Annotated in this window: 35 protein-coding genes and 1 other RNA gene; 9 read left to right on the top strand and 27 right to left on the bottom strand. The window is 64.2% G+C overall.

Annotated elements, in window-relative coordinates:
* From ACXR2T_RS08195 to ACXR2T_RS08145, 11 genes are all read right to left on the bottom strand, one after another.
* Positions 1–1,797, bottom strand: a 1,797-nt coding sequence (locus ACXR2T_RS08195; protein ID WP_489945507.1) for a DNA polymerase III subunit gamma and tau, incomplete at its 3' end; no start/stop codon positions are given.
* Positions 1,798–1,868: 71 nt separating this feature from the next.
* Positions 1,869–3,338, bottom strand: coding sequence for a phytoene desaturase family protein (locus ACXR2T_RS08190; RefSeq protein WP_458838352.1), 1,470 nt, complete (start codon positions 3,336–3,338; stop codon positions 1,869–1,871).
* Between the two features lie 115 nt (positions 3,339–3,453).
* Positions 3,454–6,444, bottom strand: coding sequence for a choice-of-anchor G family protein (locus ACXR2T_RS08185; protein ID WP_458838351.1), 2,991 nt, complete (start codon positions 6,442–6,444; stop codon positions 3,454–3,456).
* Between the two features lie 240 nt (positions 6,445–6,684).
* Positions 6,685–9,696, bottom strand: coding sequence for a fibronectin type III domain-containing protein (locus ACXR2T_RS08180; RefSeq protein WP_458838350.1), 3,012 nt, complete (start codon positions 9,694–9,696; stop codon positions 6,685–6,687).
* A gap of 84 nt (positions 9,697–9,780) precedes the next feature.
* Positions 9,781–9,880, bottom strand: an RNA gene (gene ffs / locus ACXR2T_RS08175) — signal recognition particle sRNA small type.
* Positions 9,881–9,900: 20 nt separating this feature from the next.
* Positions 9,901–12,852: a S8 family serine peptidase gene (locus tag ACXR2T_RS08170; protein WP_458838349.1), complete on the bottom strand. Its 2,952-nt coding sequence runs from the start codon at positions 12,850–12,852 to the stop codon at positions 9,901–9,903.
* 92 nt (positions 12,853–12,944) lie between these two features.
* Complete coding sequence (locus ACXR2T_RS08165; RefSeq protein WP_458838348.1) at positions 12,945–14,912, bottom strand: ABC transporter ATP-binding protein; 1,968 nt, start codon at positions 14,910–14,912, stop codon at positions 12,945–12,947.
* Entirely contained in the window at positions 14,912–16,648 is a 1,737-nt protein-coding gene (locus tag ACXR2T_RS08160; protein WP_458838347.1) for an ABC transporter ATP-binding protein, read from the bottom strand. The genes ACXR2T_RS08165 and ACXR2T_RS08160 overlap by 1 nt, the downstream gene beginning before the upstream one ends.
* 103 nt (positions 16,649–16,751) lie before the next feature.
* Positions 16,752–17,129 (bottom strand): 50S ribosomal protein L7/L12, encoded by a 378-nt coding sequence (rplL, locus tag ACXR2T_RS08155; RefSeq protein ID WP_458812969.1) that lies wholly within the window; start codon positions 17,127–17,129, stop codon positions 16,752–16,754.
* Positions 17,130–17,209: 80 nt separating this feature from the next.
* A complete protein-coding gene (gene rplJ, locus ACXR2T_RS08150) occupies positions 17,210–17,719 on the bottom strand; it encodes a 50S ribosomal protein L10 (RefSeq protein WP_458812971.1) in 510 nt (169 codons plus the stop codon).
* Positions 17,720–17,986: 267 nt separating this feature from the next.
* Entirely contained in the window at positions 17,987–18,709 is a 723-nt protein-coding gene (locus ACXR2T_RS08145) for a response regulator transcription factor (RefSeq protein WP_458838346.1), read from the bottom strand.
* A 173-nt stretch (positions 18,710–18,882) separates the two neighbouring features.
* Between ACXR2T_RS08145 and ACXR2T_RS08140 the strand changes: the two genes are divergently transcribed.
* Positions 18,883–19,470: a YqaJ viral recombinase family protein gene (locus ACXR2T_RS08140; protein ID WP_458812975.1), complete on the top strand. Its 588-nt coding sequence runs from the start codon at positions 18,883–18,885 to the stop codon at positions 19,468–19,470.
* Positions 19,471–19,685: 215 nt separating this feature from the next.
* Here ACXR2T_RS08140 and ACXR2T_RS08135 read toward each other — a convergent pair whose 3' ends face one another.
* The 8 genes from ACXR2T_RS08135 to ACXR2T_RS08100 form a co-directional block, all read right to left on the bottom strand.
* Positions 19,686–24,428: a DUF5979 domain-containing protein gene (locus ACXR2T_RS08135; RefSeq protein WP_458838345.1), complete on the bottom strand. Its 4,743-nt coding sequence runs from the start codon at positions 24,426–24,428 to the stop codon at positions 19,686–19,688.
* Positions 24,429–24,578: 150 nt separating this feature from the next.
* Positions 24,579–25,133 (bottom strand): PH domain-containing protein, encoded by a 555-nt coding sequence (locus tag ACXR2T_RS08130; RefSeq protein ID WP_458838344.1) that lies wholly within the window; start codon positions 25,131–25,133, stop codon positions 24,579–24,581.
* 5 nt (positions 25,134–25,138) lie between these two features.
* Positions 25,139–26,665 (bottom strand): SPFH domain-containing protein, encoded by a 1,527-nt coding sequence (locus ACXR2T_RS08125; RefSeq protein ID WP_458812981.1) that lies wholly within the window; start codon positions 26,663–26,665, stop codon positions 25,139–25,141.
* Positions 26,666–26,694: 29 nt separating this feature from the next.
* The gene (locus tag ACXR2T_RS08120) at positions 26,695–27,279 is read right to left on the bottom strand and encodes a hypothetical protein (protein ID WP_458812983.1); all 585 of its coding nucleotides are present in this window, start codon (positions 27,277–27,279) and stop codon (positions 26,695–26,697) included.
* 173 nt (positions 27,280–27,452) lie between these two features.
* Positions 27,453–30,008, bottom strand: a complete 2,556-nt coding sequence (locus tag ACXR2T_RS08115; protein WP_458838343.1) for an ATP-binding cassette domain-containing protein — start codon at positions 30,006–30,008, stop codon at positions 27,453–27,455.
* On the bottom strand, positions 30,005–30,982 hold the full coding sequence (locus tag ACXR2T_RS08110; RefSeq protein ID WP_458838342.1) for an ABC transporter permease: 978 nt from the start codon (positions 30,980–30,982) through the stop codon (positions 30,005–30,007). Before ACXR2T_RS08110 ends, ACXR2T_RS08115 begins: the two co-directional genes overlap by 4 nt.
* 45 nt (positions 30,983–31,027) lie before the next feature.
* A complete protein-coding gene (locus ACXR2T_RS08105; protein WP_458838341.1) occupies positions 31,028–32,605 on the bottom strand; it encodes an ABC transporter substrate-binding protein in 1,578 nt (525 codons plus the stop codon).
* A complete protein-coding gene (locus tag ACXR2T_RS08100; RefSeq protein ID WP_458838340.1) occupies positions 32,602–33,837 on the bottom strand; it encodes an amidohydrolase family protein in 1,236 nt (411 codons plus the stop codon). The genes ACXR2T_RS08105 and ACXR2T_RS08100 overlap by 4 nt, the downstream gene beginning before the upstream one ends.
* Before the next feature lie 104 nt (positions 33,838–33,941).
* On the opposite strand from ACXR2T_RS08100, the gene ACXR2T_RS08095 reads away from it, so the two are divergent.
* Positions 33,942–34,307, top strand: coding sequence for a DUF2568 domain-containing protein (locus tag ACXR2T_RS08095; RefSeq protein WP_458838339.1), 366 nt, complete (start codon positions 33,942–33,944; stop codon positions 34,305–34,307).
* On the opposite strand, the gene nagA is transcribed toward ACXR2T_RS08095, so the two are convergent.
* The 6 genes from nagA to ACXR2T_RS08065 form a co-directional block, all read right to left on the bottom strand.
* The gene (gene nagA, locus ACXR2T_RS08090) at positions 34,304–35,476 is read right to left on the bottom strand and encodes an N-acetylglucosamine-6-phosphate deacetylase (protein WP_458838338.1); all 1,173 of its coding nucleotides are present in this window, start codon (positions 35,474–35,476) and stop codon (positions 34,304–34,306) included. The genes ACXR2T_RS08095 and nagA overlap by 4 nt on opposite strands.
* A 64-nt stretch (positions 35,477–35,540) precedes the next feature.
* On the bottom strand, positions 35,541–36,332 hold the full coding sequence (locus ACXR2T_RS08085) for a DeoR/GlpR family DNA-binding transcription regulator (protein WP_458812997.1): 792 nt from the start codon (positions 36,330–36,332) through the stop codon (positions 35,541–35,543).
* Positions 36,319–37,176, bottom strand: a complete 858-nt coding sequence (locus ACXR2T_RS08080) for a class II fructose-bisphosphate aldolase (protein ID WP_458838337.1) — start codon at positions 37,174–37,176, stop codon at positions 36,319–36,321. Before ACXR2T_RS08080 ends, ACXR2T_RS08085 begins: the two co-directional genes overlap by 14 nt.
* Complete coding sequence (locus ACXR2T_RS08075; protein WP_458838336.1) at positions 37,173–38,177, bottom strand: 1-phosphofructokinase family hexose kinase; 1,005 nt, start codon at positions 38,175–38,177, stop codon at positions 37,173–37,175. Before ACXR2T_RS08075 ends, ACXR2T_RS08080 begins: the two co-directional genes overlap by 4 nt.
* Positions 38,174–39,175, bottom strand: a complete 1,002-nt coding sequence (locus ACXR2T_RS08070) for an ROK family protein (RefSeq protein WP_458813003.1) — start codon at positions 39,173–39,175, stop codon at positions 38,174–38,176. The genes ACXR2T_RS08075 and ACXR2T_RS08070 overlap by 4 nt, the downstream gene beginning before the upstream one ends.
* The gene (locus tag ACXR2T_RS08065; RefSeq protein ID WP_458838335.1) at positions 39,172–40,071 is read right to left on the bottom strand and encodes an SIS domain-containing protein; all 900 of its coding nucleotides are present in this window, start codon (positions 40,069–40,071) and stop codon (positions 39,172–39,174) included. Before ACXR2T_RS08065 ends, ACXR2T_RS08070 begins: the two co-directional genes overlap by 4 nt.
* A 294-nt stretch (positions 40,072–40,365) precedes the next feature.
* Here ACXR2T_RS08065 and ACXR2T_RS08060 point away from each other — a divergent pair, with 294 nt between their 5' ends.
* Genes ACXR2T_RS08060 through ACXR2T_RS08050 form a run of 3 tightly spaced genes read left to right on the top strand, consistent with a single transcriptional unit; the run spans position 40,366 to position 43,580 of the window.
* Positions 40,366–41,616, top strand: a complete 1,251-nt coding sequence (locus ACXR2T_RS08060) for an extracellular solute-binding protein (RefSeq protein WP_458813007.1) — start codon at positions 40,366–40,368, stop codon at positions 41,614–41,616.
* A gap of 47 nt (positions 41,617–41,663) precedes the next feature.
* Positions 41,664–42,647 (top strand): carbohydrate ABC transporter permease, encoded by a 984-nt coding sequence (locus ACXR2T_RS08055; protein ID WP_458838334.1) that lies wholly within the window; start codon positions 41,664–41,666, stop codon positions 42,645–42,647.
* A 3-nt stretch (positions 42,648–42,650) separates the two neighbouring features.
* On the top strand, positions 42,651–43,580 hold the full coding sequence (locus tag ACXR2T_RS08050) for a carbohydrate ABC transporter permease (protein WP_458813011.1): 930 nt from the start codon (positions 42,651–42,653) through the stop codon (positions 43,578–43,580).
* Between the two features lie 91 nt (positions 43,581–43,671).
* Here the strand turns inward: ACXR2T_RS08050 and ACXR2T_RS08045 are convergent, their stop codons facing one another.
* The gene (locus tag ACXR2T_RS08045) at positions 43,672–44,637 is read right to left on the bottom strand and encodes a LacI family DNA-binding transcriptional regulator (protein ID WP_458838333.1); all 966 of its coding nucleotides are present in this window, start codon (positions 44,635–44,637) and stop codon (positions 43,672–43,674) included.
* A 146-nt stretch (positions 44,638–44,783) separates the two neighbouring features.
* On the opposite strand from ACXR2T_RS08045, the gene ACXR2T_RS08040 reads away from it, so the two are divergent.
* From ACXR2T_RS08040 to ACXR2T_RS08030, 3 genes are read left to right on the top strand one after another with little or no spacing between them, the layout of a single operon-like run.
* On the top strand, positions 44,784–46,010 hold the full coding sequence (locus tag ACXR2T_RS08040; protein ID WP_458838332.1) for an MFS transporter: 1,227 nt from the start codon (positions 44,784–44,786) through the stop codon (positions 46,008–46,010).
* A 26-nt stretch (positions 46,011–46,036) separates the two neighbouring features.
* Positions 46,037–47,662, top strand: a complete 1,626-nt coding sequence (locus ACXR2T_RS08035) for an amidohydrolase (protein ID WP_458838331.1) — start codon at positions 46,037–46,039, stop codon at positions 47,660–47,662.
* Positions 47,663–47,682: 20 nt separating this feature from the next.
* Positions 47,683–47,895, top strand: a complete 213-nt coding sequence (locus tag ACXR2T_RS08030) for a DUF1653 domain-containing protein (RefSeq protein ID WP_458838330.1) — start codon at positions 47,683–47,685, stop codon at positions 47,893–47,895.
* 135 nt (positions 47,896–48,030) lie between these two features.
* Here the strand turns inward: ACXR2T_RS08030 and nagB are convergent, their stop codons facing one another.
* The gene (nagB, locus tag ACXR2T_RS08025; RefSeq protein WP_458838329.1) at positions 48,031–48,810 is read right to left on the bottom strand and encodes a glucosamine-6-phosphate deaminase; all 780 of its coding nucleotides are present in this window, start codon (positions 48,808–48,810) and stop codon (positions 48,031–48,033) included.
* 212 nt (positions 48,811–49,022) lie between these two features.
* Between nagB and ACXR2T_RS08020 the strand changes: the two genes are divergently transcribed.
* Positions 49,023–50,102, top strand: coding sequence for an ABC transporter ATP-binding protein (locus tag ACXR2T_RS08020; protein WP_458813023.1), 1,080 nt, complete (start codon positions 49,023–49,025; stop codon positions 50,100–50,102).
* Positions 50,103–50,221 lie beyond the last annotated feature (119 nt).

Genomic DNA, 50,221 nt, shown 5'->3' with positions numbered 1-50,221 from the left:
TACCGGAGCCTGCGCAACCGGAGCCTGCGCAACCGGAGCCTGCGCAACCGGAGCCTGCGCAACCGGAGCCTGCGCAACAGGAGCCTGCGCAACCGGAGCCTGCTCTGCAGGAGCCGGCGCGGCTGGAGTCTGCACGGCTGGAGTCTGCGCGGCTGGAGTCTGCGCGGCAGGACCAGTCTGATCTGGCGCGGCCTGCGGTGTACCAGCGGTGTCTTCACGCAAGAAGTCGCGCACCGAGGCAGCAGTCTGAGCCGCATTCGGCGTAGTGCTTGCGCCAGCGTCTGGTGCCTGTACGGCTTGCGCCGGCTGCACCGTTTGACCCGGCTGGTGCACGGGAGCTGCCTGAGCGGGCTGCACAGGTTGCTGCTGCACCTGCTGCACCGGCTGGACCGGCTGCTGCGGGGTCGCCTGCTGTGTGACGGCGCTGCGCGCAGCGGCGAGCGCCGAGATCGGATCGACGGCGGGTGCTGCGGGCACCTGCGCTGCGGGCACCTGCGCGATGGGCGGCTGAGCAGCGGGCACCCGAGCAGCAGGCACGGCGGGCGTCATTGGCGCGGCCTGACCGGGGGCCTGAGCACGCTGCTGACCGAACTGGGCTGGCACCTGCTGCTGCGCAAACCCACCACCAGCACCACCGTCAGCGCCAGCACCGACACCGACACCAGCGCCACCGCCAACCGCGCCACGCATGTTATCGAGCGCGACGAGTGCCCGCGCGATCATCAGTTCGAGCTGCAGCTTGGGGGCGGTAGCGCCGATCATGCGATCGAGCGTCTCGCTCGTGACATCGGCGATACGTGACAACTCGCCAGGCGCAAAGCGCTGCGCCTGCTCAAACATGCGTGTCAGCTGGTCTTGCGGTACCCCGCGAAACACAGCCGCTGCTCCCTCAACCGAGGTGGCGCTCACGACAATGAGGTCACGCAACCGCTCGAGCAGGTCTTCCACGAAACGGCGCGGGTCTTGCCCCGTCTGCACGACACGGTCGGTCGCCTGGAACGCGGCCGCGGCGTCGTGCGCACCAAACGCGGTGACCACTTCGTCAAGCAGCTCGCCGCCCGTGAATCCGAGAAGCCCGGCTGCTCGCTCTGCCGTCACAAACGGCCCCTCAGACCCCGCAATGAGCTGGTCCAAGATCGATAGCGTATCGCGCACCGACCCGCCGCCTGCACGCACGACGAGCGGCAGCACTCCGGGCTCGACCTGTACTCCCTCTGAGTCACACAGCGACTGTACGTAATCGATGAGAGTGCCCGGCGCGATCAGCCTGAACGGGTAGTGGTGGGTGCGCGAGCGAATCGTGCCGATGACCTTCTCAGGCTCGGTCGTTGCAAACACAAACTTGACGTGTGGCGGCGGCTCTTCGACGATCTTGAGCAGCGCGTTAAACCCGGCCGAGGTCACCATGTGGGCCTCGTCGATGATGAAGATCTTGAACCGATCGCGCGCGGGCGCAAATACGGCGCGCTCACGCAGGTCGCGCGCGTCTTCGACGCCGCCGTGGCTGGCCGCGTCAATCTCGACGACGTCGAGCGAGCCACCGCCGTCGCGGCTGAGCTCGATGCAGCTCGGGCAGGCACCGCACGGGGTGTCGGTGGGACCCTCGGCACAGTTGAGGCAGCGCGCCAAAATACGCGCCGACGTGGTCTTGCCGCAACCGCGCGGGCCACTAAATAGGTATGCGTGACCTATACGCCCCGTGCGCAGGGCTGTCATGAGCGGATCAGTCACTTGGGACTGACCGATCATCTCAGCGAAGAACTCTGGCCGATAACGGCGATACAGTGCGGCAACCACGACTCCATGCTACCCGCGGCCACCGACACCCACGTGACTTATTCACAGGCCGCCTACCCGCGGCAAGTTATTCACAGGCCTAGGCGGGGGGCCTGCAACCCATACTCGCGTTTCAACGCTGCTTTCGCCGCGTACCATCCCGAAAGCCCGTGCACGCCGGGGCCCGGCGGCGTCGACGACGAGCACAGGTACAGCCCCTTCACTGGCGTGCGCCACGGCTCGGGCGATAGCGTGGGACGCGCCACCAGCTGCGGCAGCGTCACCGCCCCAGCACTGAAATCGCCGCCGTGATAATTGCGGTTATAACTCGCGAGCTCCTCCGCCGTCGTCATCTTCACCGCCACGATCCGGTCCCTAAAACCGGGCGCGTAACGCTCGATCTGCGCGATCACACGCTCGGTCACATCGAACGAAGATCCCGCAGGCACGTGAGTATAGCTCCAAACTGCGTTAGTGCCTGGGGCATTTCTCTCCGGATCAAAGCGCGTCGGCTGTGCGAGCAGCACGTAGGGCCGCTCAGGGTGCGCGCCGCGCGCCACCGCGGCCTCGGCGCGTGCCGCCTCGGCACGCGAGCCGCCCAGGTGCACGGTGGGCGTCTCGGCCACCCGAGGGTCGTGCCACGGGATTGGGCCGTCAAGCACGAAGTCGACCTTTGTGGCGCCGTCGCCGTACCGGAACCGGCGCAGTGCCCTCGCGTAGCGGGCTGGCAGCCTCTCACCCGCAATGTTTGCGAGGCCGCGGGCCGAGGTGTCGAAGAACACGCTCGAGTAGCCGTCGAGCTCGCGCACGTCGTCGATCGCGTGACCGGTTTCGATGCGACCGCCGTGGGCGAGCAGGTCTTGCTCGAGCGCGTGGGCGATGCTGCGCGAGCCACCGATCGGCACCGGCCAGCCGCGGGCATGGCCGAGCGCGCCAAGCATCATTCCGACCGCCGCGGTGGCGAGGTTAGGCATGCGCCCGATACTGTGCGCGGCAACGCCCGAGACGAGGGCGGGCGCGGCTGATTCTTTGAACCGGGCGTTCCAGAGCGGCGTGCCCTGCTCGAATGTGGCAAAGCCCGTTGCGATCGCCGCGAGCGGGTCGCGGGGCATGCGCAGCATGCTGCCGCCCCACGCGAAGTCGATGGCGCCCTCGATCCGGCGCAGAATGGGCGCGTACAGCCGGGCATAGCTGTGCCCGTCGCGGCCAAGCTCGTGGGCCGTGCGGGCAAGATCGCGGTAGGCGATCGCGGCGCGGCCGTCTGGGCTGCCCCCGTCGCGGTCAAGCGGGTTCGCGTATGACGCATCGGGGACCGCGAACTCGATGCGTTTCTCGAGCTCGAACTCCCTGAAGAACCCCGTGGCGAGCGCGGTGGGATGAATCGCCGAGCACACATCGTGCAGTACACCAGGCGCCACCAACTCGGTGGTGCGCGTGCCGCCGCCGATCGTCTCAGCCGCCTCGTACACCGTGACGGGCACGCCCGCGCGCGCGAGAGTCACCGCCGCGGCGAGCCCGTTGGGGCCGGATCCGATTACTGCTGCACCGTTAAGAGCTGCCATGGTTACACCCTATTGCCTAGCGGGTTTGAGCAGGCTCACTGCGGGCAGACGTGCGAGACCGCCGCGGGGCTGTGGGGCTCCGCGGCGGTCTCGTGTGAGGTGTTTCGCTTTCGAACTACTTCTTGGGGATCACCTTGTTCCAGTAGTCATCAACGAGGCGCTCGATGAACGCCGCCATAGCCTCGCGGCTGAGCGTGTTCTTCGGGCGGTACTCGTAGCCAGCATCGACACGGTAACCGCCTGACAGCTTCTCCTCGCCCATCCACGTGATCTCGCGGTAGAACTTCGTCGAGGGAGTGACGTCGATGAATTTTGACGTACCCGGCGTGTAGTTCGTCGGTGCATTCATACGGAAGATGAACGCGGCCATCGCATCACGATCAAGCTTCGTACCGGGGCGGTACGTGCCGTCGGCGTAACCCGTTGACGTGCCCGACTCCTTCATCCACATGATCTCGCGGTAGAACTTGTGGTTCGTCTTCACGTCCTTGAACAGCGACTTCTCGGGAGCCTTGTAGTTCTTTGGCGCCTGCATACGGAAGATGAACGCTGCCATCGCCTCACGCGTCATATCTGCGCTTGGGCGGTACTCGTGGCCTCCCGTCACCTTCCAACCCGTCGACAGCTTGGTGCAGTGCATCCAATCAATCTCGGGGTAGAACTTGTGACTCGTGGCAACGTCGAGGAACGGCGAGTTTGCACGCGGCTTCTTCACGTCACACTTGCCCGGGTTGGGCGGTGTGGGCGTGCCCGAAGCGTTCGACGATGCGCTCGCGTTGGCTGCGACCGCGGCCGCCGCATTCGCGGTCGCCGACTGCGATGCGGTGCCCGAAGCGTTCGAGTCTGAGTCGGCCTTCGAGTGCGCTGCCGCCTGCGCGGCCGCCTTTGAGCTGCCACTCGAAGACGTCGATGCGTTCGTCGATGCGTTCTGCGTGGCTGCGGCCTTCGCCGCCGACTGCGCATTGGCGGTTGCCTTTGCACTGGCTGTTGTCTGCGCATCTGCCGTTGCAGCTGCCTGCGCAGCCGCGTTAGCCTTCGAATCGGCCGACGCAGACGCCGAGGCGTTCACGTTGGCGTCTGCTTGCGCAGCCGGATTCGCCGTCGAGGTACCGCTCGTCGTACCGCTTGCTGCCGCATCGCTCGACGCATTGGTTGACGCCGTAGCCTGCGCCGCGGCCTTCGAAGAGGCGCTCGCGTTGGCGTCGGCCTGAGCTGTGCCCTTCGCGTTCGACGCACTGTTGGCCTGCGAGTTCTGCGAAGCAGTAGCCGCGGCCTGCGCTGAGCTGTTTGCCGACGAGGTTGCGTTGTTCGACGCGTTAGTCGAAGCGTTCGTCAGGGCCGCCGACTTCGCAGCCGCGTTCGCATTGGTGGTCGCCTGTGCCTGCGCCGACGTCGAGTTGTCTGCCATCGCCGCGGCCTGCGCGGCTGCGGTAGCCGCTGCATTCGTCGTTCCGCTCGTGTTCGCAGATGCTGAGGCGGCGGCCGACGCCGAGGCATTCGTGTTCGCGCTACCCGGCGGGGTCGCATCAAACTTGTGCTTGACCGTCGACGAAGCCAGTTCGACCTTTGCGGCCCCAGTCGATCCAACAGGCAAGAGGGTGATCGCGAGAGCCCGCACCGTCTTGCTCGACGTACCCAGGTCGCCCGATTGTTGCTCGTTCACCTTGATCGTCAGGAGCTTATTCAGAGTGTTTAGCACGGGACCCAAATCCGCCACGGTACTAGCGATGACGGGGTTAAGCGCACCCGTCACGTTTCCGGTCACGGTGGTGAGCAGGGTGCCGATGGGTGTCGTGAGGTTGTTAGTGAGCAAGCCAAGCACTGGCCCCGTGATCGTTCCGAGGAGGTCATTAACACCCAGAAGGGTGAGAATCAGACCCAGGACAGTCTGGTTGTTGCTCGTAATTGCGACCGTTGGGTTACCGGGAATGTCTCCCGTGAGCTGACCGAGTTTTGCCTGCACGGTAATCACTTCGTTGGCTACGCCAATCACACCGACTGCGCTCAGCTTAACGTTCAACTTGATCGTCACGCTCAGGTTGTTGACCAGGTCGGTGACAGCAGTCGACACCTTGCCGGTGAGCGTTCCGAGGGCATCGGTAACCGCCGCAGTAATCTTGCCGAGCGTTACCGAGTCGAGCACCTCGGTGTTGGCGGGCAACCCGTTCAAGTCGCCACCCGCCACGACCTTCGCGAGGTTCACGCTGATCATGCCGGTCTCGAGGCTGATGCTCACGATCCCGTTCGAGTCAACAAGCGGTGTCGCAATCAGTGTGTCGGTGACATCTTCAATTGCCTGGTCGAGACCGTCGAGGGCAATCGTTCCACCCGAGAGGTCGAGGCTCAACACGCCAATGTCGATATCGGGCAGGCCCGCCACTACAGACCCGAGTGCGCCCCCCGTTCCAACTGCTGTATTGAGCGTTGTGCCGACTCCGTCAAGAGCAGTGTCAAGCGTGGTCGCCACCGTGCCCACCGCGGGGCTATGAAGGTTAAGGTCGGCGCCCGCCACCATGTACTGGGTCGCGGGAGTCGCGCTCGCAGCGGTGCCGCTCGCTGTCGAGCCGAGGGCTCCAATTTCTAGGCTTGCCTGATCAAGCACGGCTTGCCTCACCTGCGCCCCGAGTGCCTGCTCGATGAGCGCGCTTACGTCGAGCGATGCTGGCTCAAACGTGCTTGGCACAGCTGCAGGGCTCAGCAGCACCGAACCGTCGTCCCCCACGACACCGGCCGATGACGTCGAGACGCTCTGGTACGGCGAGTCTGCGTAGGCCTTCATCGCGCCAAGATCACCAAGGTCTAGCAGCCCAGGTGTACCGGGCTTCGCGATCAACGGGATGCTCACCCCTCCCAAGTTGAGAATCTCGTTTTCGAGAAGACTCACGTCGACGGTCGCGCTTGGAGTGCCGGTCTGCCCGCTTGCCTTCCACTCGGTGAAAGCGCTTGCCGCTCCCACCGCAGAATTTGTGCTGAGCCCTACGTTGAGCGCGTGGCCGTGCGCCGCCGACACTGAGCTCGTCGTCTTGCTGTCTGCGCTGGCGGCCGGTGCGATCAGCGCTGTCGCCACCATCGCGACGCTCGCTGCCACGGCGCCAGCGCCAAGCACTCTCTTACCTTTTTGCCGTCGTCTCAATTGCTGATTTGTGGCGTCCACAAAGATCCCCCCTTGGATCGTTCCCCCAAAGAACACCAACCAAACGGCACTCATCGTTGTGAGAATGCACGTCGATGCCCCTGGTACCAGATAGTAGACGCGATGTTAGAGAAAGAAAAGCCACGAATGCTCCGGCGCTTTTCGCACCGGAGCATTCGTGGCTTTACAGGGCCTTCAGATACTCAACTGGGCTTAGCGACGGCGCTGTGCGCGCCGCAGCACAAGGGTTGCCGCACCCAGCACAAGCAAGACCCCAGCGCCCGCATAGAGCGGAGTCAGGGCTGCACCGCCGGTACGGGCCAGCCCTGCTCCCGCAGCGCTACCGTTAGCACCAGCGCCAGCGCCAGCACCAGCACCAGCACCGCCTGTGCCGGCGCTAGCCTGCGCCGGTGCTGTCTTCACCAGCATCGAAGCAGTCGATGCCACGTCGGCCGAATTCATGGCATCCACAAACACGGTGTACTCGGTGCCAGGGGTCAGCCCCTTGAACGTGTAGCTCGTGGTTCCCGCGGGCAGCTTCACCGGCACCATCGCGGCGCCAGAGCCAGCACGGTTCGCCCCGTCGACTGCATCAGCTGAGGCGGTTGACGGCTGCACGGGCACGGCCCGCACGAGGTAATGATCCGGCGCAGCCTGTTCACCCCAGCTGACCGAGGCCGTACGCGAGGTCGCCTTCACGAGCGCGAGGTCGCGTGGCGCCTCAGCCTTCGTGCGTGCGCTGAGCGTCGATTCTGACTCGGCCCCCATGTCACCCGTGGCAACAAGCCGCAGCATGTACGGATGGTTCGACTTGAGCTCCTTGAACGTGTGACTCACCGCGTCACCAGGCAGCTCAGCCGTCGCGACAGCACCAGCGCCCGCGCCCTCGCTCGCTTCATCGTAGAGTTCGAGCGTGAGCGACGCAGCGTGCTCGATCTGGCCCCAGGTGAAGCCCAGCTCGGTCGCCCCCACAGTCTTGACACGCAGTCCACTAGCGGCGGCCGGGGTGTCGGGCAGCGATTCAAGCAGGTTGACCGCGTTTACCATTCCGGCACCAAACACGTACGTGTCCTCCCACCCAAAAGCGGTGTAGGGGTTCACGGGCCCGCCATCTGCGGTGCCGCGCGCGGTGCTCTCGAGCAGCTCAGCGAGCTTGGCCTGTTCGATGCCCGGTGCGCGCTGCAGAGCGAGCGCCGCCACCGCCGCCGCGTTGGGGGCCGCGGCAGAGGTACCAGTGAACCGGTAGATGGGGTTGCCAGCGCTGTCCTCTTCCTCGTGCCCGAAGAACGTCGTCTGGGTGCCGTCGACCGCGGTCACGTTGGGCGAATCCATACGCTGGGCTGTTGCATGACGCGGCGCTGGCTCAGCTATTTCAAGGCTCACACCTTCAAAGACCATGGTGGTAGGCCCGAGCGAGCTATAGTCACGCATCTTCGTGGGTTCGTCCCAGTGCGCGGCAGCCACACCGATGGCCGTGCCGTCGCCCGAGTGACCGAGCACGCTCTCGCCTACCCAATCGGTGGCGTCGGCCCCCAGCGTGCGATTGCCCATGAACTGGCGCGAAGCTATCGCTCCAGCACCCTGTTGAAACCCGAGGTACACGGCGGGCTTGCTGCCTTCGACGTGCCCGGTGCGCACAAACACCATGCACATTTCAGAGCCGCTTGCGACTTCCAACTGCCCGAACAGGTTGGGGTAGAGGTTCATGCCGTTGGGCAACGTGCCGCCAAACTGCGGAATCTTGGCTATCACCTCGGGAGTCGAGTTCGTCGTGCACGAGTCGTAAAAGTGCAGTTCGTATTCGGTCGTGCTACCAAAGATTGGCTCTGCGATCGATGCCAGTGGCAACAGCTCGAGGTCGCGCGGGGTGCTCGTTGACTTGAGCTGCAACACGTCAAATGCTTGATCGTTCGAGGGGTCTGGGTCAAAGTCGAGGCAGTCGGTGCCCACTGGCAGCGGTTCGTCGTCGACGCCCGAGGTCACCCACGCGGGGCAGTCTGTCGCGCGGTAGCTCTTGGTCTGCCACGACGCCACCGGGGCTCCGGTCGCTGGCCCCTCGGTTGCTACACCGTTCGCGTTGCCGCCCGCAGAAAGCGTGAGTGCACCGTAGTTGTCTTTGACGTATTCGTAGGCCTGCGAGATGAAGCCTCGCTGGTACATCGGCTCGGTGTAATACCCAATATCGTCGACGATAATGTCTGCACCCGCCTCGGCGAGCGCAATAATGTTGTTCGCCATGCCGACGTCTGAGCCGCCCGAACTCGCGAACAGAATGCGCGCACCGGGCGCGATGCCGTGTACGAGCTGCGCCATGCCGCGGCCCTCGTCTGCTGCTCCTGGGCGCCCCTCATCGAGAATCTCAACCGACGCCTCAAAACCACAGGGGTTGCCCGGCCCGGGAAGCGCGCCCGACGCCACGTCTTGGGCCCAAGACGTAGGCAAAGTGGTGCGTGCAAACGAGTCAGACACGATACCGACCGTAACCCCTGTGCCATCGACGCCAAACCGATCGCGCGCTTCGGCGCTGCCGAGCGGACCGTCGGCCTCTACGGGCACGGGAAAGCAGCTGTCGCTCGCCGCTGCGACGGGCTTGTCTGTACTCGGAAGCACTGAGCGCAGCGCGCTCGCCTGCGCGCCTACCTGCGCACCTACCTGGGCACCCTGGCGCGCGGGCGCGAGCTGCGGGATCACGCTCGTGATGCCCGGCACGCTCGCGAGCTCCTTCAAGCGCTCGGGCACCACCCACGCCGACACGCCCGGAATGGGCGCGAGGCTCTCGCCCACCTCTGCCATGTCGCCGATCAGCTGCTCGGCGGTGCCGACCGCTGCGTCGAACAGCACCATGACGCCCAATCGCCCGGCAGCATCGTAGACCAGGCTGCCGCCCGCACCGCTCGCTGCCCCCACCGGCACCTGCGCTGCGATCGCCTGCTCGCTGGTCGCGCCCGCGGCGACCGCCGCCGCGACCGCGTCGCCCAGGCCAGAACCGGTGACGCTCTGTGGCGGATCTGGCTGCGACACTTGGTCACCGGCTGGCTGATCTTGCTCGCCCGTCTGCTCGCCCGTCTGCTCGCTCGCGGGTTGATCCTGCTCGCTTTGCGCCGGATCGGGCTGGGTCTCACCCGGTGCCGTAGGTAGCGCGTGGCCCGCCGCCGGTAGCGTTAGCAGTAGCGCTAACGGAATGGCGGCGCACGCAGCTAAGGCGCGCCTGTGTTTTTGCAGCATGAAGCTCCCCGTTCAACATTGAATGACTACATAGCAAAACATAGACATCATACAAGTTGAACGGCGTACACACAGAGTTTTTGAAAAGAAAAGACCCCCCATGTACCCGGTAGAGCCCGGCTACCCTTGCTACGTTTCCGTCCTGGGGGAGTTTACCGAGATACCGCCACATGGGGGGCTCGTTTAGTCTAGCGGAATCCTTCGCTACGGCGAATTCGTGTCGCCCGCCGTGTCGCGCGCGGTGCTTTCAGCGGCTCCTTCGGCCGAGGTGGCACGCCGCCGCCTGCGCAGCTGCACAAGCAACAGCGCCGCCGCCGCCAGCACGAGCAGCACGCCGCCACCGACGAGCAGCGGGGTGAGGTCGTTGCCGCCCGTATGCGCGAGCCCAGACTTGTTCGCGCCCGCGGTACCGCTTGCGGCCGCCTTCGGCCCCTGCGTCTTCGCCTTCACGGTCGCGCTCGAAGAGACCCCAACGGTGTTGACCGCCTCAACAATCACCTCATACTCGGTGCCCGCGGCGAGCGCCGTGAACTCGTACCCGGTGCTACCGGCTTTAAGCTCCATGGGTGCTACGAGGCCCGCGGTCGGGGCGTCGCCCTGCGCGTTCTCGCCCGGCACTGCGCCGTCACTCTGCACCATGTCACCCTTCATAGCCACGGCTTGCGCGACGGGCACGGCCCGCACCAAATAGTGATCCGGAGCAGCGTGCTCGACCCAGCTCACCGCGATCGTGCGGTCGGTCGTTTTCGCGACCGCGAGCTCAGCGGGCGCCTCGGCCTTGGTGTGAGCGCCGAGCGACGCCTCGGCGAGTGCACCCTGGGAGCCCTCAGCAACGAGACGCACCGTGTACCCGGTGTTTGAGGTGAGCCCCGTGAACGAGTGCGCCACCGCGTCACCCGCCAGCTCGACTGTCGCAACGGGGGTGGCGCCCGCGGTGTCGACACCAGCGGGACTGTCCCCTGCGCCAGCGTAAAGCTCTATGGTAAGCGCCTCGGCCCGGTCGACCGGCGCCCAGGTGAAGTCAAGCGATGTCGCCTCGGCGCGCTTGAGCTGCAGTTCACCCGGAGTGGCTGGCCGCTCCGGCAGCGCTTCGAGCAGCCTGGTCGCGCTCACGAGCCCTGTTCCAAACACGTGGGTGTCTTCGAATCCGGCCGCCGTGTAGGGGTTCACAGGCCCGCCGTCTGCCGTGCCGCGCGCGGTGCTGCGCAGCAGGTCAGACAGTTCCGCCTGACCAATCGCAGGGGCCTGCTGCTTGGCAAGCGCCGCAACGGCCGCCGCGTTAGGGGCGGCCGCCGAGGTGCCATAGAAGCGGTACTCGGGCTCACCCGGCGTGCCCGAGTTCTCGCCAAAGAACGTCGTGAGTGTGCCATCAACCGAGGTCATCTGCGGTGACGACACGATCTGCGGCGCGGGCAGGCGCGGCGCCGGGTTGGCCCCGTACGATTCTGCGACGCCTTCAAACAGCAGCGTGTTGGGCCCGAGCGAGCTGTAATAACGCATCTTTGTGGGCTCGTCCCAGTGCGCTGACGCAACACTCAGCGCGGTGCCGTCACCCAGGTGCCCAAAGGTGCTCTCACCAACCCAGTCGGTGGCGGCCGCCCCCAATTCGCGGTTGCCCATGAACTGACGCGACGCAATGCTTTCAGCTCCGGCTACTGTGCCCAGGTACACGGCGGGAGTCGAGCCAGCCTCAAACGACTTGCGCACCATCACCATGTACACCTCGCTACCCGAGGGAGCAATGACTTCGCCGACCAGCCCTGGGTAAAGCATGTTGCCGTTGCCCAGACCACCGCCCATTGATGCAATCGCGGCGAGCAGCTTTGGCTCGGCCCCACCCGCCTCGTAAAACTGCAGCTCATACGACGTCGTCACACCAAAGATCGGCTCACCGATCGACGCGAGCGGCTGCATTGCGACGCTGCTACCGTCTCGGGTTGAACGCATCTGCAGCGTGTCATAGGCCTGGTCTACTGCAGGGTCCGGATCAAAATCGAGGCAGTCGGCGCCCGCGGGCAGTGGTTCGCCCGCCGCGTCCTGCGTCACCCAAGCGGGGCAGGTTGTTGCCCGGTACTTAGTCGTCTGCCACGACCCAACGGGATCACCCGCGTGCGGGCCGCTCGACGCGACACCGTTCATGTTGGCCGCGGCCGCGAGGTACATGACGCCGTAGTCTTCTTTCACCTGCTCGACCGTTTGCGAAATGAAACCGCGCTGGTAATACGGCTCGCTCATGTACAAGATATCGTCGACAATAATGTCGGCGCCCGCCTCGGCGAGTTTCTCAATGCTCTCCGCCATGCCCACGTCTGAGGTGCCGTAGTCGGCAAACATCAACTTGGCACCGGGCGCAATGCCGTGCACGAGCTGCGCCATGCCTCGACCCTCGTCGCTGCCACCTTCAGTTTCGTCAGACAGCACCTCGACGGGCGTCGTGTACCCGCACGGGTTATCGGGCCCCGGCAGCGCCCCCGAAGCGACATCATCTGCCCACGTCGTAACCGTCGCGTTCCTATTGAACGAGTCAGAAATAATGCCCACCGTGACGCCCGTGCCGTCTACGCCAAACAGCTCACGCGCTTCGGCGCTGTCGAGCGGAATATCTGCCTCGATCGGCACCGGGCCGCACGAGTCTGCCTGCTTGACCGGAGCGGTCTTGGTCACAGGCGCCGCCTGCATCGCCCCGGCGTTCATCGGCGTGAGGGTGGGCGAGACGCTCGCAATACCCTCAATGCTCGCAAGCTCTTGCATACGCTCGGGGGCCACCCATGCCGCCACACCCGGCACCGGCGCGAGGCTCTCGGCAACCACCGCGACATCACCGATGAGCTGCTCGGCAGCGCCGGCGCCCGCCTCGATGAGCACCATCACACGCAACCGGCCCTCGGCGTCATAGCTGAAGCCGCCGCCTCGCGTGCTCGGCGCAACGCTCACCTCTGCCGCGATCTCTGACTCGGTCGTCGCGCCCGCGGCCACAGCCGCCACAACCGCGTCGCCCAGGCCCGAGCCCGTGACGCTCGGCGCGGGCTCGCTCGGCCCCTGATCCGGAGCATCAGGCCCCGACGGGACCGCATTGGCGGTGCCCGGCAGCGCAAGCAGCAGGGCGAGCGGAATAGCGGCGCAAACTGTGAGCGCGCGCCTCGGAATCTGCGGCATTGAAGCCCCCGTTCAACAATGAATGGCATGTGTGGCGTTGTCGCCACACACAGCTTACAAGTTGCACGCAGTGCATGTATCGCTTTTGTGAATTAATTTGGGGCGTCAAACTGCGCACGGTACAGCTCGCAGTACGGCCCGCCCCGCGCGATCAGCTCATCATGCGTGCCCTGCTCGACGATGCTGCCCGCCTGCATCATCAAGATCGTGTCGGCATCGCGAATCGTCGACAGGCGGTGCGCGATCACGAACGATGTCCGATCGGCCCGAAGCGCACGCATCGCCTGCTGCACGAGCACCTCAGTGCGCGTGTCAACCGACGAGGTCGCCTCATCAAGAATCAGCAGTGACGGGTTCGCGATGAACGCGCGCGCGATCGTGAGCAACTGGCGCTCCCCCGCCGACAGCGCCTGCCCGTTCTCAGCAATCACGGTGTCGTAGCCGTCTGGCAGCTGCCGCACAAACCGGTCGACCATCGTCGCCTGCGCTGCAGCCAGCACGTCGTCGTCGCTCGCGTCGAGCCTGCCGTACCGAATATTCTCTCGGATCGTGCCGTCAAACAGCCACGCATCTTGCAGCACCATGCCCACGTGGCCACGCAGCTCTGCCCGGCTGAGGCTCGTAATGTCTACGTCATCGAGCAGGATCCGCCCACCGCCGAGCTCATAGAACCTCATCACGAGATTCACGAGCGTCGTCTTGCCAGCTCCCGTGGGCCCGACGATGGCGACGGTGTGGCCGGGGCTCGCCTCGAGCGACAGGTCTGCAATGAGCGGCTCGGCGGGGTCGTAACTGAATGAGACGTTTTCAAACACGACGTGCCCGTTCGTGCGCTCAGGCAGGTGGGCGCTCACCTCTTCGGGTTCTTGCTCGTGCGCGTCGAGCAGCTCGAACGTGCGCTCCGCCGATGCGACGCCCGACTGGAGCATGTTCGCCATACCCGCCATCTCGCCGACGGGCTGCGAAAACTCGCGTGAGTACTGAATAAACGCGGTGACATCGCCCAGTGTCATCTGCCCGGCCGTGACCCTGAGTGCCCCGATCACCGCGATCAACACGTAGCTTAGGTACTGCACAAACTGCATTGCTGGCATAATCGTGCCCGACAGCGCCTGCGCCTTATATGAAGCTTCGAAGAGGCCCTGGTTGCGGCGGTCAAACTCGGCCGCCATCTCGTCGTCGCGGTTGTAAATGCGCACCAGCTCGTGGCCTGTGAAGGATTCTTCGATGTGGCCGTTTAGGTCGCCCGTATGCTTCCACTGCGCCACAAACAGTTTTTGCGCACGCACACCCACCACACCCGCGATGATGCCCGATAGCGGCAGCGCAATGAGCGCGATGAGCGCGAGCTGCCACGACACGATGAACATCATCGCGGCGATACCCACCACGGTGAGCACCGACTGGACGAGTTGCGAGAATGCCTGCTGCAGCGCCTGTTGAATGTTATCGACGTCGTTGGTGACGCGCGAGAGCACGTCGCCACGCTGGCGGCCGTCGAAGTAGCCGAGCGGCAGCCTGTTGATTTTCTCTTCAATCTCACGGCGCAGATTGTAGACGATGCGCATCACGAGCTTATTGAGCAGGTATCCCTGCCACCACATCAAAAACGATGCGATGAGGTACAGCGCCAGCACCGTGAGAATGAGCCGCGACAGGTGCCCAAAGTCGATGCCCTCCCCCGGCACAACCTGGGCACCGGCCAGCACATCAGCGAACTTAGTGTCACCCTTCTCACGGGCCTGCGCCACGAGCGTGTCGAGCGGCACCCCCTTGGGTAGCTGCTTACCGAGGATCCCGTTGAAGATCACGTCCATGGCCTGCCCAAGCACCTTGGGGGCGAGCACCGTGAGCACCACCGACCCGGCCACCAACAGTACAACGAATGAGAATAACCACTTCTCGGGCGCGATGAGACCCATGAGTCGTTTCGCCGCAGGCCAGAAATGCTTCGCCTTCTTCGCGGCCTGGCCGCCCCAGTCGTTATTGTCTGGCTGGTAGTCGTCGGGCAGCTCAAATTCGCCCGTGTCGGTGCTTACGCCGGTGTCGCGCTCAGACACTATGCCGCCTCCTCTTCAGACAGCTGCGAGTGTACGATCTCCCGATACACCTCGTTTGTTTCGAGCAGATCCGCGTGAGAGCCGCGCCCCACGATCCGGCCCTCTTCGATGACGAGAATCTGATCGGCGCCCGCGATCGTCGAGACGCGCTGCGCGACGACGATGACCGTCGCGCCGGCGGTCGCGCCGGGTAGCGCCCGTCGCAGGCGCGCATCGGTCGCGACGTCGAGCGCCGAGAATGAGTCATCGAAGAGATAGATTCGGGGCTTTGCCACGAGCGCCCGCGCGACCTGCAGCCGCTGTCGCTGGCCGCCTGACACACTCGTGCCGCCCTGCGAGATGGGTTCGTTGAGCTGCCGCTCCTTCTCGCGCACAAAATCGTCGGCCTGAGCGATGCGCAGCGCCTCCCAAAGATCGGCGTCGCTCGCGTCGCTACGCCCGAACCTGAGGTTCGAGGCGATCGTGCCCGAGAACAGGTAGGGCCGCTGCGGCACGAGCGTCATCACGTGCGCGAGCTGCTCGCGCGTGAGATCGTGCAGCGGGGCGCCGTCGACCGTGATCGCACCAAACTGGGGGTCGTAGAGCCGCAGAAGCAGGCCCAGCAGCACCGTTTTACCCGCGCCGGTCGAGCCAATAATCGCGGTCGTCTGGCCGGGCTCAGCGACGAAGCTAATGTTTCGCACGACCGGTTCTTCGGCGCCAGGAAACCCAAATGTCACGCCCGAGAATTCGACGCGACCGCTTTCAGGGGTGGGGTGCGTGGCCTGCGACGGGAACGCGAGCGTCGACTCTGTGTCAAGCAGTTCGCGTATGCGCTCGGAGCAGACAACGGCGCGCGGAATCATCATGGTCATGAAGACGCCCATCATCACGGCCATAAGAATTTGCAGCAGGTACTGCAAGAACGCGGTGAGCGCGCCCACCTCGACCTGACCGGCATCGACGCGATGGCCGCCAAACCACAGCACCGCCGCGGTCGCAACATGCAGCACCATCATGATCACCGGAAACATGAGCACAAACACGTTGCCAACCCTCACCGAAATCTCGGTGATGCCCCGGTTGGCGACCTCATAGCGGTCTTCTTCAAAGGTCTCGCGCACGAATGCGCGCACCACCCTGATGCCCATGATCTGTTCGCGCAGCACCCCATTAATGTCGTCGACGCGCCGCTGCATCTTGCGAAACAACGGTAGTAGCAGCCACACGAGAAAACTGACGATCACGGCGAGCACCGAAACCGACGCCCACACGAGCCATGACATGCCCGCATCTTCGCGCAGCGCCATAATGATGCCGCCGATCGCCATGATGGGCGCGGTCACCATGAAGTTCAGAGTCATGAGCACCAGCATCTGTACCTGCTGCACGTCATTGGTACCGCGGGTGATGAGGGTGCCCGCGCCAAACTTCGTGGCTTCGAGCGTCGATAGCTGCGACACCTTCTGAAACACTTCGCGGCGCAGGTCGCGGCCAATGCCCATCGAGGAGCGTGCCGCAAAATAGACGGCGATGACCGCGGCGATGACCTGCGCGAGCGACACGATGAGCATGGTGCCGCCCGTGTTCCAAATAAAGGCGGTGTCACCCTTTGCGATGCCGTCGTCAATGATCTTTGCGTTGAGGCTCGGCAGTGTGAGCGCTGCGATCGTGGCCGCAAGCTGCAGCACTACGACGCACGCAATGAATACCCAGTATCGTTTCGCATGTCTGAGCACGAGTGTTATGAGGGCCACGGTGCTCCTTTCTGCCGCAGCCAAGCATACGCAAAAAACCTATAAAAAAAGAGCGGGGCCACTCGAAAGTGACCCCGCCCCAATTCGCAAAGTGCGAAAAAACTTACGCGAGCTTGACGCCTGCGCCTGCCTCTTCGAGCTTCTTCTTTGCTTCTTCAGCTGCATCCTTGCCGACGCCCTCGAGGACGTTCTTGGGTGCTTCCTCAACGAGAGCCTTAGCCTCGCCCAGGCCCAGGCCGGTGATCTCGCGAACAACCTTGATGACCTGGATCTTCTTGTCGCCAACGGTGTCGAGGACAACGTCGAACTCGGTCTTCTCTTCTGCAGCCTCAGCAGCAGCAGCAGGTGCAGCAGCAACTGCAACGGGAGCAGCAGCCGAAACGTCGAAGGTCTCCTCGAACGCCTTGACGAACTCCGAGAGCTCGATGAGGGTGAGCTCCTTGAACTGTGCGAGCAGCTCTTCAGTCGAAAGCTTAGCCATTGTGTATCTCCTTGATGTTTGCCCGGGCGCTTACGCGCCGCGAGCGGATTTTTGTGTACCGATCGGCAAGAGCCGAGTCTTTACGCGTCCTGCTTCTCCTGCAGCGCGCCGAAGCCGCGAGCGGCCTTTGCGGGCAGTGCAGCGAAGAGCTGTGCAGCTCCGACAAGAGCAGCCTGCATGACGCCTGCGGCCTTGGCCAGCAGCACCTCGCGGCTCTCGAGATCGGCAAGCTTGCCTACCTCAGCAGCGGTCAGGGCGTTGCCATCGAAGTAGCCCGCCTTCACCACCAGAAGAGGGTTTGCCTTGGCGAAGTCACGCAGTGCCTTTGCGACCGCAACGGTGTCACCGTGCACGAAGGCGAGAGCCGAAGGACCGGCGAGCTCGTCATCAAATGCGGTGATCCCGGCGTTGTTTGCCGCAATCTTGGTTAGCGTGTTCTTCGCCACGGCGTACGTCGCGTGCTCGCGGATGCTGATGCGGATATCGCGCATCTGTGCAACCGTGAGACCGCGGTACTCAGTCAGCAGAACGGCGCTCGACTCTTCAAACTTGCGCTGAAGATCGGCAACCGTAGCGTCCTTTGTAGCCATGGCGCTCCCTAGCTTGTCGTACCCGTTCGGCGAGTGCCGAGCGGGGGCCGCGCCGCACGAAGCAGTTTCATCGTGGAGTCCCACAAAAACAAAAAAGCTCCGGCGCGCACGCACGGAGCTTCAATCTGCTCGGGATCGATGATCCCTCACTCAAGGAGTCTCGCACCTGCGCTGGTCTTCACTTGCGTGAACGTTCTGAGAACCTTGCGATTCTTACCGGCGGTCTATGGCCAGAGACAACTATAGCATGGATTTGCAGGTTGTGGGTCAGCCGGCGGGTTTGAGCATGTAGCCTGCCCCGCGCACGGTGTGCAGCATCGGCTCGCGCCCGGCGTCAATCTTCTTGCGCAGGTACGAGATGTACAGCTCGACCACGGTCGACTTGCCTTTAAAGTCGTACGCCCACACTCGGTCAAGAATCTGAGCTTTAGACAGCACACGCCCCGGGTTGCGCATCAAGAAACGCAATAGCTCGAACTCGGTGTTGGTGACGACGATCGTCTCGCCAGCGCGCTCAACGTCATAGCTATCTTCGTTCAGGGTCAGGTCTCCCACGCGCAGCACCGGATCAGGGCGCTCGGCGAGGGTAATCTGCGAGCGGCGCACAAGGCCGCGCAGTCGAGCAATGAGCTCTTCGAGGCTAAACGGCTTCACGACGTAGTCGTCGCCGCCAGCGGTCAGGCCATTGACACGGTCTTCAACCGAGTCAAGAGCGGTAAGAAACAGAACGGGGCACATGTCGCCCGCCCCGCGAATACGCGACAGCAGCTGCATGCCATCAAAGTCAGGAAGCATAATGTCGAGCACCGCGACGTCAGGCTCAAAAGTACGCATCTTTTCGAGTGCGTCTTGGCCGCTTGCGGCCGTCTGCACCTCCCAGCCCTCATAGCGCAATGCCATAGAAACCAGTTGGGTGATCGAATCTTCGTCATCGACCACCAACGCGCGAACTTTTCCCCCATCGACTCGTGTCAGTGTATTGGTACTCATGTTCTTAGACTCCTCCTATCGACTGTACAAGGGCTGAACACGTGCACACTCTCCAAACTGGTACCGCGTGCGCGAGACGACAGTTGCTCTGCGACTTGGGCACCTGCGAGCGACTGTGAGCGGCTGTGAGCGGCTGTGAGCCGGGCGCCTTCGTGTCGTGGCAGACTGGACGGGTGTTCTCTCCTGCCCCCGCGCTCACCAACCGCATTGTCACCGACGGCAGCAATCACGAAGCGTGGATGCACGCCCGGTCCCGCGGCATCACCGCGACCGACGTTGCGAAACTGTCGACGCCGCGCTCGATTGAGACGGCCGCCCAGGCAAAACTTTTTGGTACGGGCTTCGCGGGCAACGCATTTACTGACCACGGACGCGCACGCGAGCCCGAGATCGCCGCGTGGGTGCAGCAGGGGTACGGCATCATGCCGAGCCATGCACTGTTTCACTCTGAGCTCGACGTGCGACATCTCGCAACCCCCGACGGCGTTGTGCAGCGTGAAAACGGTGCCATCGAACTCGCAGAGATTAAGACCACTAATAAGGAGTGGCGCACAATCCCCCGCCATTACCTACGCCAAGTGTGGTGGCAGCAGTATGTGCTCGGGGCAGAACGCACGTTAATGGTGTGGGAACGGCATGAGAATTTTGTACCGGTGGGTGATCCCGAGTGTCGCTGGATCGACCGCGACGAGAACGAGATCGCACGGCTCGTGAACATGGCGGGCCAGCTCATCGACGTGCTGATTCAGCGCACGACGTAGCCTTCGCGCAGGTGCGCACCTCCAGCCTTGATCCTGCGTCTTCGCTCGCAAGCTCGCTACGCGCAGGATGACGGGGCGAAACGCACCGCGCGGGATGACGGGGCGAAACGCACCGCGCGGGATGACGGGGCGAAACGCACCACACACAAACGCGCGAGGGCTGGTGACAACGGGCTTCCCGTCATCACCAGCCCTCGCGCGTCAGCGCCTAGAGGCTATGCGTTACGGCGGCGGCGCAGCAGCAGCCACACGCCAGCAGCCGCGAGCACAGCACCCAGCGCTGCAAGCAGGCCGAAGCCGGCTGCACCCGTGACTGAGAGGCCACCGTCTTGCTCAGGCGAGTTCTCGCCGTCACCGGTTCCTTCTTCGTTCGGCAGCTGGCCCACGGGAGCCTTCGAGTACTCATTTGCAAGCGAGAGCGCTACGGTCGATCCGGCCTCGCCCGTGACGCGCACGACAGCGGTAATGCCGTCGGCCGTGACCGTTGCGGACTCGCCTAGGCTCGTCCACTCGGCCGACTGCCACTTCGTGGCGCCGGTGTCGGGCAGCTTGCCCTCAACGATCGTCACGTCGGTGCCAAACGCGACGCCGTCGATGACGGCGGCCTCGTTGGCGGTGAGCGTGAGCTCGCGCTCCTGCTGCTTGCCCTCGAGGTCGGTCCACGTCGCGGTGACGGGGAACTTCGCATCCTTGGCAACCTCAAGAGCACCCTCACCGACAAGCGTCTTAGTGATCGACAGGTTACCCGTCGTGGCGGTCGCCGCGTTAGTGACCGTCACCTCGGTGTCGAGCGCAGCGCCAATCGTGAGCTCTGCCACGCCGCCAGCCGCTGTGGTGACCTGCTCTTCGCTCCAGGTGGGGGTCGCCCACGAGAAACGCTCTGAAGCAGCCAGAGGCGCCTCGGTCAGTACGACCGTGGTGTTGTAGGGCAGCATCTCGCCAAACGGCATGCGAGTGCCGTCGGTCGGCAGCTCGATGTTCTTCGACTGTTCTGCCTCGCCGTCAAACCAAGTCGCCATCACAGAGACCGACTCGGGAACATCGGCGTCGTCGAGCGGCACGCCCACGACCTTCTTCGCCAGGCTGAAGGTGCCCGGCGCCCAGTTCGCCTCGTTCGTCACGGTGATCAGGTCAACGGTTCCGTCTTCTGACGACACGACGAACTCTGCCGCGTCATCGGCGGTGCCGGTCACGCGCTCGCCCGCGAAGGCGATCGCGCCCCACTCGACGCCCGCAACTGCGGGGCGCTCGAGCTCGGTGAGCGTGACGACGGTACCCGCGGGCAGCTGCTCATCGAGCACGGTGGGCTCTGCGGCGTTGATCACCAGGTCGGTGTGCTGCTCGCCCTCGCCGAGATCCCACGATGCGCGCACAGTGAACTCGGTCGCCGCGTCAACCTCTGCCGCTGCCGCACCGGCAAGCTGCTTGATCAGGCTGATACCTGCCGTCGAGGTCGCTGCGTGGTTCTCGAGCGCGACGCGAGCGTCGGCATCGCGACCGATGGTCACGGTCGCATCGCCTGATTCGGTGAGCGCGACGCCGGTTCCTGACCAGGCGGGAGCTGCCCACGCGATGCCGGATCCGTTGGCGAGCGGGGCCTCGGTGAGTGTCACCGCAGTGCCAATGAGCAGCTGCTCGCCAAACGCGACGGGGGTGCCGTCGGTCGGAACGGTGAGCACCTTTTCTCCGCCATCCCAGGTCGCCGTCACCTGGACAGCATCGGGTACGGCCGGGTTCCCGGCTTCTGCACCGGTCACGCTCTTCACAATGTCAAACGTGCCGACGGTGCGCTCGACCGAGTTGGTGACCGTGATCGTCGGTGCGGTGACGAAGTGATCCTCGGTAACGATGATGCTCTCGGGTGAGATCACCGGTGCAGCCCAGGTGAGCAGGTCGGTGTCGACCGGCTTCGCTTCGCTAAAGCTGACCGTCGCGCCAACGGGCAGGTTGCCGAGCTCGGTCGCCTCGCCCGGCTTGACGGTGACAACGCGATCCGGCTGGGCAGCTGCGTCTTCACCTAGAGCGGTCGTATCGATCTTCGCCGTGACCTGGTAGCCATCGAGCGTCACGAGATCGGCCGCGCCGCCCTCGAGCTGCTTCTCGATCATGACGCTCGCGACCGATGCGCCCGCATTGTTGACGAGCGAGACGCCTGCAGCGTCGGTCTCGCCGACAGTGATTGTCGCCTCACCCTCCTTCGAGGTTGTGACACCCGCCCCACTCCATTCTGGGGTGGCCCAGGCGATGCCGTTCGCGTCGGTGAGGTTCTGCTCGGTGAGTGTCACCTCGGTGCCGCGGGGCAGCTGCTCGCCAAAAGCGAGCGGCGTGCCGTCAGTGGGCACATTGAGCTGCTTCGAAGCAGGCTTACCGTCGACCTCCCAGGCCGCCGCGACCTGCACAGAGGCTGGCACTGCCGAGTTGTCGGACTGCACGCCGGTGACGGTCTTCGTGATATCGAAGGTCGCGACGGGCACGATGGTAGCCGTACTAGTGCCGATCTTATTGACGATCGGTGCGGTGGCGTCGGTGATCTTCACCGAGAAATACGTGACAATCGGCTTGCCAGCTTCGAGGCGCGTACCTTGCTTCTGCACGAGCTGCACAACGCCATCTGCGTAGCGAGCCTGAATGTTGCCTTCGAGGTCAACCGGACCGTTGGACGCGTTTGCGCCAGTACCGGCGTCGGCTTCGCTCACGAAGCCAAGAAACTCAGTCTGTGCCGGCAGCACATCGTTCACGTCGGTAATCGTGACGCGGTTGAAGCTACCGTGCGGAATGAACTCTACGCGGTAGGTGTACACGTCATTAATCAGGTTTCCTGCAGCGTCGAGCTGCGCGGGAACCGTCTCGACCCAGTCTTGTGCCGTGGCGTCGTAGACGCGCTTGCGCACTTCGGCCTCGTCACCGTACGAGGTGGACTCGGCGCTCGTCTCACTCCAATAGAGCGGCTCATCGTTCGCACCAAACAGCGTCGCCCGGTTCTTGAGCGTGTGACTTTCTTTACCCTCAAACGGGTAAGTCTGCAGGTGGAGCGCTGCAGTGAAACGTTTGTCTACGCCACGGCTTGTGACAAGTGCTTTGCCTGCGTCGCTCAGCCCGATGACAACGTTACCTTCGCCATCTTGACTCAGGTCGAAGTGTGACTTTTCAAGCTTTTGGCCGTCGTAGGTGCCCTCAAGTTTCAGCAATGACAGGTCAGAGAGATCAAAGATTGTCGTATCTACATAGTCGACAAGCTTGCTCGTGCGCAGGTCAATCTTTTTGCCTGCGGCCAGCGCAAAATCGTAGCGCGCGTTCACTCGATCGCCAACCTCGATCGTCGCGTCTTCGAGCTTGCCCGTCTTCGCGAAGGTCTTCGAATCGTTCAGGCCGTCGTCGGTTTCGGGCAGCACGATCGGGTAAGAGCTGTAACCCGAGGTGAGCGGATCGCTACCAAGCTTCCAGTGATACGACGCGACGTTACGAAACTCGTATGCCTGTGCATCAAGCACGGCGGTCTGGCCGCCGACCGGCTTCAGCGCGGCGACAGAGTTGAGCTGTGCCTTCACCTTAATCTGTGCGTTCGTGTCTTTATGCTTACCCACGTTGATGAGCAGCTTCTGGCCGTCAACGCAGTACTTGCCGACGTATGCGTCAGTTGCAAAGTCACCGGCAGAACCACAACTAGCGAGCCCGTCGAGCGTGAGGCCCGCGCCTGCAACCGTTACGAACTCTGCATCGTCGGTCAGCCAGGTTGCACCCGCGACGAGGTGATCTTCGATGACCACGTTGCGCGTGAGCGTGAAGTGTTCATTGCGGTCGTCCCACTGGCGCAAATCGGCCTTGAGGGTGTAGGTAATCGGTGCGGGGGTGAGCAGATTTCCATCTGCGTCTGCGCGCACTTCCTGGTGCTGCCAGTTGGCACTCTTCGAGAAACCGTTGCCGGGGGTCGCGCCAGCGATGCTGCCGCCCACCGTCACTGTAGCCGTCTTGGTCACCTCACCGAACTTGGCGGTGTTGGTGAGCGAAGTGTTGAACGCTCCGGGCACGCCCTTGCGGTCATCGTGTGCCTGCTGCAGCAGCTTCTCGATAGCCTGCTTCGCGGTTGCGTCAGTGATCTTCACGCTATAGCTAATCTTCAGCTTTGAGGGCGCTGCAAGGTCGCGCGTGTATCTGAACGAATTGCCTGTGATCGCGGGGACGATCGGTGATGAAGTCACCGTGCGGTTCATGCCGTCGGCGTCCCACGTTGTGAGTGATTCATTGAAACTGCCAGCCACGTACGAGAGCCCCGTTGGTAGCTGGTCAGAGATTACAAAGCCCGAGCGTGCGGTTGCTGAGTCAACATTGAGGGAGTAATTGATGACCTTGTTCAGCACGTCGTCTTTGAGCGTCACGACGCCATTTGTCACAACCACGAACCCGTTCAGGTTTTTGGTGTCAACACCCTTCGAAACAGCATCTGTCACGTTGGCGAACTCGTCGTTCTTAGCTTTAATGATGACGTCAAGCTCGGTGGTATCGCCGTCGAGTGTCCAAGAAACCTTGGTCATTTCACTCTTCGTGGTTTCTGCAACCGTGAGCTGCAAGTCGAATATGCCTTGGTCGACATTGATCGTGTCATTGAACGTGATCGTTACTGTGTTGCCGTCCTGCGAGATACTCTTGATGGCCGAGTTCCCCTTGGGTACGCCAGTTACCACCAGGTTGTCGCTCACCTCAAAGACCGCGACGCTGCCCGGGCGCAGTTCGCTGCTGTACTGCGTGGACAGGGTGAGTACGTCACCCGGGGTAAGCACCGGCGCATTGCCCTCTACCGGATTTCCATTGAATGACAGCGTCGATGAGAGGCCCGGCGTCGCCGCAAATGCGGCGGGCACGGCTCCCACCAAACCGGTAAACGCGACAGCGAGGGCGGTAACTACCGCGAGTACGGCTGTGCGCACCCTCTTCACTCCCGCGTGATGTGTGAACAACACGATTGCACTCCCCAATTCCATGAACGAAACGCGCACAAAAAAGCGCCGCACGAGTCTGGAATATCGAGAATCGTGGGCGCTTAATCGACGACGGCTAAACAGGCAAACACTACACCTGATGCACACACTATTCCAAATCGGGCTAGCTTCCTACACCCCAAAGAACCCCTGCGTGCGCGTTGCGTGCGCATAATTGCGTTCCATCAGGTCTTGCAGCGCTTCTGCTACAACCGCTGCACCGGGCACGTCGCGCACCATCACGCTTTCGTTGCCCACCAGCAGCACGATGTCACTCGACCCCCAGAGTCGCTGCATCGGGCCACGTCGGGTGCGCACTTCACGCACGCGACTCAACGGCACCTCTGATCGGTGCCGCACAAAGAGGCCGCTGCGCACGATCACGCGACGCGAGGTGACGGTGGTGCGATGGGTGAGCCACGACAGCAGCGGCAGCAGCCCCACGAGCAGCACGAGCACAACCGCACCGATGCCCGCGAGCGTGTTCATCCAGGCAGCGGGCAGCGTGCCTACCCAATAGCCGGTCGCCGCCGCAACAGCCGCGACCAGCACGACGGGTAGCAGCAGCCTGCGGCCGTGAGGTCGCACGCGCAGCACCACAGCTTCGGGTTCGGCAAGCTGCGGCGGCGGAGGACCGAGCTCGCGCTCGACCTCCGCCGTCACCGAAAGGTGCCTGCGCTGTGCCATACCTCTTATTCTGCTGCGTCGTCGCTGGGTTCTGTCTCAGCGTCAGCCTCCGGGGCTGAGGCGATGCCCGCTTCTGAACCGACAGAGCGAGCCTGGAGACCAGCCTCGGGCGCAATCGGGTCGTCGCCGCGCGACGCTCGGCCCGCTGCTGCACCGGCCGCCGCGCCGCCGGCCACGCCGTTCAGCATGCCGACGAGGTCGATACCAACCGTGTCTTTGGCCATTTCGAGCAAGCCCTTGATGTTGCCCATCGCGTCGCCCGCGACCTTTGAAGCGCCGTCAGCAGAGACAACAGTCATGTTGTCGATTGCACCGATCGCGCGCGCGTACTCGGTGGCGATCGAGGGCAGCAGGTGAATCAGCTCTTGCGCGAGCACCGCCTCAGACTGCGTCTCGAGCGCCCGTGCACGAGCGTCGATCGCGGCCGCCTCGGCTGTACCCTTTGCCTCGAGTGCGGCAGCCTCTGCGCGGCCCTCGGCCTCGAGCGCTTCAGAGGCAGCGATACGAGCCGCACGATTTGCGAGGCCCTCACGCTCGATCGCCTGCGAACGGCCCTCGGCAGCCGAGATTGCAGCGGCAGCGTCTGCCTTCGCGAGCGCCTCGACCTTGTAGGCCTCGGCCTCTGCAACCGCACGCACATCGGCGTTCAGCTGCTCGGTGCGCAGCGCGACCTCTCGCTGCGCGGTAATCTGCTGCTGCTCGACGATCGCCTGCTGCTGGATCGCCTGCTCGAGCGGCTCGGCCGCCCCCGCCTGCGCGTTGGCCTTATCGGTCTCGACCTGGATCTCGGCCTGGCGCAGCTTGAGTTCGCGATTGCGATCAAGCAGCACCTTCTCGGCAGCGATCTTCGCTTCCTGCGACGCCTGGTAGGCGTTCGTTTCGGCGATATCGGCTTCCTGTCGCACCTTCGCTGCCTCGGGGCGACCGATGTTGGCGATGTAGTCTGCGCCATCGCGAATCTCTTGAATCTGCAGCGTATCAACGACGAGGCCCTGCTTGGTGAGCGCTTCCTCTGCCGCTTCGAGCACGCTCTGCGCGACAACGGCGCGATCTCGAATGATCTGCAGCACGGTGAGGCCACCGATGATCGAACGCAGTGAACCCGAGAGCACCTCTTGCGTCGATTCGTCAATCTCGTCTGAGTTTGAGAGGAAGCGCTGGGCTGCCGCCCGGATCATCTCTTGCGACCCACCGACCTTCACGACCGCGACGGCCTGCGCCTGCATGGTGATGCCATCGGTAGTCTGCGCCTCGGTGGTGATCGACAGCCTGCGCGAGCGCAGCGAAATCGAGAACGACTTCTGTACAAACGGTACGACGAATACGCCGCCGCCCGTCACTACCTTTTGGCCCGAGAGGTCACGCGAACGGTTGCCCGCCGCGTCAACCACCTCCTTACCCTTGCCGCCGGTGACGATGATCGCCTCGTCGGGCTTTGCGATGCGGTAGCGCTTGATGATGACGAGCGCCACGAGCACAAGCGCGATCACCGCGCCAAATATGCCGACAATCGCCGGGCTTGCGAGGAACATGTATTCTCCGTTTCGGTGTTGCGGTGGAACTACGGTGTGCCAGGCTCTGGCGGTTCAGTCTGTTCGGTCTGCTCGGTGGTGTCTGCTTCGACTCGCACCGACGTTGATGTGATCACCTGCACAATGCGCACTGCAGCACCGCGCGCGACCGGAGCGGCAGACGAGGCCGCGAGCGAAACCCGCTCGCCGTGGCGCGTGAGCGCAACCTCGCCAAGCCCGCCCTCTGGAATGGCGAGTACCACTGACGCGGTTTTGCCGACCAGTTCGTCTTCGCTCACGGCGGTAGTTGACTCGGCGCCGCGTATCAGCTTCGACAACCACCATGCCGCGGCCCCTCCCAGGAGCCCGGCGAGCGACCCCAGCACTGCGGCTACGGGGGTGGGGGTGCCCGCCCCCACACTCGCGAAGGCGGTGAAACCAAAGATCGCCGTGAACGCGGCGATCGAGGTGAGGCTGAGCGGGCCGTCACCAAAGTCGAAGGCGTCGAAAATGCCGTCAAGCAGCAGCGAAATGAGCAGCAGGATCGCCCCGATGACGCCGATGATCAAGAAGATCCCGCCCGCGAGAAGCGAACCGTCGATCAGTCGTTCGATCCAGTTGAAGATGCCGTCCATGTCGCCTCCTAGCGAGGGTGTCGTTTAAGCGTATCAACGGGGGTAGCCGCGGTGGCCACCAACCCGAGTATATGAAAATATGCGCGACTACTTCCGTCTAAGACTGGCCCAGAAGCGGAATTCGTCGCGCATATTTTTCTTTCGCCATGCGGCCGGGCGGCAGCGGGCGGCTGCTACAGTCTCGGGACTGCTTCGAGCAGAGATCTTCCGTAGGCCGAGCGCGGGTGCGTAAAGAACTCGGGCCCACCCGTTTCTTCGACGCGGCCCGCCCGCATCACGAGCACGCGGTCGCACAGCTCGTGCACGACCGCGAGATCGTGCGAGATAAACACCAGCACCAGCCCGAGATCATGTCGAAGATTTTGCAACAGCGCCAGTATCTCGGCCTGCACCGACACATCGAGGGCGCTCGTCGGCTCGTCGGCGACGAGCACGCGCGGCCCCGCCGCAAGCGCCCGGGCGATAGCCACCCGCTGGCGCTGGCCGCCCGAAAGTTCGTGGGGGTAGCGGTGGGCGAGATCCGGGGCCAAACGCACGCGCTCGAGCAGACCGTGCACAGTGCCGAGCTGCACAGTGCCTAGCTGCACAGCGCCTGACTGTACAGTGCCTGACGGCTCAGCGGCGCGCAGCACCTCAGCGAGTGCGTCGCCCACGCGCATGCGCGGGTTGAGTGAAGACGCGGGGTCCTGCGGCACCAGTTGAATCGCGCGGCGCAGCGCGGCCGGGCGCAGGCTCGGAGCGAGTGGCAGCGTCGCCCCGTCGAGCAGCAGCTCGCCGCGGGCAAGCCCCAGCTGCCCCACGAGCGCCCGAGCGAGAGTGGTTTTGCCTGAGCCCGATTCGCCGACGATGCCGAGCGCTTCGCCCTGCGCCAGGGCGAAGGTGACTCCGGTGACCGTGGGATCCCCCGCACCATAGGCGACTGCGACATCACGCGCGGTGAGCACGGCACGCGCGCTTGCCGTATCGGCTGACGTGGCGAGCAGCGGCGCCTGGGCCTGCGAGATCGGGGCAGCTGGGAGCGCGGGTATAGTCGGCACCGCTTCAATCAGCATGCGGGTGTACTCAGTTTGAGGGGCGTGCAGCACGGCCTCTGTCGGGCCCTGTTCGACAACCTCACCTTCGCGCATCACGAGCACTCTGTCGCACATCGACGAGACGACGGCAAGATCGTGGCTCACAAACACAAGCGTGAGCCTGCGCGAGCGTCGCAGCTCGCGCAGCAGGTCGAGCACCTCGCGCTGCACGGTAACGTCGAGCGCCGTAGTTGGCTCATCGCACAGCAGCACCGCCGGGTTCGTGGCGAGTGCGATAGCGATGACAACCCGCTGCCGCTGGCCGCCCGAAAGCTGATGCGGGTAAGCGCGCGCCACGCGCTCCTCGGGCAGGTGCACGAGCGCGAGGAGCTCGCGCACACGCTCGGACGTAGCGGTGCGGCGGCGTGAACGCTGCGCTGCCGTGCCGTCGGCGGCACGGTCGGCGGCACGGTCGGCGGCCCCGTCGTCGGCACGACCGGCTGCCTGGTCGGCTGCACGCACGGCCTCAGCCAGTTGCGTGCCCACCCTGGTAAGCGGATCGAGCGCGGTGAGCGGGTTCTGAAACACCATGCCGACTCGGCCGCCTGCGCGCGCTTCGCCTGCCGCGACCGCGGTACCCGCGGGCATTAACCCGAGCAGCGCGCGCAGCGTGAGGCTCTTACCCGAGCCCGACTCCCCCACTATTCCGAGTGCCTCACCTGCAGCGACGTCGAAGGAGACACCGCGCACGAGTGCGGCATCACTGCCAGCGCTAATGGTGAGATCGGTAACGAGTACACGGCCCGGCTCAGTGGCAGAAGAGTTTGGTATTGATCCGGCACGCGCGTGACCGGGTGATCCGGGTTCCCCAGGGTCGCCCTTCACGCGCAGCGCGTCGCCGAGGCCATCTGCCGTCAGCGACAGACCGATGCCGGTCACAACGACCGCGAGACCGGGCAGTGCCGCGAGCCACCACTTCGTTGTTACAAACGGCTGGGCGTCGGCGATCATGGTGCCCCAGTCAGGTGTCGGCGGTTGCATGCCGAGACCGAGATATCCGAGGGTCACGATCGCGACCATGATCAGCAGCACCTCGTTCATGAACAACACGATGGCCTGCGGCAGCACATTCGGCAGCACATGGCGCACGAGTACGCGCGCGTGCGAGAGCCCGGCGCCGCGGGCCGCGTGGATCCATTCCTCTCGGCGCATAGAGGCCGTAAGTAGCCTGATCACTCGTGCATATCCCACCCAGCCCACGAGCGCAAAGGTGACCAGGATGCCAGCAGGCCCAGCCCCCAGCGCAAACGCGATCGCGATCACAAGCACGTAGAACGGAAACGCGATGACCGTGTCGACGACGCGCGAGATCACCCAGTCAGTGCGCCGCCCAAAATAGCCCGCCATGAGTCCGACTGTGACGCCGACGATGAACGGTGCGACGGCCGCGGCCAACGCGAGCGCGAGATCAGTGCGCGCCGCGTACAGCACCCGCGAGAACACGTCACGGCCCAACTGGTCAGTGCCAAACCAGTGCCCGGGCGACGGCGGCAAGAGTCCACCGGTCAGATTCTGTGCTGTGGGCGAGTGCGGGGCGAGCCACGGCGCGGCAATGGCCGCGACCGCAAGAAGTCCGAGGAGGCAGACACCAGCGATCAGCGTGCCGGATCGGCGGGCTCTGGCCCAAAACGTCTGCGGCCGCCATTCAGTGTTCATGCCCCGGCTCCCCTGAGACGCGGGTCAATGAGTGCGGCGAGCCCGTCGACGGCGAGAGTGATGAGCACAACGGCAACCGCGCAGTAGAGCGCAATGCCCTGCACAACAGGAAAATCGCGGCTGCCGATCGATTGAAACAGCAGCGTGCCCACTCCATTGATGCCAAATACCTTTTCCACGACGAGCGTGCCGCCGATGAGGTAGGCCACGTTGACACCAAACAGCGCGAGCGTGGGGAGAGCGGCGCCCCTAAGAATGTGGCGCGTGAGAATGGTGCGCTCGGGAACGCCCGCGGCTCGCAGCGTCGTCACAAAGTCGGCGTCGACGACTTCGAGCAGCTGCGCCCTGAGCGACCGCACGAGCGGTGGCACCAGTGAAATCGCGACGGCCAACGCGGGCAGAATGAGGCTCCACAGCGTGCCGCCTGGCCCGGGCAGCACGCCACCCACCGGAAACCAGCCGAGCTGCACAGCGAATACGATGATCAGCAGCAGACCGATCCAAAACATCGGCATGCCCATGCCAACGGTCGGAATGATGCGCACCAGTTGATCGGCAAGACCCCCGCGCCGCCGCGCCGCCGCGAGCGCGAGCGGCACCGTTAGCGCCACCGCAAACAGCACCGCGAGGGCAACGATGCCGAGGCTGATGGGCGCTTTGGCCAGAATCACCTCGCGTGTCGAGACCCCGGTAACGAGCGAGTCCCCCGTGTCGAAACGGGTGACCACGCCAGTCACAAACCTGCCAAACTGCACCGCGAGCGGCTCATCGAGGCCCATCTGGGCACGCAGTTTGGCGACCTGCTCTGGCGTCGCCCGATCTCCCAAGATCATGGAGGCTGGGTCGCCGGGCACGAGGCGCAGCAGAAAGAACACGGCCACTACGACGCCCACCATTACGGGGACGACTGTCGCAAGCGTGCGAACGACCGCGCGTGCGGCTGCACGCGCGGTCGACCACCTCTGACCTCTCACTCGGTACAAGGTACTACCGATGGGACCATCGGCGCAGCTGCGGGGTTACTGCGCGAGCCAGGCGTCTTGGAACCGCACCGAACCGTTGGGCAGCAGCGTGTAACCGTTGACCTTGGCCGTCGCGCCCTGCAGGTTCTCGGGGAACGCCAGCGGAATGAAGGGGGCCTTCTCGGCGAGCAGACGCTGAATCTCGAAGTAGATCTTTTCGCGCTCGTCGCCATCGGGCGTGACACGCCCCTGCTCAACGAGTGTGTTCACCTCGGCGTCAGAGAAGCTCGTCCAGTACGACTTCGAGAACCCTTCAACATCGGTCTGAAACGTGATCATGCCGTTGGGGTCTGGCGCGTCTGCCTGACCGTTGTTGATCATGAAGTCGTAGTCGAGGTTTGAGTAGACCCGCTCCTTGAACACGGCATAGTCGAGCGACTCGATCTTGACGGTGATGCCAATCTCGCCCAGCTGCTCTTGCACGATCTGGGCCACCTGCGCGAACTCGGGTTTATCGTTCCGAATCACAAGCGTTGTCACGAACCCGTCTGCAAACTTCGATTTGCTGAGTTCTGCCTTTGCCGCGTCAACGTCATACTCGAGGGCGTACCCCTCGTCTTGGGCCGAGTATTCGATCGCGGGCGGCACGAGCGCATTCGCAACCTCGGCCGTATCGAAGCTCGTCGCACTCGCGATTCCGTCTCGGTCGAGAGCATGCGCGATTGCTCGGCGCACGTGCTCATCGGCAAAGTGTTCATTGAGCGTGTTGAAAAACACCTGGTCGGCGGACCAGCCCGGAGCTTCGATGAGCTGCAGCTCGGCGTTGGCCGAAACCTCGGCGGCGTTGGCAGCCGGCACCTGTTCGACCGCGTCGACCTGCCCCGCGATGAGCTGCTGTTGCAACTGGGTGGGGTCAGCCACGAATTTGTACACGAGCTGCTCGAGGTAGGGCTTGCCCTCTTGCCAGTAGTGCTCGTTCTTGACAAACGAAAGGTCTCCGTTCGGATCCCATGCATCGACCACCCACGGCCCGGTGCCGACCGGGTTCTTGAAGAATTCGGCTTCGCTGACCCCGCCAAAGTCTTGCGGCAGCACGCCATTCGAGAAGCCAGCGAGCTCGGCCAAGAACGGCGTATATGCCGATTCGAGCATGATCGTGACTTCGCGCTCACCGGTCGCCTCTACCGATGCGACGGGGGCTTCGATGGGCAGCGGTGAGCCCTCCATGTTCAGGTGCCGCTCTAGCGAAAACACTGCATCTAGGGCGGTCACGTCGCTGCCGTCCGAAAACTTCAACCCCTCGTGCAGAGTGAAGACGTAGCTCAGCCCGTCGTCTGACACCTCATACTCGGCCAGCCACGGAACAATCTTGCCCGTCTCATCGAAACTCACGAGCGGTTCGAATACCTTGTCGATCGCAAACGCGTTGTTGGCGGTGATCTGCTGGTGCAGGTCGAGGTCGGTGACCGTAGCCGCGCGACCAAACGTGAGCGTACCGCCGGCTACGGGCTCCCCGGCCGCAGCCCCGGCGTCCGCGCCGGTGCCCGCTCCCGTGGCCTGCGAGCAGCCGGTGAGCGCGAGCGCCGCTGCGAGCGCTACGACCGCCAGCTTCGGCGCGCCTGTCTTGAACTTCATGATGGGTTCCTTTCGGGGGAGGCGGGCGCGACCACGCGCCCGGCAAGAATGACGGCTGAGATCGCGCCCGGGTCGCTGAGTGCCCCGGGCTCACGCGGGTCGCGGGTCAGCAGCACGGCGTCGGCCGGGGCACCCGGCGCGATGAGGCCTGCGGTGGCCCGGTTTTGATCCGGATCGACCCCCGCGCAGAGCGCCGCCCCGGCTCGCGTGGCGGCCGCGAGAGCCTCGGTGCGCGTGAGGCCCGCAGCCACGAGCGCCTCGAGCTCGAGCCCGCCGGTGCCGTGCTGCTCTGGGGTGCCAGAGTCGGTGCCGAGTGCGATCGCGAGGCCCGCGTCGCGGGCGATTCGCACGGCGCGCGAGTGGGCCTGCACCGCTTCGGCGACGCGTGAGCCAAAGCGCGCGGGCAGCTCGCCGCTCGTGATCATCGCTTCGACGAGTCGGTAGATGCGCAGTGTCGGCACGAAGGTAGCGCCTGCGGCGGCGGCGCGTTCGGCCTGCTCACGCGTAAGAAAGATGCCGTGTTCGATGCTCAGCGGCGCCTGCGGAGTGGCTTCGGCGGCCTCGATTGCGTAGTCGATGGCGGCTCCGCCCCAGGCATGCAGCATGATGCCCGCGCCGGCGCTCGCGGCGAGCTGGGCCGCCCAGCGCAGTTCGGCCGCGCTGAAGTGTGGTTCGAGGCCGGCGCCTGCCGGCGACGCGACGCCCACGGTGCCGACGAGTTTGACCCACTGGGCACCGTCTTCGAGCACACCGGCAACCGCGTGAGATAGCCCGCCGGCTGCGTCTGCCGTTGCGCGGTCGATCATGTCGATCACGTGCTGCACGCGGGGGCGCTGTGCCGCATTCCCTTCGCCGCCTTGCGCGGCGTCTACGGTGAGCCCGCCCGCGTCGCGCACACTCGTGAATCCCGCTGCCAGGTTGCGTGCGAGGCCCTGCATGGTGAGCTCGCGCGAGCGCTCTGGGCTGAGCGCTTCGCGGTCCGTTTCGTTAAAGGCGTGCCAGGCGGCGTGCACGTGCACATCAACAAGACCAGGGATCAGCCACAGGCCGCTGCCGTCGACAGCTTGGTCGTGCTCATCGCTCGGAGCGGCAGACAATGGCCGAGATTCCGTGAACTGTCCATCGATCCATGCCACGTCGAGGGGCTTTGAGAACGCGGGTTCAGCCCCGTGGCCAGACGCATCCCAGACGCGCACGTTACGCACGCTGCCGTGTTGCCCCTCATGGTTCATAGGTTCACAGTAACTCGCGCACTATCACTGGACCAAGAGGGGTGGGAACGGATGGACCATGTGCGCCAGACTTCTTCAAGCACCGGCGGGTACACTTGAGTTCCGTGACAGACACCACGCAGCCCCAGGCCCTTCGTTCGACCGCGATCCTTCAGGTCGTGCGCGAACTCTTCCACCTTGCTACGGTCACCATCATCACCGTGTGGGGGTTCGTCTCGTGGCCGCTGCCGTTTCCCGGCATCATCAGCGGCATCGGCTTTTTCGTGCTCACCGTTGTGATCTGGGCACTGTTTCTGTCGCCCAAGCCCGTGCTGCGCACCGACCGCTTTGGCCAGGCGCTGGTTGAGCTACTGCTGCTCGCGGCGGCCGTTGCAGCGCTGCTGTTCCTCGGAGTGTTCTGGGTCTGGCCCGTCGTCTTTGGTGTCGCAGGCGCGCTAGCCGGCTTCCTCGCGTCGTCCCGCCGCGGCTAGCTCGCGGCGCGCACGCCGTCCGTCCACACACCAGCCACCTCGAGCGCATCGTCAAGCAGCACCGCGTCGGCCGCGTAGCCCACGGCTAGGTCGCCGAATTTGTCTGACACCCCGAGTGCGCGGGCAGGCACCTCGGTGAGGGCTGCGATGGCTGTTTGCATGGGGACGCCGCACTCGCGCACGGCCTGCCGGAGCGCCCCGTCGAGGGTGAGCGTCGACCCCGCAATCGAAGTACCGCCGGCCAAGCGTGCGACGCCACCCTCGACGTCAACCTCAAGCGAGCCGAGCATGTAGCGGCCGTCTGCGCAGCAGGTCGCGGCCATCGCATCAGTGATGAGCGCCACCCGCCCCGGCGCCCCCGCAAATGCGAGCCGCACGACATCGGGGTGCACGTGCACGCCGTCGTTAATCAATTCGAGTGTGACCTGTGGCTCAGCCATTGCTGCCAGCACCGGCCCGGGCGCACGGTGGTGAATCCCCTTCATGCCGTTAAAGGCATGCGTCAAAATTGTGGCGCCCGCGGCAAACGCAGCCCGCGAAGCGTCGTAGTCAGATGCCGTATGGCCCACTGCTACGCGTACCCCGGCGCCAACGAACTGTTCTATCGCCGCCATGCCTCCCGGCAGCTCGGGCGCAAGCGTCACCTGCGCGATCGTGCCGCGCCCCGCGGCGATCAATCGGTCAAGATCGGGCTTCGTAGCTGCACGCAGCAGGGCCGGATCATGCGCCCCCTTAAACTCCTCGGCCAGAAACGGCCCCTCGAGGTGTGACCCGAGCACGCCCAGCCCGCGCCCCGTCAGGTCTCGAATGCGGGCCACCTGCTCCTCGAGCACCTCAATCGGTGCGGTGACGAGCGACAGCACCGCACGGGTCGTGCCGTGGCTCCGGTGCACCGCGAGCGCATTTTCAATCGCCCCTGGCTCAGCATCACCGAACGATGCCCCGCCCGCCCCGTGACAGTGCATGTCAATAAAGCCGGGCACGAGCGTGTGCCCGCTTCCATCGACGACTTCGACGGCGGCAGCATCGGGCAGGGCCTCGATCTCAGCCCGCCAGCCGGATCCGGAGCCGCGTGAGGCGACCCGCCCAGCAGCGAGCAGCACCCAGGTGTCGGCCGTGTCTTCACGGCCTGTGAGCAGCCGTAAGGAGTGGATGACGGTCGCGGTCATGCGTGACTCAATTCTCTTGCAGAGGTGAAGCGGTGAAGCGATGTGGCTGTGGGGCACCCTGTCGCTAGGGCGCGACGATGATCTCGTAGCCGCGACCGACGAGCGCGGTGTGATCGGCGTCAGTGATTCCGTCGTCGGTGATGATCGTATCGAAGCGTTCGGGCCCGCCCATACCGGCGAACGCCTTGCGGCCGATCTTCGACGAATCGACGACGAGCACCGCGCGGTCTGCGCGCGTTGCCATGAGGCTGTTGACGACCGCCTCGCGCTCGTTGTGCGTCGTGGCGCCCAGGCCCGCGTTGAGCCCGTTCGCTCCAATAAATGCGAGGGTCAGCGAGACCTGTGCGAGCGTGTCTTCGGCGAACGAGCCGACGAGTTCATAGCTGCGGGGGTGCAAGATTCCGCCCGTGACCATGAGTTTCACCTGCGGCCTGGTCGCGAGTTCGGCCGCAATGTTGACGGCGTTCGTGACGACGGTGAGATTGGGCACCGGCGACGGGGCCATAATGTCGGGGCGCGTCGCGAGCTCACCCGCCACCGCCGTCGTCGTCGTGCCGCCCGAGAGCCCGACGACGTCGCCCGCGTTCACGAGCTTGCTCGCGGCGACCGCGATGCGCTGCTTCACGGCGTGCGGGTCGCGCTCGTCACGGTAGCGCAGCGGCAGGTCGTACGCGACGGTCAGGGCCTCAGCGCCACCGCGTGTGCGCGTGAGCATGCGCTGCTCGGCGAGCGTGTCGAGATCTCGGCGCGCGGTCGCCGGCGAGATGTCGAGCGTCGTGACAAGGTCGTCAATCTCGACTTTGCCGTGCTCGCTCAAGAGCTCGAGCACGGCGCGCATGCGGTCAGCCTTCGCCACGGCGCACCTCTCCTCCCGCGAACAAACTGATCAGCCGTGCGGCCTCGGGCACCACGGCCGCGCGCCCCGCGCCAATGTATTTGCGCGAGTCAACAACACCCGGCTGCGCAGCGAGCGTCTCGCGCACCGCGCGCGTAAAGAATCCCACGAGGTGCGTGGACACATTGATTTTGCGCATGCCTGCAACGATAGCCTGACTAATCACCTCGTCGGGCACCCCCGACGAGCCGTGCAGCACGAGCGGCACCGGCACCGCCGCACGCAACCTCGCGATTAGCTCAAGGTCGAGGCTGGCGGTGCGCTCATTCATCGCGTGCGATGACCCCACGGCCACCGCGAGCGCGTCGACCCCGGTCGCTTCAACAAACGCCCGCGCCTCTTCGGGATCGGTGCGCACCCCGGGAGCGTGCGCGCCGTCCTTGCCGCCCACCTCGCCCAGCTCGGCTTCGACGAACACCCCCGCCTCGCGGCACTTCGCCGCCACGCGCGCTGTAACATCCACGTTCTCGTCGTAGGGCAGCGTGCCGCCGTCGTACATCACCGAGCTAAATCCGAGGTCGACGGCTTCGTCGACGAGAGATACCCGTTCGGCGTGATCGAGGTGCACCGCGATCGGTGCAGTGCTGCGCCGAGCGATCTCGAGTGTCGCAAGCCCGATCGGTGCGAGGCCGCCGTGATAATCGGCGCAGTTCTGCGAGATCTGCAAGATCACGGAGTGCCCCGCTCGCTCGGCTGCCTGCGCGAGAGCTTCGGCGGTCTCGAGGTGCACGACGTTGAGCGCCGCCGTCGCGACACCGCGCGACTGGGAAGCTGCGAGCAGTTCGCGGGTAGTGACGAGGGTCATGCTGGGGCTCCTTCGGGGGCGGGGTGAGTGAGTTCGGTGGACGAGGTAACCACATCGAGCACGAGGCTGGGTTCGAGTGCCGCGCGGTCATGGGCGATTTCGCCCGCGAGCGGCATCAGTACCGCGGCGGCCGACCAGATCGTGGCGCGACGCAGCACCGCAGTGTCTCCGAGGGCCGCGCCGCAGGCCGCGAGGCTCGCGGCGGCCGCGACGGCGGCGTCGCCCGCGCCGGTCGGGTTGCCGACGAGCGGCGCATTGAGGCGGGCTCGGCGAGCGCGCGCACCGCTGCGCTCAAGCGGATCGCTCGCCGTCGCCAGCAGCATGCCCTCGGCACCCAGCGAGCACATCACAGTGCCTGCTCCCAGCTCGAGGAGCGCAGCCATGCCGCGCATCGGGTCGGATTCGCCCGTCGCCAGGCGCAGTTCTTCACGGTTGGGTTTGAGGAGCGCGGCGCCTGCCTGCGCGGCGACCAGCAAAAGCGGCCCCGATGTGTCGACGATGACGGGGCACCCCCGCCCAGCGCCGAGCGCAATGAGTGCGCGCAGCTCAGCTTCGCCGACCCCGGGCGGCAGGCTGCCCGAGATCACCAGAACGCCAGCGTCCGCTTCGTCGAGGGCGGCCGCGACCGCATCTACGAGAGCGGCCCACTCTTGCGGGCTCGGGGCGACGCCTCGCTCGTTGAAGATCATCGTGTCTGCGACAGTCTCGTCGTAGATCGCGACGCTGCGACGGGTCTCTGCCGAGACCGGCACCAGCGCATGTGGCACATGGCTCGTCGCTAGTTCAGCGGCGAACGCCTCACCGACCGAACCCCCGCAGGTGGTGATTGCGAGAGCCGGAAGCGCCTGCGCATGAACGACGCGCGCCACGTTGATACCTTTGCCGCCCGCGCGCACGCGCGCCGCGTCAACCCGGTGTGTGGCACCAGCATGGACAGCGTCTGCCACCCACGTCATGTCGAGCGCGGGGTTAGGGGTGACCGTTACAATCGGCTTGGTCATATGGACTTCCTCTCGGCAAGTGCGCGGGCGAACAACACAGCGCCGATGAGCCCAGCGTTCTCGCCGAGCTGGGCGGGAACCACCCTGGGGCGACGGTGAAACGTGAGACGCGCATCGAGTCGTTCCCGCAGTGGCACGAAGATGGCGTCGCCCGCGAGGCTAAGGCCGCCACCGATGACGATCGCTTCGGGCGCGATGATGCCGGTGATCTGCGCAAACGAGGTGGCAAGCGCGTCAAGCGCTTCGTTCCAAACGTCGCGTGCGCACTCATCACCTGTCTCGGCGAGCGCGAGAATATCGCGCACCCGGTCGGGCGTCTCACTCGACTCGCCACGTGCGCGCACTCGGTCACGGTAGCGCCGGGCGATCGCACCACCCGAGGCAATCGCTTCGAGGCAACCGCGCCCGCCACACTGGCATTCCGGTCCGTCGGCGACCGGGGTATGCCCAATCTCGCCCGCAAAACCACCCGCGAGGTATGGCGCACCGCCGATCACTACGGTCGCGGCGATGCCCGTGCCCAACACTACGACGACCGCGTTCTCGTAATCGCGCGCGCCACCCAGCGCGAGCTCAGCGCTACTCGCCGAGTGGATGTCGTGGTGAAACGCGACCGGCAGGCCGAGCCGCTCCTCGGCGAGCTGTCTGATGGGCGCCTCGCGCCAGCCTAGATTCGAGGCGAAGACCCCCACTCCACGCTCGGAGTCGACAATGCCAGGCACCACGATCGACGCCGCGACCGGGGTCACATCGGGGTGTGCCGAGGTGAGCTCAAGTTGCAACGCGCGCAGCCGCTCGATGATCTGCGGCGCCGCCCCCAGCTCGCCCTCAGCAATGCCGTTGGCGCTCGGCGGGCGCAGCCGCTCGACCGGTGTGGCCGAGCGGCCGATTCCGCGCACCTGCCCGTGCTCATCAATCAACGCCGATTTGATATCTGTCCCCCCGACGTCGAACGCGAGGACCGCTCGCCCGGGGCCGACACTGGGGAGGTCGATCACGGCTCGAGAATGACTGAGCGCGTCAGGTTGCGCGGCTGATCCGGATCAAGACCCAGCGCGAGCGCGCGTGCGAGCGAGACACGCTGGGCGCGAACGAGATCGGCGAGCGGATCTAGCGCGCTCGCTTCGATGTGCGCGCCGGTGCGCGCGACCTGCTCGGCGAGCCCCTCGGGAGCCTCGCCGAAGCGCCATGTGACGCGGCCGGGGGCCGCGATGGCGATGGGCCCGTGGCGGTACTCCATGGCTGGGTACGACTCGGTCCAGGCCTGTGCGGCCTCACGCATCTTGAGCGCTGCCTCGTGAGCGAGCCCCACCGTCCAGCCGCGGCCGAGAAAGCTCACCTGTTCGGCGTCGAGCAGTGCCGCAGGCAGCTCTTCTGCGACCGCGATGCGCGCATCGGCGATCGCCTGCGTCAGGTCTACGCCAAGCGAGGCGCGAAAGAGGGCAAGCGCGGTGGTGGCGAAGCGGGTCTGCACGACCGACTGCTCATCGGCGAACGGCAGCAGAATGGCCTCGTCGACGAGGCCCGGCAGCGGTGACTCGGGGTCACCGATCACGCCGATGGTCTTCACGCTGCCGCGCAGGCGCTCGATGATCTCGAGCACCTCGCTCGTCGTGCCGGATCGGGTGAGCGCGACGATCGAGTCATAGCCACGATCAACGAAGGCCTCTGACGCGGCGAACGCGTCGGTGACGCCCTGCCCCGTCGACTCACGCAGGTGTGCATATGACTGTGCCATAAACCACGAGGTGCCGCAGCCGATCACTGCGACCCGCTCGCCGGCCTGAGGCAGCTGAGCGTGTGCGTCGGTCATGTGGGCGACACGCGCCCACGTGTCGGGCTGAGAAGCGATCTCCTCGGCCATGAAAGCCCCTGGCTGTCGTGTCTGCGTCATTGCTACTCCGCCTTCGCGATCGAATAAGTGATTAGAAATGATTGTCACACATGAGTTTCGATCATTTCAATGGGTGATTTATGACAATTCTCTCATATAACCGATTTCTTGCGTTATTTTTGCACTAAGTTGATAACGAAATGATTTTGGAGCTTGACGAAGCAGCATTTTGCCCCAATAGTGGTTTCATCCAGACGTTCATTTGATGAAATTCGCTGGAATCGGCCCGTAAGAGTCGAACTTGCAGAGACGCAAACGCTCATAACCATGAGCGATTCAGAGTGAGGAAGTTCAATGAAGAAATCCATCAGGCTAGGAACTGTTGCCGTCGCGGCGACCGCGGCACTCGCACTCACATCGTGTGGCTTCAGTGGCGGGGCATCGGGCGGCGGAGACGACAAGGACGGCGCAACGACGCTCAACCTGCTCGTGCCCAGCTACTCCGACAACACGCAGAAGCTGTGGAACGACGTCATCGCTGGCTTCGAAAAAGAGCACTCTGACATCAAGGTGAACCTCGAGGTCCAGTCGTGGGACAACCTCGAGTCGGTCATCGCGACGAAGGTCTCGGGCAACCAGGCCCCCGATATCTACAACGGCGGCCCCTTCGTCGGCTTCGCCGCAGACGACCTGCTCTACAAGGCAGCAGATGTCACATCACCCGACACTCTCTCTGACTTCCAGGACTCCTTCCTCGAGAACGAGACCTACGAGGGCGACGCTTACGCGCTCCCTTGGATCGCCTCGGCACGCGCACTCTTCGTCAACAACGACCTCCTTGAAGAAGCCGGCGTGAAGGAAGCCCCCAAGAACTGGGACGAGCTCCTCGACACCGCCACCAAGGTTTCGCAGCTCGGCGGCGGCGTTGCGGGCTACGGCATGCCGCTCGGCTCTGAAGAAGCGCAGGCAGAAGCAGCCGTCTGGCTGTGGGGCGGCGGTGGCAGCTTTGGCGACGCCGACAAGATCACCGTCGACACCCCCGAAAACCTCGTGGGCGCCGAGCAGATCAAGAAGATGATCGATGCGGGCGCAACCCAGGCTGATCCGGGATCGACGCAGCGTTCACCCCTCATGGAGATCTTCGTGCAGGGCAAGATCGGCATGCAGGTGGGTCTGCCCCCGACCGTTGGCCAGATTGCAGACAACAACCCCGACCTGAACTACTCGATCGCACCCATTCCCACCAAGGACGGCTCGGCCATGACCGTGGGCGTCGCCGACCAGCTGATGGCGTTTAAGAACGACGAGAGCAAGCAAGAGGCGATCACCAAGTTCTTCGACTACCTCTTCGCTGCCGACACCTACGTGCCGTGGGTCTCGGGCGAGGGCTTCCTGCCCACGACCAAGAGCGGCGCCGAGGCACTCGCAGACGATGAGGCGCTCAAGCCGTTCCTCGAGGCACTGCCCGACGCTCAGTTCTTCCCGACCACGAACCCCAACTGGTCGGCCACCGACTCGGCATTCAAGGCGCTGTTCGGTCAGCTGCAGACTAAGCCTGCAGCCGACGTGCTCGCCGAGATCCAGGCGCAGTCTGACGAGGGTTAAGTCCCGTTAGACGCTATACGCCACACCACCCAGGATCGGAAGAGTAGATGACCCTCACCACCGAGCCCTCTCCCTCCTCGGGCGGGGCGGCCACAGGCCGCCCCGCCCGAGGCGGTGGGGCCAAGAAACCACCCCCCAGCCGCAAGAATTCGGGCGCGCGCGACCTACTGCAAGCGCTGCCCTGGATCGCCCCTGCGCTGCTGCTCATTGTCGGCGTGGTCTTCTTTCCCGCCGGTCTCATGTTCTTCAACTCAACACGCAAGATCTCACAGTCGGGCGTCGACAAGGGCTCCGTTGGGTTCGATAACTATGCGACCGTGTTTGGGTTCGCCGAGTTCTGGCCGATCCTGTTTCGCACGATCATTTGGGTCGTCGTGGTCGTCGCGTTCACCGTCGCGCTGTCGCTCGTGATCGCGCAAGTGCTCAACAAGGCGTTTCCCGGGCGCAAGCTCGTACGCCTCGCCGTGATCGTGCCGTGGGCGGCCTCGGTCGTTATGACCACGATGGTGTTCTACTACGGCCTCGAGCCCTACTTCGGTATCATCAACAAGTTCTTGGTCGACGTCGGGCTCATCGACACACCCGAAGGCTTCGGCTGGACCCGCAACGCCGACACCGCATTCGCCTGGTCGATTGTGATCGCCATCTTTGTGTCGCTGCCGTTTACGACCTACACGATTCTCGCGGGGCTCCAAGCTATTCCCGGCGAGACACTCGAAGCCGCCCGGGTCGACGGCGCGGGCCCTGCCCGCGCGTACTTCTCCGTGGTGCTGCCCCAGCTGCGCAGCGCACTGGCTGTCGCGATCCTGATCAATATTATTAACGTCTTTAACTCGCTGCCGATCTTGCGCATCATGACCGGATCAATTCCCGGCTACGACGCCGACACGATCATGACCATGATCTTCAAATACATGCAGGATCAGCACAAGGTCGACGTCGCGAGCGCGCTGTCGGTCGTTGGGTTCTTGATTGTGATCGTAATCGTGGCGATCTATGTCAAGGCCGTCAAGCCCATGAAGGAGGTCTAGACCGTGGCTCTCTACACCCCCAAGTCACCAGCGCCGGTCGACGACGCGACCACCGCGCTCGTTGTACCCGCCGGTCGCGCCCGCCGTCGCGTCGCACGCGGCAATGTTTCACGTGGCACGATCGCGCTGCGCATGCTCGCCGGCGCGATTGTGCTCGTTGTGTTCATGCTGCCGTACACGATCATGTTCTTTGGTGCGGTGAAGTCGAAGCCCGAGATTCGCTCGGTCGACCCGACCTACTTTCCCACCGAGTGGCGCTGGGAAAACTTCGTCACGATGTGGTCGACGCCCGAGACTCCGCTGCTGCAAAACCTGATCTCGACCATTGTGATCTCGGTGTTCGCGACGCTGCTCGTGCTGCTGGTGTCGCTGCCCGCCGCCTACTACACGGCACGCTTCAGGTTTCCCGGTCGCATGGTGTTCTTGTTTCTCGTCATCGTGACGCAGATGCTGCAGCCCGCGGTGCTCACCTCGGGCCTGTTTCGGCAGTTCATCACGATGGGCATCTCTGACACCTGGCTTGCCATGATTCTCGTGAATGCCGCGTTTAACCTGTCGTTTGCGACGTGGATCATGCACTCGTTCTTTGCTGGCGTTCCCAAGGAAGTCGACGAGGCCGCGCAGATCGACGGCGCAGGCCGCTTCACCGTCCTGTTCAAGATCAACCTGCCGCTCGTGTGGCCGGGCATTGTCACCGCGATCGTGTTTACCTTTGTGGCCTGCTGGAATGAGTTCGCGGCATCCCTCGTCATCCTGTCGACTGCTGGTAACCAGCCCATGTCGGTGGCGCTCACCAAGTTTGTGGGCCAGTACGAGACGAGCTGGCAGTATGTGTTCGCCGTTTCGATCGTCGCGATCTTGCCCGTGGTGATCTTGTTCATGCTGATCGAGAAGCGCCTCGTCAGCGGCCTCACCGCCGGCAGCGTGAAGTAGGGCGGAGCTGCTGGGCAGGTTGTGGCCGGGCGGGCATCCGCCCGGCCACGCTTCCTTGCGCCAAAGCTCAGCGGCTGCAGCGCTCCCGAGGCTAACTCTCAGGTACAACTATGCGCGCGGCATGGAGCACGCTCTCGCGCGGGTCGGTCTCGCCGTCGATAGCCTTCAATAGTAGTTTCGCCGCTTCCCGGCCGTAGTCACGCGCTTCGAGGTCAACACCCACTACACGAGTCGGGCCTGGCTCCGTCGCCATCGTCGCGAACGTGAGCCCCTCGCCGGCGACGCCACTTGCCTGAAACGCCAGCGCATGCGTCACGGCCCCCTGCGCCACCCAGAGCAGTGCGTCACACCCCCGTTGCTCAACCTCATCAAGTAAACGAATAATCTCGGCGTCAGTTGGCGTCACCTGCGTATGCAAAATTGACGCGTTGGCTCCGTGTCGCTCGCACCAATCTCTGTACCCCGCGACAACTTCCGACGCCCACATAGGCGCCCACTCTTCCTCAATTGCTGCGATGGCCGGTCGCCGCACGCCGCACTGACTGAGCTGATCGAGCACGCTCATAGTGAGCGCGCGATGGTCGGCCGCGATCGACGCTGCAATTCGATCCTCTTGTTCACCGCGATACTCACCCACTGTGACCACGGGCACGTCGCCAATGTTCGATGAGACGGCAGCAAATGCCTTAGGCTCCGGATCAACAACCAGTAGACCGTCGATCTGTGGTCGAGCGCGTCCACTGGCGCCTGAAGTGAGCAACAACAGATCGTTTCCCGTCATTGCAGCGACATCGGCCACCCCAAACGCTAGCTCCATGTAGAACGCGAGCTCACGCACATTCGCCGGAATATGTAGCCCTATCGCCGCGTGTTTGCCACCTCGTAGTCGTTGTGCCGCGCGATTCGAAACATACCCCATGCGCGCGGCTTGGGTGAGAACTTTTTGTTTAGTGTCCTCAGACACTCGACCCCGGCCGTGGAGCGCAGAAGAAACCGCCGTCTTCGAGATACCCAATGCTCGAGCGATGTCGACAATTGTGACTGGAGAAGACGCCATAGTCGACAGTCTATGGGCGCGGCCGTGGCGCTCATGTTGCGTGGAGACGGACTGGCCCGTAGCATTACCGATGCGGGAACGTTCCCGCAGCATCCGTTTAGACGCACTATCGCGCTTCACCATGCTCGCTTGACGAAGGAGTCTCTATGCCAGCCCCTCAACCCACCACACAACCCAAGCTCGCGACTCTCACTGGCAAAGTTGTCATGGGCTTCGTTGGCACCTGGGTGTTCGCACTCATGGCGGCTAACCTCGTCCCCGTGCTCATCGCAGCCATGGTGCAAGACTTAGGCGTTGACATCGCGACGGCTGGGGCGCTCGCCACCGGCATGACCGCGGGGTCAGCCCTGGCTATGTTTGTCACAACGCGCTTCATCGCTCACGCAGATCGCCCCACGCTTGGCCGCCTTGGTCTTCTCGCCATGGTCGCAGGCTACGGTTTGGCGGCGGCATTCATGACAACGAACACGGTGATGATCGGCCTCATGCTGGGCGGCATCGGCGCCGGTGTCATGATTGCGACCGGCACCGCATCGGCTTCTGCCACGCAGAACCCCGACCGCACAGTAACCGTTGTAATGGTGATCAACCGGCTCGGCGCTACAGCACTGCTTGCGATCGCCCCGCTGTTCCACAACGACCTGCGCTCAGTACTCATTGTCATTACCGCGCTGGGAGTCATCGGGCTGATTCTCGCGGGCGGGTTACCAAACGCACCCACTAAGGGCACGGGCACCGAAGTCACCGCCACCGCCAATTCAGAGCGCAGCCCCCTCACTTGGATTGCTTTCGCCCTCGCCGCATCCATGTGCCTGTGGTCGCTCACCGAAGACATGGTGTACTCCATGACCAGTGTCCTTGCCGATCACGCTGGGCTCACACCTGAGACCTCCGGCGCACTGCTCGCTGCCAAGGTTGGCGGCGGGCTCGTGGGCGCGCTGCTCGCTCCCCTTGCACTTCGCTGGATCGGCCGAAGCTGGTCGTTCGTATTGATCATTGCGATCAGCACGATCACGAAGTTCCTCATGATCACGAGTGGATCAGCCCTGATCTACGCCGTCTCCATTGTCGTTTGGGGTGTCATGTACGGTGCGATTTTGGTGCTGGTGACCGGTCTTGCTGCGGTCATGGACGTGACGGGCCGCGTAGGCGTCGTCGTATCGGGCTTTTACCTGGCTGGTGTCGCGTTCGGCCCGCTGATTGGCGGCCAGCTGGTCGGCGTGCTCACTCCGCTGCAGTACGCGCTGATCGTCACCGCACCGAGCATCATCTTTGGGCTCGCGCTCTTCTTGATCGCACGCAGCCGTCGCAAGTATGAGGACGGCAACACCACCGCAGTGGTGATAGGCGCTGCTGAACCGGTGCACAGCTAACTGATCCGGCTCAAGAGGAGAGACACATGACACAGCAGAGTTCACCCGTCGCGGATCGCATCGTGATCGGCGCGCGCGTGCACACATTTGATGGCCACCGGCACTCTAGTGATTCGGCCCCCACCGCGGTCGCGATTACGCGGGGCCGGATCACCGGTATCGGCTCGAAGGAGTCGCTGGCTGCGCAGCTCACGCCCGACACAGTCGTTGACGAGTTTCCCGGGGCGACGATTGTTCCCGGGCTCATCGACAGCCACACCCACATCGTGTTCGGGTTGGAGCTCACGCGCGGTGTGCAGCTAACCGACCTTTCACTTGAAGAAGTATGTGCACGGCTCGCGGCTGCCGTAGCTGCAGCAGCTCCAGGCGAGTGGATCTTCGGCTGGGGAGTTGACCCAAACATCTTTACCAACACTGGATTCTCTGGCCGCGTGGTTGACCACGTAACACCCCAAAACCCTGTATTTCTACGCATGCGCGATGCCCACTCCGCGGTCGTCAATAGCGTGGCCGTAGGCCAGGTCGGGCTCACTGGGGCAGAAAAGTTCCCCGATGAGTCGGCCGTGGGTGTTGATGCAGATGGCGTTCCGACCGGGTACTTGTTGGAGCTCGCAGCGATGGATCTCGTGCTCGCTCAGATTCCGCAAGAGAGCCTCGAGTCCAAAGCGAACCGATTGTCAGAAGTGCTCAATGGCATGGCCCGCACGGGAATCACTGGCACACACGTCATGGACTTTCACGAGGGCAGTCAAGAACTCCTTGAGCTGCTAGAGACGCGCGGTGAACTACCGTTACGACTCAGGTTCTCCCCCATCATTCCGCCCGGTTCTGACATACAAGCGCTGACACATTTCGCCAGCATTCAGGGCCTGCACGGGCGCCGCTGGCGCGTCGAGGGCGTGAAGTTCATGATCGACGGAACCGTGGACAACGGCTCTGCTTGGCTTGCCGAGCCCGATTGTTACGGCGAGGGACTTCGATCGATCTGGACCGACCCCGAGGCATATCGAGCGGCTCTTCGATTCTTCGCCGAACGCGGCATCTCCACTGCGACCCACGCGATCGGTGACAGAGGTGTCGAGTTTGTACTTGACGCCATTGAAGCACTCGGCTCCATCGCAGGCAACGCACATCACCGCATTGAGCACATCGAAACTATTCCCGATGAGACAGTGCCCCGGTTTGCCGAGCTCGGGGTCGCCGCCAGCATGCAGCCGATTCATGGCGTGCGTCACACCCTCGCAGACCGCAGCGATAACTGGTCGGTGCGGCTGGGCGAGGAGCGAGCGTCACACGGCTGGAGGTCTGGCGACCTTCGCCGCTCAGGCGCCACACTGGCGCTCGGGAGTGACTGGCCTGTGACCCCGTATGACCCGCGCGCCATGATGGCCGAGTCAATACTGCGCAGGCCTCTTGCCCGCCCGGGCCTTGCCCCAGTGCAGCCTGAACAGGCGCTAAGTGTTCGTGAAGCTTTTGAGGGCTACACCACACACGCGGCACGCGCAATCGGTTCAGACGAAGAGGGCGGCATCGTGACCGGGCACAGGGCAGCGCTCACGGTATGTGCAGACGATCCGCTGGCCCTCGACGCACAAACCCTGGCCGAAATGCCCGTCTTAGCGACCTACGTCGAGGGTGCACGGGTTTTCTAGCGCCCGCTAGGCTGACGCCCATGAGCAACATCGAACCTGGCATCTACGAACACTTCAAGGGCGCACGATACGAGGTCGTAGGCACCGGTAGGCACTCTGAAACCGAAGAGGCCCTCGTGTTTTACCGCAAGCTGTACGACGACTACAGCTTTTGGGTGCGACCGCTCGACTTGTTCGCCGAGCACGTCGAGCGCGATGGCTACGCCGGCCCGCGGTTTCGCCGCATCGCGTAGCGCACAAACCCCCACTACCGCCCGCGGCGCGACGTTTTGTTTGGCCGTTGTTGTGGTTTAGCACAGCAAAAACCACAACAACGGCCAAATAGATGGGGCCCGGCCCAAGATCCGGGTGAAGCATGGGCTGAAAGCTTAGGCTGGCGCGAGCGTGCGGTAGTGCTGCACGTGGTCGTAGTAATCGCGCAGTTTGAGCTTCGAGGCTGCCGCCTCATCGATCACGACGGTCGCGTAGCGGTGCATCTGCAGTGCACTCGCCGGGCACATGGTCGACACGGGGCCTTCAACCATCGCCGCCACGGCGTCGGCCTTCGCTTCACCCTGCGCGACGAGCAGCAGCCGCCGCGCGTCGGCGATGGTGCCGAGACCCTGGGTCACGCTGTACACGGGCACGTCGTCCGGCGAGTCGAAGAACCTGGCGTTGTCGATGCGGGTTTGCTGAGCCAGTGTCTTGAGGCGCGTGCGCGACGCAAACGACGAGGTCGGCTCGTTGAAGCCAATGTGGCCGTTTGCACCGATGCCGAGCAACTGAATGTCAATGCCACCGGCTGCCACGATCTCGCGCTCGTACGCGTCGCACGCGGCGTCGAAGTCGTCCGCATTGCCGTTGGGAACGTGCACGAGCGCGGGGTTCAGCCCCAGCTGCTCGGTGACCGTTTTGCCGATAACGCTGTGGTAGCTCTCGGGGTGCTCGGGGGCGAGGCCGACGTACTCGTCGAGCGCAAACGCGCTCACACCCGTCACGTCAATCTCGCCTTCGCGTACCTTGCGTGCCAGCACCTCGTAGGTGCCCAGCGGCGATGAACCGGTTGCAACTCCAATGACGGCGTCTTGGCGCCCACGAATCACACGGGCCATTTCTTCAGCCGCACGCTCGGCAACTGCCGTCGCATCAGCAACGATGACGATCTCCAACTGACCTCCTCAGGGCCTGCGGCCGGCGGGCTCACACCCGTCGCAACCACAAAAGTTCCAAATATGCCCATCCTAAACGGTTCCACAAACCCGCCCGCGCACGCCCGCAAGCTGCTACGCTGAGCACGTCCAAAGACGGACACCGGTGATGTAACATCACCGACTTCTACAACGGATCGTCCGGCACGTACCTGCCGGTGGAGGAAAGAAACATGGCTACTGTTTCATTTGACAACATTTCGTGTGTCTACCCGGGGGCCGAGCGCCCTTCTGTCGACAAGCTCAATCTTGAGATCGGAGACGGCGAGTTTCTCGTTCTCGTTGGCCCCTCGGGCTGCGGCAAGTCGACGACGCTGCGCATGCTGGCTGGTCTCGAGGAGGTCACGTCGGGCCAGATCATGATCGGTGATCGCGACGTCACGCACATGCCGCCCAAGGACCGCGACATCGCGATGGTGTTTCAGAACTACGCGCTCTACCCCCACATGACCGTGGGTGAGAACATGGGTTTCGCGCTCAAGATCGCGGGCGTCAGCAAGGACGAGCGCGCCAAGCGTGTGCGCGAAGCAGCGCAGATGCTTGACCTCGAGGAGTACCTCGACCGCAAGCCGAAGGCGCTCTCGGGCGGCCAGCGCCAGCGTGTCGCCATGGGCCGCGCGATCGTGCGCTCCCCCCAGGCATTCTTGATGGATGAGCCGCTGTCGAACCTCGACGCGAAGCTGCGTGTACAGACACGTACACAGATCGCGTCGCTGCAGCGCCGCCTTGGCGTCACGACCGTCTATGTCACGCACGACCAGACTGAGGCGCTCACCATGGGCGACCGGATCGTGGTACTCAAGGCCGGTGAGCTGCAGCAGGTGGGTACACCGCGCGAGCTCTACGAAACCCCCGCTAATGACTTCGTTGCTGGATTCATCGGCTCGCCTGCCATGAACCTGTTCCCCGCGAACCTCACCGAGCACGGCGTACAGTTTGGTACGGCCGTCGCCGAGGTGCACCCGGGCGTGCGCGCCATGGCGACGTCGAGCCAGATCACGGCGGGTGTGCGCCCGGAGGATCTCGCACTTGCGGCCCCGGGTGAGCCAGGCCTCGAGGTGATCGTTGACCTGGTCGAGGAGCTCGGCGCAGACGGCTACCTGTACGGCCACAGCGCAGACGAGCTGGGCTTCGAAGTGGTGGCCCGCGTCGACGGACGGGTACACCCGAACGGGGGCGAGCGCGTCACCCTCAAGCCCGCACCAGGGCGCCTGCACGTCTTCGACGCGCAGACCGGCCTGCGCCTCAGCTAACCGCCGCGCCAATTAGAGAACTCGTCATGCTGCGCGACGAAGGAGTCGCTGTGAGTATTAAGTTGGCTGGTCTGGGACTGGCTGGCAGGCTAGGCACTGGCCGTTGATTCTCACTCCCG

The sequence above is a fragment of the Leucobacter faecis genome (genome assembly GCF_054456635.2).
This window is presented reverse-complemented; position numbering and strand designations above follow the sequence as displayed.

Coding starts and splice junctions, on each gene's coding strand:
- ACXR2T_RS08190 (WP_458838352.1), bottom strand. CDS start 3,338: ATGGCAGCTCTTAACGGTGCAGCAGTAATCGGATCCGGCCCCAACGGG.
- ACXR2T_RS08180 (WP_458838350.1), bottom strand. CDS start 9,696: ATGCTGCAAAAACACAGGCGCGCCTTAGCTGCGTGCGCCGCCATTCCG.
- ACXR2T_RS08170 (WP_458838349.1), bottom strand. CDS start 12,852: ATGCCGCAGATTCCGAGGCGCGCGCTCACAGTTTGCGCCGCTATTCCG.
- rplL (WP_458812969.1), bottom strand. CDS start 17,129: ATGGCTAAGCTTTCGACTGAAGAGCTGCTCGCACAGTTCAAGGAGCTC.
- rplJ (WP_458812971.1), bottom strand. CDS start 17,719: ATGGCTACAAAGGACGCTACGGTTGCCGATCTTCAGCGCAAGTTTGAA.
- ACXR2T_RS08145 (WP_458838346.1), bottom strand. CDS start 18,709: ATGAGTACCAATACACTGACACGAGTCGATGGGGGAAAAGTTCGCGCG.
- ACXR2T_RS08130 (WP_458838344.1), bottom strand. CDS start 25,133: ATGGCACAGCGCAGGCACCTTTCGGTGACGGCGGAGGTCGAGCGCGAG.
- ACXR2T_RS08125 (WP_458812981.1), bottom strand. CDS start 26,665: ATGTTCCTCGCAAGCCCGGCGATTGTCGGCATATTTGGCGCGGTGATC.
- ACXR2T_RS08120 (WP_458812983.1), bottom strand. CDS start 27,279: ATGGACGGCATCTTCAACTGGATCGAACGACTGATCGACGGTTCGCTT.
- ACXR2T_RS08115 (WP_458838343.1), bottom strand. CDS start 30,008: ATGAACACTGAATGGCGGCCGCAGACGTTTTGGGCCAGAGCCCGCCGA.
- ACXR2T_RS08105 (WP_458838341.1), bottom strand. CDS start 32,605: ATGAAGTTCAAGACAGGCGCGCCGAAGCTGGCGGTCGTAGCGCTCGCA.
- ACXR2T_RS08100 (WP_458838340.1), bottom strand. CDS start 33,837: ATGAACCATGAGGGGCAACACGGCAGCGTGCGTAACGTGCGCGTCTGG.
- nagA (WP_458838338.1), bottom strand. CDS start 35,476: ATGACCGCGACCGTCATCCACTCCTTACGGCTGCTCACAGGCCGTGAA.
- ACXR2T_RS08080 (WP_458838337.1), bottom strand. CDS start 37,176: ATGACCCTCGTCACTACCCGCGAACTGCTCGCAGCTTCCCAGTCGCGC.
- ACXR2T_RS08075 (WP_458838336.1), bottom strand. CDS start 38,177: ATGACCAAGCCGATTGTAACGGTCACCCCTAACCCCGCGCTCGACATG.
- ACXR2T_RS08065 (WP_458838335.1), bottom strand. CDS start 40,071: ATGACGCAGACACGACAGCCAGGGGCTTTCATGGCCGAGGAGATCGCT.
- ACXR2T_RS08060 (WP_458813007.1), top strand. CDS start 40,366: ATGAAGAAATCCATCAGGCTAGGAACTGTTGCCGTCGCGGCGACCGCG.
- ACXR2T_RS08055 (WP_458838334.1), top strand. CDS start 41,664: ATGACCCTCACCACCGAGCCCTCTCCCTCCTCGGGCGGGGCGGCCACA.
- ACXR2T_RS08045 (WP_458838333.1), bottom strand. CDS start 44,637: ATGGCGTCTTCTCCAGTCACAATTGTCGACATCGCTCGAGCATTGGGT.
- ACXR2T_RS08040 (WP_458838332.1), top strand. CDS start 44,784: ATGCCAGCCCCTCAACCCACCACACAACCCAAGCTCGCGACTCTCACT.
- ACXR2T_RS08035 (WP_458838331.1), top strand. CDS start 46,037: ATGACACAGCAGAGTTCACCCGTCGCGGATCGCATCGTGATCGGCGCG.
- ACXR2T_RS08030 (WP_458838330.1), top strand. CDS start 47,683: ATGAGCAACATCGAACCTGGCATCTACGAACACTTCAAGGGCGCACGA.
- ACXR2T_RS08020 (WP_458813023.1), top strand. CDS start 49,023: ATGGCTACTGTTTCATTTGACAACATTTCGTGTGTCTACCCGGGGGCC.